The organism is Clostridium bowmanii, from assembly GCF_018861315.1.
GTDB lineage: Bacteria > Bacillota > Clostridia > Clostridiales > Clostridiaceae > Clostridium_AD > Clostridium_AD bowmanii.
This window is the reverse complement of sequence record NZ_JAHLDL010000013.1, coordinates 57,672-115,342: the sequence shown is the minus strand read 5'-3', so window position 1 is coordinate 115,342 and position 57,671 is coordinate 57,672. Positions and strand designations below refer to the sequence as shown.

Sequence of the window (57,671 nt, the reverse complement as noted above, 5' to 3'; positions counted from 1 at the left end):
TGATGTTTCACTTAATCTTTCAGAGCATGATCTTGTAGGTTTGATTGGACCTAATGGAGCAGGAAAAACTACGATTTTTAATATGCTAACTGGAGTTTATTCTCCGACCAGTGGAACTATAGAATTTAATGGAGAATTTATACAAGGAATAAAGCCTTATGAGATTACTAAAAAAAGGATTTCAAGAACTTTTCAAAACATAAGGTTATTTAAAAATTTAACAGTTTTGGATAATGTAAAAATATCTTTTGATTATAATGTTAAATATAATTTGTTTCATTCAATGTTTAGACTTCCAAGGTTTCATAAAGAGGAAGCTGAGATTGAGAAGAGAGCACTTGAAATTCTCAAGGTATTTAAACTTGAAGGTAAAAAAGCTGAACTTGCATGTAATCTGCCTTATGGAGAGCAACGAAGACTTGAAATAGCTAGGGCCTTGGCTGCAAAGCCTAAACTATTACTGCTAGATGAACCTGCAGCTGGTATGAATCCTCAAGAAACTCATGAATTAATGAATTTAATAAATTGGGTAAGACATGAATTTGATATAGCTATATTATTAATAGAACATGATATGAAGCTAGTTATGGGAGTATGTGAGCGGATAATAGTAGTAGATTATGGTAAAGTAATTGCAGAAGGATCGCCTGATGAAATAAAAAATGACCCTAAAGTAATTGAGGCATACCTTGGAGAAGAGGTAGCTGATGCATACTTTGGAGAGGAGGTTGCTGATGCTTAAGATAGTTGGGTTAAATGTATATTATGGTGAAATACATGCATTGCACGATATTAGTATAGAAGTGAAACAGGGAGAAATAGTTACACTTATAGGTGCTAATGGAGCTGGAAAAACTTCTATATTAAGAGCTATTTCAGGGCTTATTTCTATAAAGTCAGGAAGTGTAATTTTTGAGGATAAGGCAATTCATAACATTCCCTCTTATAAACTTTCAAAGTTAGGTATAGCTCATGTACCTGAAGGAAGAAGGATTTTTGCGAACATGTCGGTTATGGAAAATCTTGAACTAGGAGCTTGTAGTAGAAAAGATAAGACTAATATAACAAAAGATTATGAAATGGTTTTTGATAAGTTTCCAATACTTAAAGAGCGAATAAAACAAATGGCTGGAACATTAAGTGGTGGAGAACAGCAAATGTTAGCTATGGGAAGGGCTCTTATGGTAAAACCCAGGATATTATTATTGGATGAGCCATCTATGGGGCTTGCTCCCTTAGTAGTAAGAAATATTTTTTCTATAATACAAGAAATTAATAAATTGGGAACTACAGTTTTGCTTGTAGAACAAAATGCTCATATGGCACTTTCAATTGCAAACAGAGCATATGTACTAGAAACTGGAAAAATAGTTCTAGAAGGTGATTCCAAAGAATTATTATCAAATGATGCTATAAGAAGTGCATATTTAGGAGAATAAAAAAGACATTAAGGTAAAAAAAGACCTTAATGTCTTTTTTGTATGTTACATAAAAAAATAGCCTAGGATATAGATTATGGTATAATACTATTAGGTCAGGTGACCCCTGGTAAGATATAATGAAATTAGCGAAAAGCTAATGAATGGAGAGTTTGTTTATGCAGGGTATATTTTTGGTGGAGTTTGGCTTACTGTAAATATTGTTTTATTGGAAGTTTATCGAATACTACCTGAGGTAGAAGTATAAAGGAAGCCTAAAAGGCTTCCTTTATAAATAGAAACTGTGGAAATTAGAAAGGGTGATTTAATGAGTTTTTTAGTTAATTTGATAATGAAGACAACTGTAGATACCATATATTTGACGGGAATGATAATTTTAGTAGGGTTTATTCTTGGATTTTTGAGAGATCATTCAATGGAAAATTTCCAAAGGAGTTTTGGCTGGAAGGCGGTTGTTATTACAGCTGTTATAGGGGTTCCATTACACGAAATGTCCCATGCTATCTTTTGTATTATTTTTGGACACAAAATTAAAAAAATTGTGTTTTTACAAAAGAGAGATGAAAATGGAATACTTGGATATGTAAGTCATGCTTATAATCCTAATAGTGTATATCAACAAGCAGGTAATTTTTTCATAGGAATTGCACCGATTTTCGGAGGGGTTTCATCTATAATTGCACTTATGTACATAATAATCCCTAAGACATATAATGAATTTATAACTATTTCGTTGAATAATTTGAGCATAACTAAAATAAGTAAAGTCTCACTAAATGGGATAATGAATTCATATATAGAGTTAATAAAAACAATATTTTCAATTAATAACTTTGCAAATCCATACTTTATATTATTTTTATTTTTAGCTATATGTATTTCATCTCATGTATCCTTAAGCTCTGCTGATATTAAAGGAGCTTCTAAGGGGTTAATTATAATATTCCTATCAATATTAGTTGTAAATATACTTGGCTTTTCAAAATTTGTTATGGCTGAGAGTGTGTTGAAATATAACATTTTGCTAATAGGGTTTCTCATAGTAGCCTTGATTTTTTCAAGTATAACATACCTAGTAAGTTTACTGCTAGTAACAATAAAGAATTAATATAATATAAAAGAACAAGATCTGTGTGCTGTAATAAAAATTAAGGGGAGGGTATTACATATGTTAAATGTAATAGCTATAAATTCAAGTAATAGGAAGATGAATACCTATGAACTTATTGTACAAGTTAAAGAAATATTGAAGAATAACAATATTAATGTAGAAATAATAAATTTATTTGATTATGATATAAAAACTTGCATTGGATGTGAACATTGCCTTGTTAAAGGTGGATGTGTATTAAATGATCAGGTTTCTGATGTCATGGAAAAAATAAAATTGAGTGATGGGATAATTTTAACCTCGCCAGTATATATGGAAAATGTATCAGGAATGTTAAAGACATTTTTTGATAGAACCTGCATGTGGTTTCATCGCCCTGTAATCTATGGTAAACCAGTTCTACTTATATCTACAACTAAGGGCTCGGGCCTTAAACCTACACTGAAATATTTAGAGAGAGTGGTAATTCAATGGGGTGGCTTTAATGTAGGGAAAATAGGTAGAACAATTAGAACCATAGATAATAAAATAACTGAAAGTGAATGTGATAATTTTATTGGACATCTTAATATGAAGAAAGAAAACTATAAACCATCATTAAGTGCTCTTATTAATTTTCAAGTTCAAAAGGTGCTTGCCTATAAATTAATAGGTCTGGACAGTGAGTATTGGAAAGAAAAAGGCTGGAATGCTGATTCCTATTATTTCGAATGCAGAATAAATATCTTTAAGAAATTAATAGCGACAAGTTTCGGAAAATTTTTGAATAAGGTTGTAAATAAATGATAAGCAAATATATGGTAAGGTTGTTTCTGATTTAGAAGCCTTTAATATTGACAGCTGAACCATGCACACTCGTGATTTCAATCGTGAGTGTGAATGGTTCAGCTATGCTAGTAAAAGGATTTTTATAATTTACGAACAGAATATATGTTCCCATAGAGGACATGATAATAGTATGAAAGAAGACATGGGTAGTTCAATCTAACAAGATTCATTTTGAAAGATTTTCAATTTAATAAGTAATTCAAGAAAAAACAGCACTTTTGTTAATATCAGAGGTACTGTTTTTTTTATTGATATAAAAAGTAAATGCATAAATGATTGCTTATATATTCATTTTAAAGCCATTTAATGGAACATATAAATAACTCATACAAAGTAATATATTTCATAATATAACAATGAATTACATATATTTATTAGAAGTAAAAATATAAAAAGTAAAATGTTCATATATTTATTTGAGGCTAGTAGTAGAATAAGTAACTATAATTAGCTAAGAATTCATAATTAATTTATATCTTGACAAAGAATATTAAACCTTGTATTATTATAAATAATAATATAACAAGTAAATTAAACATTTCATAAATTGAATTATGTTAAGTGCTATATTTCAATTGATTGAAGTATATGGACAACATATTTATCACAAAAAAGACTTTTATGGTGAACTATAGGATAATACAGAGAATAAAGAAATGAAGTTTAAATGTAATATATTAGAAGTGATGTATTTCTCTGAAACCATTAAAAATTTTACAATCTATAACTTGGATGCTAAATTCTTTGTAAAATTAATGCCTTCTGAACAAGGAGTTATTAGACTTAGAATTTTTGTATTATAATTGAGCTTTGCTCTGAAAAATAAAAAGGGGGATTCTAGATGTTAAAAAGATCATTAGCAATTGGATTAAGTTTAATTCTAACATTTGGTATGGTAGGTTGCGCAAAAAAAACAACAACAACAACAACAACAACGACACCTGCAGTAACTGAGACGAAAAAGATGCACATTGGTATTGTTACTGGTACCGTATCACAGGGTGAGGATGAACTACGTGGTGCTGAAGCAATGATTGCAAAGTATGGCGATGCTGCTTCCGGCGGAATGATAAAACATGTTACTTATCCAGACAATTTTATGGCAGAACAAGAAACTACAATAGCTCAGATTACTGGTCTAGCAGATGATGAAGATATGAAAGTAATCGTGGTAAATCAAGCAATTCCAGGTACTGTTGCAGCATTTAAGCAAATTCGTGAAAAGAGACCAGATATATTACTTTTAGCTAACTCTTCTCAAGAAGATACGGCTATGATTGAAGCAGCTTCAGATTTAGTTGTAGATCCTGATAACGTAAACCGTGGATACCTTATGATACTCGCTGCTAAAAAGATGGGCGCAAAAACCTTCGTGCACATTTCATTCCCTAGACATATGAGTATAGAACTTCTTTCATTAAGAAGAAATATTATGGAACAAGCTTGTAAAGACTTAGGACTTAAATTTGTATTTGAAACAGCTCCAGATCCTATGAGTGACGTAGGAGTTCCAGGCGCACAACAATTCATTCTTGAAAAAATGCCTGCATGGGTTGCGAAATATGGAAAAGATACTGCATTCTTCTGTACAAACGATGCTCAAACAGAACCACTTCTAAAACGTGTTGCGGAGCTTGGTGCAATATTTGTTGAACCTGATCTTCCATCACCTATAATGGGATACCCAGGAGCATTTGGCATAGATTTGAAAGCAGAAGCTGGAAACTGGCCTGCTATACTTAAAAAGGTTGAAGAAACTGTAGTTGCTAAAGGTGGATCTGGAAGAATGGGAACGTGGGCATTCTCTTATGGATACACAGCTACTGAAGGCTTGGTAGAATATGGTAAAAACGTAGCAGAGGGTACAATGACAAAAGGTAATCTTGCTGACGTAATTAAGGCATTTGGTGCTTATACACCAGGAGCTGAGTGGAATGGTTCTTTATACTTAGATAGAGTTAGTGGTAAAGAGATTCCAAATCACGTAATGGTTTATCAAGATACTTATGTATTTGGAAAAGGATATCTAGGTAACAGTAAAGAAGTTGTTCCTGCAAAATATAAAGCTATAAAATAAATAGTAATATTATAACCAAATGAGTTTGAATTGCTTTGCCTTTATATGTGTGCAAAGCAATTTTCCTTATGTTGGAAGATAAGAGGTGAATTTATTGACTACAGATAATGTACTACTTAAAGTAGAAGGTGTTGGCAAAGAGTATGATGGAAACAGGGTGCTTAAGGATATAAACTTCACACTTGAAAAAGGAAAAATATTGGGACTTGTTGGAGAAAATGGAGCAGGCAAATCTACACTGATGAATATCTTATTTGGTATGAAGGTAATTGCTGAAACTGGTGGGTACGAAGGTTCTGTTTATTTAAATGGAGAAAAAATCAAATTCAAAAGCCCTGTGGATGCTTTAAAAGCAGGAATAGGAATGGTACATCAAGAATTTTCTCTAATTCCTGGATTTACGGTAGGGGAGAATGTTCTTCTTAATATGGAAAAGACAAAGAAAAGCTTAATTTCTAAAGTTCTAGGTAAACGGGTGGAAACCATAGATTTACCAGAAATTAGAAAGAGCGCACAAAAGGCCATAGATACATTGGGAGTTCAGCTAGAAACAGAAACACTGGTATCCGAGATGCCGGTTGGGCATAAGCAATTTATAGAAATAGCTCGTGAAATTGACAGAAGTCAGGTTAAGCTTATTGTTTTAGATGAGCCAACTGCAGTACTTACAGAATCAGAAGCTGAGATTCTACTTAAGTCTATGAGGCTCCTTGCGGATATCGGTATTTCTATTGTATTTATATCTCACAGACTTCGTGAAATAACATCTATTTGCGATACTATTGTTGTACTTCGTGATGGACTAGTTGTGGTAGAGACTCCATCTGAAGGAGTGGATGTAAGGCAGATTGCTGAATGGATGGTAGGTAGAGATGTTGATGCAGAGGCTAAACATATAAGGCCTGTAGTAAAAATTGATGAAAGTGATATTATTTTTGAAACGAAGAATCTTTGGGTGGACATGCCCGGTGAAATAATTAAAAATGTGTCATTGAAAGTTCGCACGGGTGAAATACTAGGTATTGGTGGTCTTGCAGGGCAAGGTAAGCTTGGAATTCCAAATGGAATTATGGGGCTGTTTGCTTCTGGTGGGCAAATTTTCTTTGAAGGTAAACCTTTGATTTTAAACAATACACTAAATGCACTTCAAAGCGGTATAGCATTTGTATCTGAGGATCGTAGAGGTGTTGGACTACTTTTAGATGAACCCATTGACTGGAATATTGCTTTTAATGCTATGCAAATTCAGAATAAGTTTCTTAAAAGCTATTTTGGGGGAATGATCAAGTGGCGTGATGAAAAAGCTATGAAAGCCTGTGCGCTAGAATACATAAAGTCACTAGAAATAAGGTGTACTAGCGAACGTCAAAAGGCAAGGAACCTATCAGGTGGAAATCAACAAAAAGTTTGTCTTGCTAAGGCATTTGCTATGAATCCAAAGCTACTTTTTGTGTCCGAGCCTACTCGTGGTATTGATGTTGGAGCAAAAAAACTGGTTTTAGATGCATTAAGAAAATATAACGAAGAAAATAACACAACCATAGTTATCATATCTTCAGAGCTGGAAGAACTTAGATCCATAAGTGATAGGATAGCAATTGTTTGTGAAGGGAAAATATTTGGAATTCTGCCACCAGAAGCAGAAGTGGTGGATTTTGGGTTATTAATGGCTGGGGAATTTCAAGTAAGTGAAGAGGGTGAAAAAATATGGATGCGGTAAATAATTTCATCAAAAACTTTGGATGGCCTCGCATAATAATAGGATTTTTCTTAATATCATTATTTATTGCTGCTCCTTTCTTCGGGGTAAGGGTTGATACATCTTTAAATGATGTTATTGTGCGTTTTGGAATGAGTGGGATAATGGTTCTTTCTATGGTACCTATGATTCAATCGGGATGTGGCCTAAACTTTGGTATTCCTGTAGGACTCATAGCAGGTATGATTGGAGCGGTTGTAAGTCTTGAGTTCAATCTTGTAGGTTTAGCTGGTATTGTAGTAGCTTTTTTAATAGGAATATCAGTTGCGGCAGTCTTTGGTTTCCTTTATGGACTACTACTTAATCGTGTTAAAGGTGATGAAATGATTATAGCCACTTATGTTGGTTTCTCCTTTGTATTTTTAATGAATATAATGTGGCTCATTCTTCCCTTTAAAAATCCAGCAAGCGTTCAAGGATTCAAGGGTGAGGGTCTTCGTGTCACAATCAGTATCGAAGAGTACTGGTTTCATGTACTTAGTGATTTACTTAAAATTAAAGTTTCTAAATATTTAATTATCCCTACAGGAATGATTATATTTTTCATTCTTATGTGCGTTTTAGTATGGGCATTCTTTAAAACAAAGACTGGTACTGCTATTACTGCAGTTGGTTCTAACCCGGATTATGCAAGAGCTTCGGGAATTAGTATTGATAAGATGAGAATTATATCAGTAATGCTATCCACAATGCTGGCGGCTATTGGTATGATTGTTTATCAGCAAAGTTTTGGTTTTGTTCAGATGTTTAATTCTCCCTTAGCATTCGTATTTCCGTCGGTGGCGGCTATATTGCTAGGAGGGGCTTCCGTTAATAAAGCATCAATCACAAATGTAATTATTGGAACAATTTTGTTCCAAGGTATTTTGACAATGACGCCGTCAGTCATAAACAGTGCGATCAATATTGATGTATCTGAAATCATTCGAATAATAGTTGCTAACGGAATGATTGTATATGCTTTGACGCGGAAAGGGAGGTAGGTCATGAAATTCGATAAGAAAAAATTAGGCCCACTACTAACTGGTAGTGTTGTGCCATTAATGTTTTTAATCATCAGCTTAATAGCCATACCCCTTTCGCAGTATTCTACTAATTATTTGGTGGATCAAATTATAACACGATTAGTAAGAAATTCTTTCCTGGTATTAGCGCTACTTTTGCCTATTATGGCAGGGATGGGTATTAATTTTGGTATGATTTTAGGTGCTATGGCAGGTCAAATTGGATTGATATTTATTACTGATTGGGGTATAAAAGGAGCTCCTGGACTTCTACTGGCGGCGCTTATTGCAACTCCAATAGCTATAGGTCTTGGATATTTTGGGGGTTTAGTTTTAAATAGAGCTAAGGGTCGTGAAATGATTACTTCTATGATGCTAGGTCTTTTTATCGCCGGTATCTATCAATTCTTTCTTTTATACCTATGCGGTTCTATAATTCCTTTCAAGAGTGATGGTATGCTTCTTTCCAGAGGCTATGGTGTGCGAAATGCATTGAATTTGGATGTAGCTAAAGGTTTTGACAATCTATTACAAATAAAAATAGGCACAATAGGTATTCCCATTGGAACTTTTATGATTATAGGTTTAATTTGTATTTTTACAGTTTGGTTTAGAAAAACAAAACTTGGTCAGGATATGAGAGCTGTGGGACTTGACATGAGTGTTTCTGATACTGCAGGTATTGCTGTAGAAAAGACACGCATTCAGTCCATAGTTATTTCAACAGTTCTTGCTTGTTATGGACAAATCATTTATTTGCAAAATATAGGAACTTTGAACACATATAATGGAGCGGATCAAGCAGCACTTTTTGCAGCTGCAGCCCTTTTAGTTGGTGGAGCAACGGTTACTAAAGCATCTATACCAAATGCTATTGTTGGTACTGCATTGTTTCACTTAATGTTTATAGTTATGCCTATGGCAGGTAAATATATTACTGGGTCTGCTATGATTGGGGAATACTTCCGTATGTTTATATCCTATGGGGTTGTTACACTAGCACTAGTTCTTCACTCGTGGAAACGTCAAAAGGATAAAGAGATGGAAAGGCACAGTTTTCAACTGGATATGGAAAAACAGTCCAGTGAATCATAAATATATTAGAAAAATATTATTGTGAATAATATTAAAGACATAAGTCCTAAAGTGAGGGGTATGCTTCCAACTTTGGGGCTTATTATTAATTTTAAGTAGTTAAATATCATACTACAAGATTATCTAGCTAATGAGAGTCTAATTGGTAATTTGAGCTAAAAAAAGATTGACAACTTTTATACAATGTCTTAAAATAAACGTATCTGCTAAGTTAGATTTTCTGTCTTAGTAGATTAATAAAAAAATAAAACTGATACCCAATTGTAAGGAGTTTTTCTAAGCAAAAGGCGAAGGAGGATATTTTTGTATTCAACACCTTTTGCTTTAGTGCAAAAGGTTTTTTTGATTCGGAGAAAATGGTATATTAAACTAAAATAAGCATGGTGAATTTTAAATCCCAATTAAATAGAAAATAGGAGGAGTTTAAGTGAAAGAATATTTAGCTAGTGAATTTATAGTAGATGAAGAAATAAGAGCATCTATGGCAGAAGGTGCGCAGAAGGTAAAGGACAAGTCAAACGTAAGAAGAATTTTGGAGAAAGCTAAAACTTGCGCGGGACTTACCCATCGAGAAGCTGCTATATTATTAAATATTGAGGATAAAGATATTCTTGAGGAAATGTATACAACTGCAAAAATCATAAAAGAAACTATTTATGGTAAGAGAATTGTTCTATTTGCGCCACTTTATATAAGTAGTTACTGTGTAAATGGATGTACTTATTGTGGTTATAAATGTTCTAATAATTCCTTTACAAGAAAAAAATTAACTATGGATGAAGTTGAAGAAGAAATAAGAGTTTTAGAAGGCATGGGACATAAAAGAATAGTTATAGAAGCTGGAGAGGATTTAGTTAATTGCTCTTTAGATTATATTATAGAAGTTTTAAAGAAAATTTATTCAGTGAAATTTAATAATGGAAGCATAAGAAGAATTAATATAAATATTGCAGCTACAACTGTAGAAAATTATAAGAGATTAAAGGATGCTGACATTGGGACCTATGTTTTATTTCAAGAGAGTTATAATAAGGAAATTTACGAAGGATATCATCCAAAGGGACCAAAACATAATTATAATTATCACACTACTGCAATGGATAGAGCAATGCAGGCAGGCATTGGAGATGTAGGAATAGGTGTATTGTACGGGCTATACGATTATCAATACGAAACTATAGGTATGCTTATGCATGCAGAACATTTAGAAGAATCTTTCGGTGTTGGACCACACACAATTTCAGTGCCTAGGCTTAGACCTGCTGAAGGGGTAGACTTTAAGAGTTTTCCACATCTTGTAAATGATGAACAATTTAAAAAGTTAGTTGCAGTTTTAAGAATGGCAGTGCCATATACAGGAATGATGTTATCCACTAGAGAGGAGCCTGGATATAGAGAAGAAGTACTTGCTCTTGGAATTTCACAAATAAGTGCTGGTTCATGTACTGGAGTTGGTGGATATGCCGAGGAATATGGTGTAAGTAAATCAGATGAGAAACCACAGTTTGAGGTAGGAGACCATCGTTCCCCTATGGAAGTGGTAAAAGAGTTATGTGAAAGCGGATATGTTCCAAGCTATTGTACAGCTTGTTATAGAGAAGGAAGAACAGGGGATAGGTTTATGGCGCTTGCAAAATCTGGGCAAATTCATAATACTTGCCAACCTAATGCACTTTTAACCTTCAAAGAATTTCTTATAGATTATGCTGATGATGAACTAAAAGAAATAGGAGAAAAAGTTATTGAGCAAGGCCTTCGTGATATTCCCAAAGATGTAGCAAGGAAAGCAGCTATAGAAAAACTTAAGAGAATTGAAGCGGGAGAAAGAGACTTAAGATTTTAAAAAATAAATACAAGAAAAAATCACAGTGGATTTAAAATCACTGTGATTTTTTATTTTTATAATTCTGTTTGTATTTATACATATTTTTATCAGCAATGCTTATAAGTTCATTATAGTTAAGTCCATTTTGTGGAAAACTACAAATTCCATAGCTAAAGCTACAGATTATAGTATGTCCTTCGAAAAGTATGGGATTGTTAACAAATTCTTTAATTATGCCTTCTAATTTTTCAGTTATGTATTGCAAATTTTCTCCATAAAAAACTGCCACAAACTCATCTCCGCCAAACCGTGCAAATATATCTGAAACTTTAAGATTGTTACTTAATACCCTGGCAAAGGATTTAATTAATTCGTCCCCAGCTAGATGTCCATATGTATCATTAATTGGTTTTAAACCATTAATGTCGAATATTACCACGAAAAAAATACCATTGTATGTTTTGGCCTTAACTAATACAATATTAAATAATTCTTCAAAATATCTTCTATTATATACGTTTGTTAATTTGTCATATCTAGATAAGTACACTGTTTCTTCATAGAGTGCATACTTAGCGATACCGAGTTCAATTTGTTTTTTAAAATATTCCATAACTTCTAAATCAGATTCATCGAAAGCATTATTTTGTGTGCTATCAATATTTATTAAAGCATATAATCTATTGTCTAAAAGAATAGGCGTACTAATAGAGGATTCAACTTTGATTTTAAGGGTGTTTTCTAAAACCTTGGTATATTTTCGGAAGGTTAGTTTTTGAATATCATTAATAATAACACCTTTATCTAAATCTCCACCAGTTGCATTCCAAAAGAAAGAATCTTTCAGCTTAAGGATAAATTTTCCGGAAAAACTACTATCATATCCCTTGCTAGCAATAATTTTTAAATTTTTTTCTGCATCTAGAACTAATACACAACCCAGGTCACGATTATCTAGTGCGGCGGTTACCTTTTCCAAAAGTAATATAAATAATTCTTTAATGTCATTTACCTGAAGTATAACTTGATTTATATTTAACATTGATTCTTTTAGTTTTAAAAGTTTATTTATTTTATTTTCCATACTTTTCCGAATTGTAATATCAACCATGTTTCCTGCAAGTCCCTTTACTAAACCTGATTTACTTACGTTGGCTGCTTTTGTAAAGAGAATGTCATGTATAGATCCATCTGCATATTTCACTTTCGTTTCATAAACTTGCTCTCCTTTTGATTTCATCAAATCCATATCTGCTTTATGATAAACAGCTGCAAATTCTTTTGAACTTATATCATAGACAGTATGTCCAATAATATCCTCTCTTTTTAGTCCTAAATATTCTGTAAAGGCAATATTGCAATGGGTATATACTCCATTATGGTCCTTATAGAAGATTGGATTTGGAATGGTGTCAATAAGAGTTTGAAGGAAGTTGGCTTCAATTTCTTTTGAATCATGTTGAGACTGTTTATTTTTATGGTATATATAGGTGGAAGAGAAATCTTTTTTTTGTCTAAATATTGGTTGAGTAATCTTATACCTACGGATAAAAATACCTCCTCTGAGATTATGATTTACAAAGAGCTTTTATTTTATTATATTTCCAGTGATTGTGGTTGTCAAGTCAAAAAAGCTTTCCAGCTTTGTTGTTGAAATTTTATTTTAAATAGAGTATACTACAAAAGAGAACGGAGGTTTTCTAATGCAATATTTGAAATATGAAGTTAGAAAAAGTATAGTAGAGGAATCGCTGAAGGAATTCAAACAAATGGGATACAAAGGTACATCAATAAGGAGTATAGCTAAAAATTCTCAAACATCCGTTGGAAATTTTTATAAATATTTTCAAAGTAAAGATGATTTGTACCAAAAATTAATTGGATCTGTTTACGATAGATTAATGGATTACATTAATCAGTTTAATAAAGTAGAAATAAATGAAAAAGCAGATGATATTTTTTATGAATTAATGGAAAAGATATTGGAGATATTTAAAGGGAGTAGTACAGAAATTGCAATATTACTTAATAAAAGTGAAGGATCGGAGTATGAAAATTGTAAAAAAAACTTCGTTGACTTTATAACTAGAATAGTTTCTGTAAAAATGCAATATGAACTATCTTTGGAAGGTAAAAAACTTAAAGATAATTTTATTATTTACCTGATGTCCTATAACCTTGTGGAGAGTATTTCTATAATTGTAAGAGAAAAGCAGGAAGGCAATGAAGTGAGAAAACTTATCCTTGATATAATAGATATATTTTATAGTGATATTAAGGGAAAGTTAAATTGTGAAAATTTAGATTAGGAGATAGAAAATGAAAAACTTTATAGAATTAAAAAATGTAAAAAAAACTTATCACATGGGAGACGTTATAATTAAAGCGGTAGATGACGTCTCATTTGCAATAGAAGAGGGAGAATTTGTTGTGGTTATTGGGGCTAGTGGGGCAGGTAAAACTACAATACTAAATCTTTTAGGTGGAATGGATCAAGTTACTAGTGGAACTATTATTGTAGATGGTAATGAGGTAAGCGAATATAATAAAAAAATGCTTACAAAATATAGGCGAGATGAAATAGGTTTTGTATTTCAGTTTTATAATTTAGTTCAAAATTTAAATGCCATCGAAAACGTGGAGCTTGCAGTTGAAATATGTAAAAACCCAATGAATCCTGTAGAGGTGCTTAGCAATGTAGGACTGAAAGATAGAATGCAAAATTTTCCTTCTCAACTTTCTGGTGGAGAACAACAAAGGGTTTCCATAGCCAGAGCCCTAGCAAAAAATCCTAAGTTAATGCAATAGCAGCAGTTGCAGCAACCCTGGAAGAATTAAGAGAAGCGCCAGCATCATTAATGAGACCAAAGCCACCAAAAGCCGGGAAAACTATATTACTGGAAAGAATACCTTTTATATGGAAGAGATTAAGTTTTACAAGAAAAGTTACTGCAAGAAATATATTTAGATATAAACAAAGACTTTTTATGACCGTAATAGGAATTGCAACTTGCACAGGCCTTATGATAACAGGGTTTGGCCTTAAATCAGGAATATTAGGTGCTGTAGACAGTCAATTTACCAACATATACAGATATGATATGCAGTCAACATTAAAAAAAGATATAGACTATAAGCAAGCAGCTACTACAAAAGACAAGGTAATGGAAGATGATAACGTAAAATCGGTTTTGTTTACATACACAAAAAACGGAACAGTAGATGTAGATAAATCTGGTAGAGAGGATGCCTATGTGGTGGTAGCAGACCATAAGCAGGAGCTTAATAATTATATTAATTTTACAATGAAGGGTAAAGTGCTTAACCTTGACGAAGATGGTGTGATTATTACTGAAAAGCTATCAAAACTCATGAATAAAAAAATTGGAGACACTTTTGCAATAACCCTTAATGATAAAATTGTAAAAGCTAAAATATCTGGTATTACAGAGCATTATGTGCAACATTATATTTATATGAGTTCTGATTATTACAAAAAAATAACTGGAGCAAATCTTAAATTTAATGGGCTTTATGGAGATTTAAAGTCTACCACAGAAAGTTCTGAAAATAGCACTACAAAGTTATTAACAGTTATTAAAGATGTGGGATCTGTAAGCTATAAAAATAATTCACACTTTGATTTCAATAAAACTACAAAGAGTATAAATTCGGTGGTGCTTGTGTTAATAGTATCTGCAGGAGTGCTTGCTTTTGTTGTGATATATAATCTTACAAATATAAATATAAATGATAGAAAAAGAGAATTATCTACAATAAAGCTTCTAGGCTTTTATAATAATGAACTTGCCTTATATATATACCGTGAAAACATTATATTAACGGTAATAGGTAGCCTGACAGGTATAATTGTAGGGATACTTTTAAACAGTTTTGTAATCAATTCCTCAGAAACTAAAGTTATGATGTTTATGAGGCATATTGATCCTATTTATTTTCTATATTCAGTACTGATTACAATTTCTTTTTCAATAATTGTAAACTTAGCTATGTACAGAGAATTTGGTAATATAGATATGATAGAGTCACTTAAAAACGCAGAGTAAGTTGGAGTTAATAAGGATAGTACACAAAGACATATTTTAAAAATAAAGGATAAGCTTTAAGATGTAAAAGATATAAAGGTGTAGTCTCTTTATATCTTTTACTATTTTATGATAAAATCATATTAATAATAACTTTATAAAATAGCTTTGTATGAGACTCTATAAAACTGATTTAAATTTTTTGCAAGAGTGCTATAGTGTAATTAAATATCCACCTTTAGTCGATATTTTTAAAAGGATCAATAGCATTTTTGTTTTTGTAATTAAATACTTTATGGTTTATTATAGTATAATAGAAGTAGAATCTGTGCAATGAAAGCACAAGTAAAAAATACTGTTAGGTGGTAATATGATGAATGACATAGGCGGTATAGAAAGTTTAAGAAATATATATTCGGAACTTAAGGGAGCGGAAAAAAGAGTTGGGGAATACATTCTTAAAAACTCTAAGGATATTATCCACTCATCAATTACAGAACTTGCTGAAAATTGTAAATGTGGTGAAGCTACGGTATTTAGACTTAGTAAAAAATTGGGGTTTAAAGGTTACCAGGACTTAAAGATAAGCATAGCTAGCGAAATTGTAAAACCCCTTGTAAATATACACGAAGAGATAAAAGAGAATGATGATAGTTTGGTTATAATGCAAAAAATATTTAATTCCACAATAAGTTCTCTTAATGAAACTTTAAGAATAAATGACAATAAGGAGTTAGACAAAGCTATAGGATATATTCATAGTGCAAAAAGGATAGCTTTCTTTGGTATGGGGGGGTCTGCAGCAATAGCACTTGATGCATATCATAAGTTCATGAGAACAGGAAAATACTGTGCATTTCATGAAGATTCCCATTTTCAAGCCATGGTAAGCGCTATGTATGATGAAAATGATTGTATAATTGCTATTTCGAATACTGGGAGTAATAAGGAACTTGTAGAGAACCTTCAAATAGCCAAGGAAAATGGAGTGAAAATTATTTCCATAACCTCAAATTATAAATCTCCTATATTAAAAGTATCTGATGTGGTTCTAGTATCTTACGGTAAAGAAAATTTATCGAAAAGCGAGGCAATGGACTCAAGAATAAGTGCATTAACACTTATAGATTGCATGTTTGTAGGCACTTGTTTAAAGGATAAAGAGAATTATTATAAGGCTTTAGGACAAATAAGAGAAGGCATAGCAATCAAGAGATATTAAAATAATTTTCATACACTCTATAAGAGTGTATTTTTTTGTGGAATTATGAAAATTATTTTCATAAAACCCTTGATTAAACCTTTACATTATAATATACTAATGGAAAGAGAATAATTTTCATGAAAAAGAAAATATGCTAATATTTAAGATGAAAAAGAAAATTTATTTCAAATAGGGGGAAGTTATGGAATATTTAATTGGTCTAGACATTGGAACAAGTAGCACTAAAGCAATTGCCTTTGATTTGCTAGGACATGTAATATCAAAGTGTAATATAGGTTATCCTATTTTAAATCCTAGGTCTTCTTGGAGTGAGCAAAATCCTGAGGAAATGTTTGATGCAGTTATTAATACTATTAAAAGTGTAGTAAGTGAAAATGATAAAAAGGGAAATAAACTTCTTGGTGTGAGTTTCAGTTCAGCTATGCATGGAATAATGGCTGTAAATGAAAATGGAAATAAATTAACTGATTGTATTATTTGGGCAGATACTAGAAGCACGGAATATTCAGAAAGAATAAAGAATAGCAAAATAGGCCATGAGATTTATATGAAAACGGGAACACCTATACACCCAATGTCACCATTATGTAAGCTTGCATGGATGAAGGATAATATGGGCCTAATATTTAAAAATGCATTTAAATTTATATCAATAAAAGAATATGTTTTCTATAAACTATTCCATAAATACGTTGTGGATTATTCCATTGCTTCTGCTACAGGCTTGTTTGATATTTATGAACTCCGATGGAATAAAAATTCATTAAAAGTTGCAGGTATAAGTGAGGACAAGTTATCTACACCAGCATCCACAACCCAAGTTTTTAAGGATATGGATAAAAGATATGCAGATTTAATGGGAATTGACATAGAAACTCCTTTTATAATTGGGGGGAGCGATGGCTGCCTTGCAAACCTTGGTGCTAATGCAATAAAGCCTGGAGATGCTGCAGTAACAATCGGAACTAGTGGAGCTATAAGAATAATAGCAGATAAACCCAAAAATGATGAGAGTGAAAGAATTTTTAGTTACATTCTTACTGAAGATCATTTTGTTCTTGGAGGACCTGTGAACAATGGAGGAATAATATTTAGGTGGTTCAGAGATAATTTTTCGCAAATAGAGTTGGATAAGGCTGAAACTTTAGGGGTGGATACTTATGAATTATTGACATCAGAAGCATCAAAAGTACCTGCAGGAGCAAATGGGTTGATATTTTTACCCTATTTATTAGGAGAGAGAGCCCCAAATTGGGATGCAAACTCCAGAGGCGTTTTCTTTGGAATAAACATTACACATAAGAGGGAACACTTCCTAAGAGCACTTTTAGAAGGAGTGATATTTGGAGTTTATAGTGTGGGAAAAGCTTTAGAGGAGACAACTGGCAATATTGATACAATTTATGCTACTGGGGGTTTTGTTAGATCAGAGCTCTGGGTTCAAATGCTAGCCGATGTATTTAATAAAAAAGTTGTAATAGCAGAAAGCTATGAAAGTTCCTGTTTAGGAGCTGTAGTGCTTGGTATGAAAGCAATAGGTCTTATAGATAATATCGAAGAAGTAAAAAAATTAGTTCCTATTTCTCAAACATTCAAACCTAATATTGTAAATCATGAAGTTTACATGAAAACATTTGAAATTTACGAAAGATTGTACTTGAAATTAAAAGATGAGTTTGTAAATATTAGTTTATTACAAAAATAAAAGGGGGACTTTATTATGCCATTATTAATTGTTGCTTTGGGGGTTGTGTTACTATTAGTTCTTATGATAGCATTTAAATTAAATGGGTTTTTGTCATTAATTCTTGTGGCACTAACAGTAGGTATTTTGGAAGGTATGCCATTGCCAAATGTTGTAACTTCTATAACAAAAGGTGTTGGTGGTACATTAGGTACACTTGCATTGGTACTTGGATTTGGTGCCATGCTTGGTAAACTTATGGCAGATAGTGGTGGCGCACAAAGAATAGCCTTAACGTTAATTGATAAGTTTGGAAAAAAGAGAATACAATTGGCAGTTGTAATAACAGGTTTTATAGTTGGTATGGCACTATTTTATGAAATAGGCTTTGTACTTTTAATACCATTAGTATTCACAATAGCAGCAGCAGCTGATATCCCACTTTTATATATAGGAGTTCCAATGGCGGCAGCGCTTTCAGCCACTCATGGATTCTTACCACCACATCCAGGTCCTACAGCTATAGCTGCTATTTATAAAGCAGATTTAGGTAAGACATTACTTTATGGTATTGTAGTTGCTATACCAGCAGTAATTCTTGCGGGGCCTGTACTTACAAAGTTCTTAAAGCATATGGAGCACGATATCCCGAAAGGATTATTTAACCCTAAGATATTTACAGATAAAGAAATGCCTGGTTTTGGATTAAGTGTGTTTACGGCTTTAGTTCCAGTTATTCTTATGGCAGCAAGAGCTATTGCCACCATTGTATTACCAAAAACTTCTCCTATATTAAACTATACTACTTTCTTAGGTGATCCAGTAATAGCATTACTTTTAGCCGTACTTTTAGCTATATTCACTTTTGGGCTAAATAGGGGTAAAAAGATGCCTGAAGTTATGAAAACTGTAAGTGAGTCTATAGCAGCAATAGCTATGATACTATTAATAATAGGTGGAGGCGGAGCCTTCAAGCAGGTTTTAGTAGATAGTGGAGTTGCAGATTATGTTGCACTAATTATGAAAGGATCAAGTATATCACCATTAGTACTTGCGTGGCTAATTGCTGCAATACTTAGAATAGCATTAGGATCTGCAACAGTAGCAGGCCTTACAGCAGCAGGTATTGTAGGCCCATTGGTAGTAGTAACAGGTGCTAGTCCAGAACTTATGGTGTTAGCTACAGGTGCAGGAAGCTTAATATTCTCACATGTTAATGATCCTGGTTTTTGGATGTTTAAAGAATACTTCAATCTATCAATACCTGAAACATTAAAATCCTGGACAGTACTCGAAACTATTATTTCAGTGGTTGGTCTGATTATGGTTTTACTAATAAATATGGTTGTACATTAAAAACTTATTTAGGAGAAGCTTGCTTCTCCTAAATAAGTTTATAAAAAGGAGATTTATATTATGGAAAAACGACAATTTGGAGTTATAGGCATCGGTGTTATGGGTAAAAATCTAGCTTTAAACATTGAAAGTAGAGGGATATCAGTTTCGGTTTATGATAGAGATAAGATTGCCACAGCGGAGTTATTAGTAGGAACAAAAGAAAAAAATATTGGGGGAACATATACTATAGAAGAGTTTGTAAATTCTCTTGAAACTCCAAGAAAAATACTTATTATGATTAAGGCAGGGAAATCTGTTGATGAGGTTATAGAGGAATTAGTACCATACATTTCAAAGGATGACATATTAATTGATGGCGGTAATTCATTTTTTATGGATACAATACGTAGGAGCAAAAATCTCCAGGAATTGGGCTTTAAATTCATAGGTATAGGAGTTTCTGGAGGAGAAGAGGGGGCTTTAAAAGGTCCCGCACTTATGCCTGGTGGGGATATTGAAGCTTACAAAATAATAGAACCAATTTTTACAGCCATAGCTGCAAAAGTAGATGGGGAGACTTGTTGTACTTATGTTGGCGGAAACGGAGCAGGACATTATGTAAAGATGGTTCATAATGGTATTGAGTATGCAGACATGCAACTTATTTGCGAAGCTTATACACTTTTAAAAGAAGTTTTAGGGCTATCCAATGATCAGCTTCATGAGGTTTTTGCTGAGTGGAATAGTGGTGAGCTTGATAGCTATCTAATGGAAATAACCAGTGAAATATTTGCACAAGTGGATAATGAATCTGGAGAGTGCATGGTAGATATTATTTTAGATAGGGCAGGGCAAAAGGGAACTGGAAAATGGACTAGTCAAAGCGCTCTGGATTTGGCAGTACCAATACCTACCATAACGGAGTCTGTTTTTGCTCGTTGCATTTCTGCCATAAAAGATGAAAGAGTCCTGGCAAGTGATGTTTTAAAAGGACCAGAGGTGAAATTTGAAGGGGATATAAATAAGTTTATAGAATCTGTAAGAAGAGCTCTTTATACAAGCAAAATATGTTCTTATGCTCAAGGATTTGCACTTATGAAAGCTGCAGCTAAGGAGTATAGTTGGGAGCTTGAATATGGAAAAATCGCTAAAATATTTAGAGGTGGCTGTATTATTAGAGCTCAATTTCTTAACAAGATAAACGATGCTTATGTAAAAGATGCTGATATCAAAAATTTAATGTTAGATTCTTATTTCAAAAATATTCTTAGTAGTTATCAAAAGGACTTACGTTATGTAGTATCAACAGCTGTAACTTTAGGTGTGCCAGTTCCAGGATTCTCTAGTGCAATAATGTACTATGATAGCTATAGAAGTGCAAACCTTCCAGCAAACTTACTTCAGGCACAAAGAGATTATTTTGGCGCACATACCTTTGAAAGAACGGATAAAAAAGGGAACTTTCATCATGAATGGGTATGTGAATAAAGAGGTGCCACCCACGTGGAAAGTGACATGTGGGTGGCATCTTGTTTTATAATCCTTATTAATCAATAATAAATACTGTACTTATTTCAGTGTTTTAAGTGTATAATTAAGAAAATAAAAAAAATTATATGAGAAGTAAATTTGTACTGTAATAAGGAGCGAAATTATGGATAAACAGCAATTTGGAGTTATAGGTATGGGTGTCATGGGCAAAAATTTAGCCTTGAATGTTGAAAGCAATGGCTATTCAGTTTCAGTTTACAATAGAAATAGGATTAAGACAGATGAGTTATTAATAGAGCAAAAAGATAAAAATATTGTGGGAACCTATTCTATACAAGAGTTTGTAAATTCTCTAGAAACACCTAGAAAAATATTGATTATGATAAAAGCAGGAAAGCCTGTTGATTATGTTATAGAAGAATTAATACCATATATGTCTAAGCGGGATATTTTAATTGATGGCGGCAATTCATTTTTTATGGATACAACACGTAGGAGCAAGCAGCTTGAAGCTCTGGGATTTAAATTCATTGGTGCAGGAGTTTCAGGAGGAGAAGAGGGTGCTTTAAAAGGTCCAGCAATTATGCCTGGTGGTGAAATTGAAGCTTATAAAATAGTTGAACCAATTTTTACAGCTATAGCTGCAAAAGTAGATGGAGAACCTTGCTGTACTTATATTGGAGAAAACGGAGCAGGACATTATGTTAAAATGGTTCATAATGGTATTGAATATGCAGATATGCAGCTTATTTGTGAAGCTTATGATCTTTTAAAAGAAGCTTTAGGACTTTCCAATGATCAGCTTCATGATGTTTTTAAGGTGTGGAATGAAGGTGAACTTGATAGTTATTTAATGGAGATAACTAGTGAAATATTTACGAAAAAGGATAATGAAACTGGAGAGTACATGGTGGATATTATTTTAGATAAGGCTGGCCAAAAGGGAACAGGAAAATGGACTAGTCAAAGCGCTTTGGACTTGGCAGTACCTATATCTACTATAACAGAGGCTGTTTTTTCACGTTGTCTGTCTGCCATAAAAGATCAACGAGTATTGGCAAGTAGTATTTTAAAAGGACCAGATGCAAAATTTAAGGGAGATGTAAATGAGTTTATAGAGTCAGTAAGAAAAGCTCTTTATGCAAGTAAAATATGTTCCTATGCACAGGGGTTCTCACTTATGAGTGCAGCAGCCATAGAATATAATTGGGAGCTTGAATATGGAAAAATCGCTAAGATATTTAGAGGCGGTTGTATAATTAGAGCTCAATTCCTTAATAAGATAAATGATGCTTATGAAAAGGATGCTAATATTAAAAATCTGATGTTAGATTCATATTTTAAGGATATCCTTAATAGTTATCAAAAGGACTTAAGACTGGTTGTATCTACAGCTGTAAATTTAGGTATTCCAGTGCCAGGATTTTCTAGTGCGATGATGTACTATGACAGTTATAGAAGTGCAAATCTTCCAGCTAACCTGCTACAGGCACAGAGAGATTATTTTGGTGCTCATACTTTTGAAAGAAGGGATAAAGAAGGAATATTTCATCATGAATGGGTAACTGAAATTAAATAAAATAGAAAATATTAAAACCTGCAGTTTATATCTGAACTGCAGGTTTGTTCTATTATTAGATATTTTTAAGTTTATAAAAATTGCTTTTTACTATTATACAAAGATTTATAACCTAAGTTCAGGGATAAGAACACTGTTATACATACTGAAGTACAAATGGCAATCATGATTGCTATTTGGTACATAATGGCTGTGGTAGGTAAGGTACCTGATAACATTTGCCCTGTCATCATTCCAGGTAAAAAGATTATTCCCATTCCTAGCATGGAATTCATGGTAGGTATTAAGGCAGTTTCTAGTGCATTATTAGCAAAAGGCTTTAATATATCTTTAGGTTCCACTCCTAAATTGAGTAGTGTATTAATTTTACTTTTCGAATTGCTTATGTCATCCATAAAGGTTTTAATTGCAATGTTTACTCCTGTCATAGCATTACCAATAATCATACCAGCTAGTGGTATAGTATATTGTGGGTTAAATATGGATTTTCTAACCACTATTGTAACAAAGAAGATTAGAACAAAAAGCCCTGAGAATGCTAGTGAAGCTGCTATGGCAATTTTAAAATTTCGGTTCAAGTCAGTTCTATGTGAAATTACACGATTAACAGAAAATGCTATCATAATAATTAAAAAAAACACAGTAAATAGGGGGTTTGGATTACTAAACACATATTGAAGTACATAACCCACTATTACAAGCTGAACTGTCATTCTCAAACTTGCAACTAAAAGAAGCCTTGTCTGGTTTACTTTTGATTTTTTCATTATTATTAACACTATAATTAGAAGTAGATAAATAAGTGAAAATTGAAAAATACTTAGTGAAACTGCTCCTTTCATATTTACACTTCCTTAATCATTTCGATTTTATTTTCACAAAAATCTTCAACAATAGTTTTATTGTGACTTACTATTACAATATCAATATTTTTTTCCTTGCAGAAGTTTGTTATATTTTCCATTATACTATGGCTGTTTTTTTCATCCAGAGCTGCAGTTGGCTCGTCCAGTAATATGACCTTAGGGCATAATGATAAAAATATGGATGTATACACTCTTTGACGCTCTCCGCCAGAAAGAGTAGAGGCACTTTGGTCTAGTGGAACATTTACGCAGCAAAGATCCATAATATATTTCACATAATCACTACTAGGCATAGTTTTTTTCCTTAGTGAATAAAAGGTTTTGAAATTGTCTATTATGCTCTCATCAAAAAGAAAAGGCTCCTGAGAAACTAGGCTTACCTCACGTCTTAGAGCAATAGGATCATAATCCTCTATCGGTGTACCTTTATATAATAATTCGCCTGATGCTGGATTTATAGACTGGTTTAATAGTTTTAAGAAAGTGCTTTTACCACATCCACTTTCACCAACAATGAAATTGATCATGCCTTGTTCAATTTTTACACTGCTATAAGTTAAAAAATCTTTGTAAATTAGATTACTAGCTTGAAATAATGGTTCACTCATAATAATTCCTTCCTTAATTGTTTTTAATAGGTTTATTATATCATACTAATTGTATCCTATAAATTCAAACATACATATACAAATTAACAATAGCTTATACTCCCATTGTTAATGAATCTAGGATGATAGGCTATTATTTTATTATTTGTATTTACCTCTATAGAATTTGGTCATAAGCCCCGCAATTATATTGTCTTTTTTTAGCTCAACTGCTTTATATCTGCATAATTCATGGCAACACATGCATTCAATACATTTAGAATAGTCAATTCTTTTAGTATCTTTATCTATAGCCTGAACAGGGCAACTTTCTACGCACATATTACATTGCTTGCAGACAGAAAGGTTAATTTTTGGTCGTGTTTTCAAGAAATTTATTACCTTTATAAGTGCTTTATAGTTTTGCTTCTTTTTACTATTGAATCTTTTGGGTAATTTGAAGTCTATAAGTTCAGGGGAAGAGTCATAGTCTCCACAAACCTGAATATTTTCTAAGTCCCATTGTCCAATGTTCTTTTCTCTAGCTGCATTTAGTATGGGAATATCTTTAATATCAAGGCCAATCATCTTTGCGGCCACTGTATCAAGAGCTAGAGGATCTGTACTTATCAGTATTTTATGTGCATTGTAAACATCACCTGCAGTAGGCCCTTCACCTTGCATTGCAGTAATTCCATCCATAATGTGTAGTGAAATTTTAGAATTTTCATGTATGTCTGCTAGCATGCTACCAAAATTTTTTGGATCTGGTAGTAGCTTATGATATTCTGCTTTTTTAAGCCCAGGAATAAGTCCAAATACGTTTTTAACTGCTCCTGTGTAAATTCCGGCTGTATGGGTTTTAAACTTTGGAAGGTTAATAACTAAGTCAGCATCAAAAATAGGTTTTGCTAAATACAATTTATCTCCGTAATCAGAGTTAATGCTACATTCAACAACTCCTTCTTTGTCAAAGTTTTTAATTTCTGCACCTTCATCTTTAGCTACTTTATTAAGCCCAGATACTTCAAAACTTTGTGCCGTGGGAGCTATTCCTGCTATTGCACCACCGGAGCTATCGCCTATCCATACACTACAGTCCATGGCCTTTAAAATTCTAGTTATAGCTCGTACAAATTCACAATGGGTAACTGCAGCAGTTTCAGAGGATTTAGGACCAATTAGATTCACTTTTAAAAGTACCTTCATTCCAGGTTTTACAAAGGATTTCCAACCGCCAATAAGTTCCATACCGCTGTTCAATTTTTCTATAACAGCATTTATGTTGTAGTTATCACACTCTTGGATTATAACTTTAATCATATTTACACTCCTTAAAATATAATATTTGTATCTGCTTTAATATAAGTATTATACCATTTAATGTTATAAAAGAAAAAAATATTACCAACTTTGGAATATATGTATTGACATGATATTATCCCATGCTACAATAATACCTATATGGGACATGTAGATTGGGGAAAAAGTTTATAAGCTAATCACTTAAGTCCAAGCCATATTAAACTTAAATACTTAAGGGGTGTTAGTTATGAAGCTTACTTTTCGATGGAAATTATTTTTATACTTTGTAGTAATCATATTACTTACATCTATTCCAATAGCTGTAATAACACATAACTATATTTACACCTTTCTAAAAAAAGATATAGTATCGGAGACAAGAAGACAAATGGTACAAGTGGATAATACCTTTTCGAATATGTTTAAACAAATAAAAGACAATAATAGATTTTTAGCATCCTCTGTGGATGTCAAAAAAGCTGATGCTTCAATATTGGCTTTATTTAACATGCCAAAAGATAAGTCGATTAAAAAATACTCCAAAGGAATATCAGGAATTGAAAGTACTATTTACAATCAATTTGAAACCTATGGAATAACTCATCCAGATGCTTCAGATGTTTATCTTGGAACTAAATGGGGAGGCTATATTCGGTGGCCAGATGGTTTGATTGTTAATAAATATGACCCTAGGATAAGACCTTGGTATACCGACGCATTAAAAAAACCAAATGAGGTATTAATCTCAGCGCCATATACATCGTCTGACGAGCATAATTCATTAATCATAAGTGCCTCTTCAACTGTGAAAGATTCATCTGGAAATGTTTTAGGTGTGATGGGAATTGATGTAAGTTTAAACAAATTGTCCAAAATGATAGAAAATGTAAAAATGGGGGATACGGGATATGTATTTCTTTTTTCAAAAGAGGGCACAATACTAGCCCATCCTGATAGCAATTTGAATTTTAAAAACATAACTCTGCTAAATAAAAAAAACTATAAAGATGCCGAAACTGGTAAATATTTAAAATACACTATTAAAGATTATAATAAGCTATTTACTGAAAATAACTCTGATTTTGAAACCATTATAGATGGGAAACCAGTGTTAGTTAATGTATACTCTTCTCCTTATACAGGATGGAAGATGGCCTCAGTTGTGCCCAAAAGTGAGCTAACCTCAACGATAACTAAAATTGAATATTTTATATTTTATATAACCTTAACCGTGTTATTTTTAACTTTGCTTTTTACACTTATATTCACAAAATATATCACAAAACCAATCATGCAGTTAACCTCTTTAATGCATGAAGCTGAAAAGGGAAATCTAGAAGTTAGAGCTACGAATATTCAAACTAGAGATGAATTTGGAGAATTAGGAATCGGCTTTAATGTTATGATTAATAAAATCAGTTCTACTTATGAGGAATTATTAGCGGTACATGAAGAATTATCAGCCACAGAAGAAGAACTTCGTCAGCAGTACGATGAACTTCAATACAAGGAGGAGTCATTAAGAATTAGTGACGAAAGATACCAACTTGCTTTAGAGGGGTCTAATGATTCAATTTGGGAATTTGATCTGAAAGCAGGTTTTTTTTTCGCTTCTGCTAAATTATTTGAAATTACAGGTTATAAACCAACTAGAAGTCTTATTATAAATGATTTCTTACAAAAACTTGTTCATCCAGAAGACTCATCTTTTGCTTTAAAGGATCTTGAAAATTACATTAGCAATAAAACTTCAATTTATAAATCTGAGTTTAGAATGATAATTAATGATGGCACTTATATTTGGGTATCCACTAGAGGTAAGGCATTAAGAAACTCTGATGGTATAGCAGTAAAGCTTGCAGGCTCTATTACAGATATTACAGAGAGAAAAAACTCGGAAGACAAAATAAAATATATGGCTTACTATGATGCTCTTACTAAACTTCCTAATAGAACTTTTTTCATGAATAAACTAAACCAACAACTAAAAATAGCAAAGCACAAAAATACAGGAGGAGCCGTGTTTTTTATAGACTTAGATAATTTCAAAAATATAAATGACACTATGGGTCATAATTATGGGGACAAATTACTAACATACATAGCAAAACAATTAGAATCCACAATAAAGATAAATGATACACTATGCAGGTTAGGAGGGGATGAATTTATATTACTTCATCCCCTCCACGAAGAATTTGAAGTAAAGTCTTATGCAAAAGGATTGCTTGCAATATTTGATAAGTTTTTTGAAATTGATAACAAGCAAATGTATATTACCGCAAGTATAGGTGTGGCAATATATCCGAAGGATGGAATGGATATAAATACTATATTAAAAAATGCAGATGTAGCCATGTATAAAGCAAAAGAGCTAGGCAAGAATAGATTTGCTAGATTTGATGGAGAAATGTATTTAAAATTAGAAAGAAAAACCTGTATAGATAGAATACTAAGAAATGCAATTGAAAATAATGAGTTAAGCATACATTATCAACCTCAGTATGATGCACAAAGAAATGAGATATTTGGTTTTGAAGCTCTGCTCAGGTTAAATAGTGTGGAGTTAGGATTTGTACCTCCTGTGGAATTTATTCCTATAGCGGAAGAAACAGGTTATATAAGTGAAATAGACAGATGGGTACTTAATGAAGCTTGTAAGCAGAGTGTAAAATGGTTACAGGCAGGCTATAAATTCAAGAGTATTAGTATCAATGTTTCTTCAGTAGATATACATCAAATTAACTTTCTAGAAACTGTTAAGGGTATTCTGAAGTCTACGGGGATTAATCCGAGTATTGTGGAACTAGAAATTACTGAAACTGTGCTTATGGAATCACTTGATTCCAATATAAAGATATTAAAGGAACTTATGAATATGGGTATTAGAATTGCTCTAGATGATTTTGGTACTGGATATTCCTCACTTAACTATCTAATGAGAATTCCAATATCTACTTTAAAAATTGATAAATCCTTTATTGATAACATAACTTCAAATAAACAAAACAAATCAATTATTAAAAATATAATCCAAATGGCTCATAGCATGGATTTAAAAGTTGTAGCCGAAGGGGTAGAGACTGAGGAGCAGTTATTAATACTTAAAGGAAAACAATGCGACTACATACAAGGGTATTACTATAGTAAGCCATTGAATGTTGTGGATACTGAAAGACTTTTAGATACAAACATAGTGTGAAGAGTTTTATAATTATAGGCATCCTTGTGTTTAGGGATGCCTATTTGTATTTTTGCTCTTTTCTAGAGTGTTATTTAAAATTGTATGTTCATTTTTAAGTATAATATTCCTGTTTTTTAGGATTGTTGACAACTAGGAATTATGTTAACATTTAGTTAATAGATAAACGTTTACATAAAAATAGGGGGGTTAATTAATGAAAAAAGCAGTATCAATTTTAATGGCATCATTAATAATAATATCTTTAACAGCATGTGGAGCAAAGAAGGAGACAGCAAAGGATGTAGCAACTACTAAAAAGGTATCTGATAAGTTAATTGTTTATTCACCACATCGAATAGAATTTATTGATCCAGTAGTTAATGAATTCCACGGTATTTAAAAAATATATAAAAGCTTCACCTTTAGAGTTTGTCAAAGTTAATTTATACATTAAAGATGAGGATGAAAATAAGGAATAAATTGTACCCCTAAATCACATATAAATCCGTATAAATAGCTGTTAAAAGATTGTTATTGAGATTGCTATTGTAAATGAACCTTTTGTGAAGATAGGTATGGGTGTATCAATTATAGAAAGATAATCTGTAAGAGATATTAATAGTTTAGTTTAAAAAAGGTGATAAAAGCTGATTTAGCTTGTATCACCTTTTAGCATTAAAGGCAATATATTAAAATAAATACTATAAACTTATAAAAATGGAAAAAAACTAAAAATGTTGACAAGAAGTACCATGTGTGTTAAATTTAAGAGAATCTCTTTGCACTGCATCTAATTCTACAGTACAAACTGAGCAGGCGATGAACCTTAAAAAGTTCGTGGGGCTGGGCCAAATGGCAACAGGATTGAAACTATACACCTGTGGGACAGTTTATTGTTCTACGGGTTTTTTTATGCCCATTTTTAGGACATCTCTGAAGATTGTAATGCCATAGAGTTATTCTAAATATGCTTTATACAAGCAAATATGGAGGAAATACTTATGACTAAGCAACAAAGCAAAAAAGAACAAATTACAGAACTACAAGGGCTTACTACACTGGAAGCAAAGAAGCTCCAAGTGAAATTTGGTAAAAATGAACTTGTAGCTAAAAAAAAGGAAAGCTTTTTCCACAAAATTTTGAAGGTTATTAGCGAGCCAATGTTTTTACTGTTAATTGTGGCAGCGGTAATTTATTTCATTCTAGGAGAACCTAAAGATGGTTCTATTATGCTTATTTTCGTAGTTGGAATTATTAGTATTGAGGTAATTCAAGAGTGGAAAACTGATAAAACATTAAATGCATTAAAAGATTTATCAGCTCCTCACATCACAGTACTTCGTGATGGGATAGACAAAATAATTAATAGTTCAGATTTAGTGCCTGGGGATATAATGTATATCGCTGAAGGGGTTAAAGTCCCTGCTGATGGTATAGTTATAAAAGTAAGCACTCTTTGTATCGATGAATCATCCCTTACAGGAGAGGCTGAGGGTGTATGGAAGATTAATACGGAAGATAGGGATATCTACAGTACTGATTATTGGCGCTCAGATTATTGCTACACAGGAACCCTTGTAACACAGGGTACAGCTACTATATTAGTAGATAAAATAGGAGCAATAACGCAGTATGGTAAAATAGGCAAAAATATTGTGTCTGCGCCTGAAAATCCAACGCTTCTTCAAAAGCAAACCGGCAAATTAGTAAAACTGTGTGCAGGAATTGCAGCTGTTTTATTCATTTTTGTTGGTCTTATTACGTATTTGAATATACCGGATCACATGTTTAGGGATAGAATTATAGAAAGTATTTTATCAGGAGTAACCCTTGCTATGGCAATGATACCAGAAGAATTCCCAGTGATTTTAACCGTGTTTTTATCAATGGGGGCTTGGAGACTTGCTAAAAATAAATCTCTTGTTAGAAAGTTACCATCTGTAGAAACATTAGGTGCTGTTTCTGTTCTTTGTGTTGATAAAACAGGTACAATAACAATGAACAAAATGACAGTTACAGATACTTGGAGCTTAACTAGTGACATTAGTGAACTTACGAAAATAATGGGTATGGGTTGTAAATCCGATGCCTATGATCCTATGGAAAAGGCGATAATATCTTATTGCGAAAAGCAAGGAATAACAAGAGATATTCTTTTTGGTGGAGAGTTAGTTAAAGAATTTGCATTTACCAATGAAGCAAAAATGATGGCTAACGTTTGGAAAAATGGGGATACTGTTGTAGTTACAGCAAAGGGATCACCTGAGCATATTTTAACAATATGCAACTTATCAGACGAGGAAAGAAATACAGCTGAAGATAAGGTAGTGGAGATGTCCAGGCTTGGACTTCGTGTCATTGCTGTTGGACAAATGATGCTAAATAGTACAAATGATATACCAAATACACTTAATGAATGTACCCTAAAGCTTTGTGGAATGGTGGGACTTGTTGATCCTCCAAGAGAATCTGTAAAAGAGGATATTGAAATTTGCAGCAAAGCTGGTGTACGTGTAGTTATGATAACAGGGGATAATGGAATAACTGCTAGTTCTATCGCAAAGAAAATTAGTATGCCAAACAGTGATAAAATAATCACTGGTGATGAGCTTAACAAAATGAGTGATGATGAGCTTTGCGAAAAAGTTAAAAATGTAAGCATATTCTCTAGAGTTATACCGGAACATAAAATGAGAATAGTTAAGGCTTTTAAGAAAAATGGTGAAATAGTAGCAATGACCGGTGATGGTGTTAATGATGCCCCTGCTCTTAAATATTCAGATATTGGGATTGCTATGGGTAAACGTGGTTCAGAAGTTTCGAGAGAAGCAGCAGATATAATTCTACTTGATGATAACTTTTCTACTATTGTTGACACTATAAAAGATGGTAGAAGAATTTACGATAACATAAGAAAAGCAGTTGGATATGTGTTCACTATTCATATTCCTATTGCATTTGCAGCACTACTTGCTCCACTTATGGGAATAAGCCCTAAAAGTCTTTTGCTACTTCCACTACACGTTGTTTTACTTGAACTTGTAATTGATCCTACTTGCTCAATAGTACTGGAACGTCAGCCAGCAGAAAGAGATATTATGCAAAGGGCGCCACGGGATCCAAATGAAAAACTATTAACAGGAAAAACACTTTTTAAAAGTGTTATGCAAGGACTTGTGGTATTTGGAGCATCTTTTGGAACGTATTTGTTATTCTTAAATGATTCTCCAAACAATGCACCTCTTGCAAGGGCGATGGGACTAACTATTATATTAATAGCAAATGTATTATTGGTCCAAGTTAATAGTTCAAATACTGATTATGCAGTACAATCCTTTGCAAAGCTAAAAAAGGACAAGGTTATGTGGGGTGTTAGTTTAGGAACAATGGTAGGGCTTGCAGTAATACTATATACTCCCCTCAGTGAATTTTTGAAACTTGCACCACTATCTTTAAATCAGTTTATACTAGCAGCGCTCATATCAATAGCTTCAGTTATTTGGTATGAAATTATAAAGGGGATAAAACACATAAAAAAAGGAAAATAGAATTTTAAAAGTAATAATTATTTTGAATGAACTATATTGAAAATTATGAATAAAAATTTACAAAATACAATAACTTGTAGTATTATTAAAAAAGACAAATACAAAACATATAAGGGGGATTTTATATTATGAGAACTGGGGATTTAATAGAACTTTTAGGATGGGTAACTGCTATAAGTTTTGGGCTAGCCATTTTAAACTTTTTTGTAAAATATATCAATAAAAAATATATTAATAAATTGGGAAAAGAAAAAAAACAATTAGTTGATATTTATAGAAAAGTAATGAGGTTAATTGTTAAAAATCATAAATTGGCAGGAACAATAGCTGTAGTATCTGTATTGACTCACTTTTTCATTGCACTTTCATCTAATCGCATTAGTATAACTGGAATAATTGCAGCCCTAATTATGGCTAGCATTTTCAGTTTAGGAGTTTATGGTGCCTATATAAATAAAAATTATAAAGGAATGTGGCTTAAAGTGCATCGTGTACTAGCATTTTCGTTGATAGTAGCTATATTTATTCATATTTTATAGGTGAAAAAAATGATTGTTAGAGAATTTTATAAAAACATCTGTTAACACAGGTGTTTTTTTATATCCATTTTACAGTTCATATCTTAGATGTTTATAAAAAGGGGCATAGACAAAAGAATAAATAACGTATAATATATATGTTGACATTAATGGAAGAGTGTAAAGAGGGGATATTAAGAGAATGGAAAATAAAGTTAAATGTTAACTATAGTTAACTATGGGGTAGATTTGATTTTATTTATAATATAATGGACAGAATTGAGAATGATTACAATAATTATTGGAATTTAGAAGGAATATTTAGGATTTTGTAGAATTGTATAGAATAGTATGTTATTTTAAAGTATAGGGTAATAAATTTATGGAAAAGAATCTAAAGACATTAAGGCGTGAAGGAGATAAAAATGGAAAAAGATAAAAAAATTGCAGTTCTGATTGATGCTGACAATGTATCTGATAAGTATATAAAGTATATAATTGACGAAATTTCAAATCATGGAACACCTACTTATAAAAGGATTTATGGAGATTGGACCAAGCCTCAATTGGCTTCATGGAAGAATGTATTGCTTAATTATTCCATTAGTCCAATACAACAGTATAGTTATACCACAGGCAAAAATTCAACGGATGCAGCTCTTATAATTGATGCCATGGACATACTCTATTCAAAAAATGTAGATGGGTTCTGCATTGTGTCTAGTGATAGTGATTTTACTAAACTGGCAGCAAGACTTCGCGAAGCTGGTATGTATGTTATTGGTATGGGGGAAAAGAAAACACCTACACCTTTTATCTCAGCTTGTGAGAAGTTTAAATATCTTGAAGTATTAGCTTCAATGGCCGCAAAAAATACTGAAACCATTAGCATAAAAGGATTACCAATACAAGAAGAATCAAAAAGTAGCATGATAACTTCTCAAAAATTAGTGGAGGCTATCAAAACTATTATAACAGAGATTTCAGATGAAGATGGATGGGCATTTTTAGGAGAATTAGGTAGTACTCTTAATAAGAGATATCCGGATTTTGATACAAGAAATTATGGTTATACAAAACTTACACCATTTGTAGCATCTTTAAATCAGTTTGAGATTAGATCAACAAAAACTAGCAATCCTAGTATAAGCCTTAAGTATATTAGAAATAAAGAATAAAACGTAAAAGAGGCTATACATCAAATCAATATTTTGATGTATAGCCTCTTTTATGCACGTATGCTATTAGTGTTTGTTGCACTTACTTTTATCTGAACAACTTTTTCCGCAACTGCTGCCACAACTGCATTTATTATTTTTAGTATCTTTATAAACTTTTCTAATAGCTAATATTATAATACTTGCAAAAACCAAACCAACTATTATATTTACCATACTACATTTCAACTCCTAACAGCACACGTTTAGAATCCGCTCTTCTAATGGTTATAACAAGGTAAATTGCAATAATAATAGCTATCCCTATTGCTGGTATAAAACCTGATGCTGGTTTACCGTATACTATAAGTGACCCAATTTGGTTTACTAGCATAGCCAAAGTGTATCCAACACCAAATTGAAATCCCAGAGCTTTAAATAGCCATTTTTTTGAACCCATTTCGGAATTCATAGCTCCAATTGCTGCAAAGCAAGGAGGGGTAAATAAATTAAACACAAGGTACGCAAAAGCAGTCACTGGTGTAAAAAATTGTGTTAATACACCTCCAGGCAAATGTAATGCCTGTTCTGAAGTCACAGCAAGTAGTACAGCAAAGGTAGCAACAATATTTTCTTTTGCAATAAAACCAGTTATTGCTGCAGCTGCAAGCTGCCATCCAACAAATCCAAGAGGAATAAAAATTGGAGAAATTACCGTCCCGATTGAAGCAAGTATACTTGAATGCTGATCTACTACAGGAGTAAGATTCCAGCTATATGCCTGTGAAAACCATACCAATGTGTTACACACAAGAACAATTGTTCCAGCTTTATAAATAAAAGCTTTAGCTTTGTCCATCATTTGAATAAAAGCATATTTTAAACTAGGTAATTTATAATCTGGAAGTTCCATAATAAATTGAGATGTGTTGTCCCATACAAAAATTTTCTTAAGTAAAAGTCCTCCAAGTACAATAACTGTAATTGCAATGATATACATACTAGGTCCAACCCAAGAATTATTGGGGAAAAATACAGCTACAAACAGTGCTATAATTGGGAGTTTAGCACCGCAAGGTACAAAAGGAGTAAGAATTGTGGTCATTCTCCTTTCACTAACATCTTCTATGGTTCTCGTTGCCATAACACCCGGAATAGCACAACCAGAACCTACAATCATTGGTATAATAGATTTTCCGGATAATCCTATCTTTTTGAAAAATCGATCCATTACTACGGCTACTCTAGCCATATATCCACAGTCTTCAAGCAGTGATAAGCAAAAGAATAATACCATAACTAGAGGTAAAAATCCCACAACAGCTCCAACACCACCAATAGCACCATCTACTATAAGTGCTTGAAGTAGAGAACTAACTCCAAGTCCTCCTAAAAAAGCATTTGCTGCGTTTGGAACAATTTCTCCGAAAACTACATCATTAAAGTAACCTGATAGATATCCACCTAGTCCTTGGATTGAAAATGCGAATACCGCCCACATTATAAGAAAAAATATAGGCAGACCTAACCATTTATGTGCCACAACTCTATCTACTTTATCAGAGAATGTTATCTTGCTAGCATCTCTTTTCTTGACTTGACACTTCATGACGATCCCATCTACAAACTTTTGTCTTGCCTTATCAGAATCACTATCTGCAAAAACTGGTGCAATTTGAAGTTTCTTCTCTTGACCTAGTTTAACAGCTTCATTAATCAAATTTAATAATCCATCCTCAGAGGTGGCAATCGTCCCAACAACTTTGCAGTTTAATGCAGTACTTAAAAGGTGTTGGTCTATAACATCTCCTCTTTTAGATATAATGTCATTTTTATTAAGAGCAATGACTACTGGAATACCCAGTTCTAGGAGTTGAGTTGTAAAAAATAGACTTCTACTAACGTTAGCACCATCAACTATATTAATGATTACATCTGGTGCTTCTTCTAGGATAAAGTTTCTAGTAATTTCTTCTTCACCAGTAAATGGTGAAATCGAATATGTACCTGGAAGGTCAACCACTTTAACATCAAGATTCTTGGAATTATATTTTTTTTTAAGATATGATTCCTTTTTTGATACAGTAACACCAGACCAGTTCCCTACATGCTCTGATTTTCCTGTAATTCCATTGTATAGCGTAGTTTTCCCTGAATTTGGATTGCCTGCTAATGCTATTTTTATAGTAAACCCCTCCTCATATGTAAATTCATTTAATATTAATAATCATTATCAATCACTGAGCAAAAATAATATGCTATAACTTCTAGCATATTATTGATGTAATACTAAATGAAAAATTAACTTATATGTTTTGTCTATATCGTAATAGATTTTGCCATATTTTCATCAAGGGCATATCTACTATCTTTAATATTTATAACGTAGTTTCCTGCAATTTTGGAAATAAGAGTGATTTCTTCACCTTCAAAGCATCCTAAAGTAAAAAGAAATTTTTTAACCTTTTCTTTACCTTCAACTTGTTTAATATTAAAAGTATCACCGATCTTTGCTTTTGATAATAACATGATACATCACCACCCTCTCTTGTAGCCAGCCCACTAATTTACTTCTTATTGATAAAGAGTATCATTTTCAAATGAAATTGTCAATAGTTTGATAATGAAATTTAATAATTTATTGTCGGGTACGTTTTCTATATCCATTAGGAGAAGTACCTACATATTTTTTAAAGGTGGTAGAAAAATGACTTTGACTATTAAATCCTCATTTGAGGGGCATTTATATATGAAATTGTGGTTCACACTGCATAAATTTTCTAGGGAGAGTGAACTGATGATACAGAAATAAGTAATTAATGATGAAAGGGATGAAACCCACAGAACTATTATAGGAAAGTAAATTAAAATTAGTAATCATCTAAGTTGTTGGTTTCTCAAGAGCTTTTTTAATATATGTTAATCCAGGTGAAAAAAATTCATTTGTGATACACTGAGTATATGAAATTAATTACAATTTTCACTTGATAAACAAGATAGTTAGAATATGAGGAGGCAATTATAAATGAATAAAAAAATGCCTGTAATATTTATTGGACATGGTAGTCCAATGAATGCAATTTTAGACAATTCTTATACGGAGGCTATTTGTAAATCCATAGAGAATATACCAAAGCCAGAAGCAATTTTAGTGATTTCTGCTCACTGGGAGACAGATGGTACTTACATTACAGCTGATGACCTAAACAGATTTACGATTTTTATGGGTTTCAACAGGAACTATACAATATAAAATATAGCCCAACTGGTGCTAAAAAGTATGCTGAGATGGCTGCAGAAGAACTTGTGGATTATAAGGTTAAACTCACTGATAAATGGGGGCTAGATCATGGTGCTTGGTCTGTATTAACGCATATGTATCCCAAAGCGGATATCCCTGTATTTCAAATGAGTTTAAATAGACAAGGTGATGAAAAGTATCACTATAACTTGGGCAAAAAATTATCTGCGCTTCGTGAAAAAGGAATTTTAATAATAGGAAGTGGAGATATAGTGCATAACTTAAGAATTATGAATTATGAATTATGATATGGATGCAGCACCATTTGACTGAGCAACAGAATTTGATGATTATATTTCGGAAGCTATTGTAAATAGAAAACATGAAAATATTATATTCTATGAAAAATTAACTAAAGCTGCTAAATTATCTGTACCAACTGCAGAGCATTATTTACCATTACTTTATATAGCGGGACTGCAAGAAGAATCAGATGAAGTTAGGTTTATATATAAGGGGATACAACATAGTTCCATGTCTATGACCTCAATACAGATTGGCTAGAACTATACTCATTAAAAGCTTTTTTATTAATTTATTAATAGTAATATATACTTTTTTTCTTTTTTACTTTTGCTTATAAAATTATCTGAATATTATAAAAAATATATAGACAAATTCCCTTATATATGGTAAAGTAAATTTAGGTTAATCGTTTACTTAAAGGAGTAGTTAAAATTATGAACGCAACAATGAAAAAACCAACAATCAAAGATGTAGCAAAAAAAGCTAGTGTTTCTGTAGCTACTGTTTCTAGAATTCTTAATGGTCTAGAGGGCTACTCTGAGGCAACAAGACAGAAAGTAACTACTGTGGTAGATGAAATGGGATACCGGCCCAATGCTATTGCAAGGCACTTAAAGACAAAAACCACCCTTACTATAGGAGTATTATTACCAAAAGTTGAAACTACTTTTTACGTGGAAATTTTAAGTGGAATAGAGGACATGGCACATAAAAATAATTACAGCGTTTTTATTTGTAACACAGGGACTAGCTCCCACTTGATGCCTTACTATTTAAATGTATTATCAGAAAGGCAAGTAGATGGTATTATTGTCTGTAGTTTATCACCTAAAGATATGTATGATAAGGATATTGTTGACACTAAAATACCTTGTATTCTTTTATCAACATTTTCTCCTCGTTTTCCAATTCCATATATTAAAGTAGATGATTTTCAAGCCTCTTACGCGGCTACTAGCTATTTGATAGATAATGGTCATACTAAAATAGCCATGATAGGTGGAGAAAAAGAGGATCCAATAGCAGGATTACCAAGGTCAGAAGGCTATATGCAAGCATTAAAAGAAAATAATATACCTATTAATGAAAACATTATAAAACATAGTAGTTTCAGTTTTGATGGAGGTAAAAAATCTATGGAAGCTCTTTTAAGTGAGAATGAAAAATTCACTGCAATCTTTGCTTCCTGTGATGATAGTGCAGTTGGTGCTATGTCAATAGCTCGAAAAAATGGAATTTCAATTCCTGGGGATTTGTCTATAATAAGTTATGACAACACGAAAGTAGCAGAAATGGCTTATCCACCTTTAACAACTATAGATCAGCCTGCCTATGATATGGGGCAAAAGTCAGTCCAAATGTTAATTAAAACTATTACTACGGGCAAAAAAGGTGAGAGCATAATAATGCCTTTTGAAATAATTGAAAGAGATACAGTTAAAAAACTTTAGCAGTTTTTTATGCTATTTACGTAATCGATTAACTAAAATCGTAGAAAATAGTGTAATTATTTATATATTTATAGAAAATCAAGCTTTTAATCTCAACAATGACAACAAGTTTATTTACGTAATCATTTACTAGAAAACAAAATTTTAGGGGGTATAAAAATGAATAAAAAATTAAAAACATTAGTATCAATAGTGCTTACAGTTGCGCTAGGCTCTTCTTTATTGGTAGGTTGCTCTAGTAAAACTGCTACGGATGGAAAAGTTAAATTAGAGGTATTCTCCACTAAAGCAGAAAATAAGACACTTTATCAAAAAATGATTAATGATTTCCAAACTAAAAATCCGAACATTCAAATTGTGCTTAATGCTCCACCAGATGCAGGAACAGTTTTAAAAACAAGACTTACTAAAAATGATATGCCTGATGTACTCAGCATGGGTGGTGACAATTTATATGGCGAGCTTGCATCTAATGGGATTCTACTAGATCTTAGTTCCGAAAGCTTTATGAGTAATATACAGACAGCTTATATTGAGCAAATGAAAGACCTTTTAACAAATGGAGATGTAAAATCCTACGGTGTACCTTATGCAACAAATGCCGACGGTGTTTTGTATAATAAAGAAAAATTTACAAAATTAGGACTAGAAATTCCAAAAACTTGGGATGAATTTATTGCACTTTCAGAAAAAATAAAAGCTAGTGGAGAGACTCCTTTTTATCTTACACTTAAGGATGCATGGACAGGTATGTGCTTCTGGAACGTGCTAGCCGGAGATATTCCAGCTGAAACATTTCTAGTTGATAGAAAAGCAGATAAAACTACCTTCGCAGATACTCATTCGGAAGTAGCAGATAAAATGCTTGAAATTATTAAATATGGTCAAAAAGATATATATGGAATGGGATATAACGACGGCAATACAGCTTTTGCTCAAGGTAAATCAGTAATGTACCTTCAAGGTAACTGGGCTATTGCAGATATTAAAAAAGCAAATTCAACCATGAAACTTGGAATGTTCCCACTACCAGCAACAAATGATGTTTCTAAGAACAAAATTGTTTCAGGTGTGGATGTATTACTTGCTGTAACAAAAAGCTCAAAGCACCCTGCAGAAGCTAAAAAATTTATAGAATATATGTTACAAAAGGAAAATGCACAAGCTTATATAACTGATCAGTTCGCATTTTCAGCTGTTAAGGATGTTGTGCAAAAGGATGAAAGTGTTACAGATTTGACAGAAAGCTTTAAAAGTGGAGAAATCGGAAGTTTCCCTGATCACTATTATCCAACTGGTTTAGATACAGCGTCTATTCTACAAGGTTTTCTATCTAAAAAGGACAAAGCAGCTTTCTTAAAGCAACTTGATACAGAATATAATAAAAACAATAAAAAATAAATGATAGCTAAGTATAAAGAAATATAATTACTTATTTCTTTATACTTAGCTGTATAACTTGCATTTTATATAAAGGTATAAGGAGCGTGAATAAATTGAAAAAAAACAAACAAATAATGGTTTTTTATATGATGACAATTCCTGCAGTAATATTATTCTTCACCTTTCACACCTTACCATTAATAAAAGGTATCTTTTATAGCTTTACTGATTGGAATGGCTATGGTGATTGGAAATTCATAGGACTTAAGAATTTTATAAATGTATTTCAGGATGATACCATTAGAAATGCCTATGGATTTACCTTTAAATTTGCAATAGTTACCACAATAATTGTTAATGTAATAAGTTTAGCAATAGCCGTTGCTCTAAATTCAAGTATTAAATTCAAGAATACTTTAAGAGCAATATTCTTTTTCCCAAATGTACTAGGAGTTTTAATTGTTGGTTATATATTTAATTATGTATTCGCTCATTTATTACCGCCACTTGGAGAATTTTTGAATGTTGGTTTTTTAAGTTCTAACATACTCGGAAATCCTGCTCTTGCCTGGCTTGGTATAGTATTCGTAGCATCTTGGCAGTCAATAGCCTTCAACACTATAATATACCTTTCAGGACTTCAAACTATAGACCAAGATATCTATGAAGCAAGCGACATTGATGGGGCAAATAAATGGCAAACTTTTAGAAAGATAACATTCCCATTAATAGCTCCTTTTTTTACTATAAACATGGTGTTAAGTATGAAGGGCTCTTTAAATGTATTTGACCAAATTGTAGCAATGACAGGTGGGGGACCGGGTAATGCTACTCAATCAATTACATATGTGATTTATCATTTTGGATTCTCTGGCGGTAATTTTGCATATCAATCTGCAAATGCAGTGATTTTCTTTATTGTAGTTGTATCAATCTCACTTTTCCAAATGAAAGTACTTGCAAAACGGGAGGTTGATTTATAATGCAGAAAAAGAAAAATAATAGGCTTCTTACGGTAATACTTATAATCTTAGCAGGAGTATTTATCTTATTCCCACTATATATTTTAGTAAGCACCGCATTAAAATCCCCTGAGGATATGATGAAATCTACATTGGCATTGCCTACAACCTTTCATTTTGATAATTTTACGCAGGCCATTAAACTAACAAATTTCTTTGATGCATTTACAAACACTGCAGTAATAACATGTGTTTCAGTGGTTTTTATAATAATTTCAAATTCCATGGTAGCTTATGCAATAGCTAGAAATCAAAATATAAAGTACTTTAACCTACTTTACTACTATTTCTTAAGTGCCATGTTTGTACCTTTTCAAATAATAATGTTACCATTAGTAAAACAAGTAAGTGCATTGCATTTAGATAATGTACCAGGCATTATAATCCTATATATTGTTTACGGACTACCCATTAATACCTTCTTATATGTAGGTTATTTAAAGTCTCTTCCAAAGTCACTGGAAGAAGCAGCAACAATAGATGGGGCTACCATTTGGCAAGTGTTTTTCCGTATAATATTCCCACTGTTAAAACCAATAAATGCTACAGTAGGAATATTAGCCTTCTTAGGATGCTGGAATGACTTTATGCTTCCACTTGTTATATTAAGTAAGCCAGAACAGGCAACCTTATCCCTAGTACAATATATTTTTCAAGGACAATTTAGTACAAACTATAATTTAGCTTTTGCTTCTTATCTCTTAGCATTATTACCAATTATAATAGTGTACGTATTTGCTCAAAGATTTATCATAAGCGGAGTTACAAATGGAGCAATAAAACAATAGGAAGAAGGAGATTTTATGAATAAATATTGGTGGAAAGAGTGTGTAGTTTATCAGATTTACCCAAGAAGCTTTAAAGATAGTAATGGAGACGGAATCGGAGACTTAAGAGGAATAATTGAAAAACTTGATTATCTTGTAGAGCTTGGAATTGATGTACTATGGTTATCGCCTGTTTATGAATCTCCAAACGATGATAATGGCTACGATATAAGTAATTATCAGGGCATAATGAAAGAGTTCGGAACCATGGAGGATTGTGATTTATTGCTTGCAGAGGCACATAAAAGAAAAATCAAGATAATGATGGACCTTGTTATAAATCACAGTTCTGATGAACATAAGTGGTTTGCTGAGAGTAAGAAATCTAAAGAGAATAAGTATAGGGATTATTACATTTGGAGAGATGAAAAAAATGGTTTGCCTCCCAATAATTGGGGTGGTAGTTTTGGAGGTTCTGCTTGGGAACTGGATGACCAAACACAAATGTACTACTTGCATCTATTTTCAAAAAAACAGCCAGATTTAAACTGGGAAAACAAAGATTTAAGAAAAGATATTTATGAAATGATAAAATGGTGGTTAGAGAAAGGGGTTGATGGTTTCCGTATGGATGTTATCAACATGATTGGAAAAGACCTGAGATATCCTGATGGAATTGTTAGTGGACCCAATATCTATGCAGATCCAGGTAGTTTAAGTAAAAACCATCCAAAAGTTAATGATTATTTAAAAGAAATGAACAGGGAAGTTCTAAGTAAATATGATATCATGACAGTTGGCGAAACCCCAGATGTAAATCCTGCTCAAGCTATTGAATATGTAGGTGAAGATAGAAACGAATTAAATATGGTGTTTCAATTTGAACATATGAGTATAGGATATGGGGTAGATGGGAAATGGGGTAAAGTAATCTTTGATCTTAAGGAATTTAAAACCATTATGTCAAAATGGCAAACGCAGCTCCAAGGTAAAGGCTGGAATAGTCTTTATTTAAATAATCATGACCAACCAAGAATGGTTTCTCGTTTTGGAAATGATGGTAAATATAGAATTGAATCAGCAAAAATGCTGGCAACCCTTCTTCATATGATGCAAGGTACTCCATATATTTTTCAAGGTGAGGAATTAGGTATGACAAATGTAAAATTTGACAGTCTTGATGATTATAGAGATATCGAAACGCTAAATGCCTATAGAGATTTTACTCAAAGTGGTAAAAAAACTCATGATGAGATTATGGATGCTATTTATAAAAGAGGTAGAGATAATGCAAGAACACCATTCCAGTGGAATGATAAAAAAAATGCAGGTTTTACCGATGGAACTCCTTGGATAAAGGTAAACCCGAATTACAAGAATATAAATGCACAGGCACAATTACATGATGAAAATTCAGTTTTTAATTATTATAAAAAGCTAATTGAACTAAGAAAGAAGTATGAAATAATAGTATATGGAGATTATACTTTGATTTTAGAGGATGACGTGGATATTTATGCTTATATAAGAAAACTGGCAGATGAGACATTATTGGTGATATGTAATTTTGGTGAAAATAAGACTAAATTTAATCTTCCAAAGAACATAAAATATAACTATAAAGAGCTTTTAATTACAAATTATATTGTGGAAGATGAGTCGGTAGACGAGATTGCGTTAAAACCTTATGAATCAAGAGTTTATCTATTAAAATAAAGAAAAGGCTGTGAAGTGTTGCTTCACAGCCTTTATTATTAAAGTAAAGGGGGACTTCGCTTTAACTAATTAACCTATTAATCTACTAACCAATAATTAAATTATAACAGACAAATGTTATGACATTATTAAGAATATGTGTAGTATTTGTTAAATATTTGATATGCCGAATAAAGAATCATATTTAAAGCTATTAACCTGCATAATTAAGATGATTTCCATAATTATAAAATATTTATTTAAATGAAAAATGACAGCTCAAAAAAAAAAATATTCAAATTTAGCATTTAATTTTGATTATTAACCAAATTTATACTATAATATATAAAACCAGTTAAAAGTGCAAGGAATATTCTTAATAATCTATATAATTACTTAATTTACTATTTAAATATGATTTTAAGTAGTATAAATATTAACAGTAAAAATATTCACTATAAATAATCATGAAAAGGAGTGTTAATATATGAAATATATTGTAGTACTAGGAGACGGGATGGCAGATTATCCTGTAAAAGAGTTGAATAATAAGACCCCTATTCAATATGCTAATACGCCTACTATTGATTATATGGCAAAGCACGGTACTTTAGGTATGGTTAAAACTGTTCCAGAGGGAATGCCTGCAGGAAGCGATACAGCAAACATGGGAGTCTTCGGATATAATCCAGCTGTTTATTATAGTGGACGTTCACCCTTTGAAGCAGCAAGTATGAGAGTGGCTATGACGGATACAGATATTACCTTTAGATGTAATTTGGTAACTGTATCAGAAGACGAGCCCTACGAGGAAAAGATTATGCTAGATCATAGTGCTGGTGAAATAACAACTGAGGAATCAGCAGAATTAATAATTGCATTAAATGAGTATTTAAGCACAGAGACAATAAAATTTTATCCAGGTATTAGCTATAGACATCTTATGATATGGGATAATGGTCCATACCAGTGGAAGCTTACACCACCCCATGACATTCTTGGTCAAAAGGTAAAAAACTATATGCCTGAAGGTTTGAAAAGTGAAGTAATTGATGAAATGACAAGGAAAAGCACCAAATTTTTATCTCAGCATGATATAAATAAAAAAAGAGTTGCTAAAGGATTAAACCCAGCTAACTCAATATGGATTTGGGGTGAAGGAAAGAAACCACTTTTATCTAACTTTTATGAAAAATATAAATTAAAAGGCTCAGTAGTTTCCGCTGTTGATTTAATCAAAGGAATAGGTTTATGTGCGGGACTGGATGTTATTGATGTGGAAGGCGCCACTGGAAATATTGATACTAATTATATAGGTAAAGCAAAGGCAGCACTTGCAGAACTTGAAAAGGGTAATGATTTTGTTTATATTCACGTTGAAGCTCCAGATGAATGTGGTCATAGACACGAAGTAGAAAATAAATATAAGGCTATAGAATATATAGATAACCAGATAGTAAAGGTTGTTAAAGAGGAAATGGAGAGAATAGGTGAAGATTATAAAATGTTAATACTTCCTGATCATCCTACACCACTTGCTCTTAGGACACATACCAGTGAGGCAGTTCCATTTTTAATATACCAAAGCAATAACGAGAAGGACAACCCCAATGGATGTTATGACGAATTTTTGGGGAAAGACACAGATTTATATTTTCCAGAGGGATATAAGCTGATGGATTACTTTTTGAAAGGTATTAAGTAGGGGGGGGAAAGAATAATATGAAACAAATATATTATAAGAGTACTAGAGGAAATGGAGTGGAAGTAACGGCCGCAGAAGCTATTGCACGTGGACTATGTAGCGATGGGGGGCTCTTTGTACCAACATCAATACCAAAGCTTGCTATAGAGCTCAAAGAATTGATGCACATGAATTATAAACAGTTAGCATTAACTATAATGAAGGAATTTCTAACGGATTATGAGGAAGATGAGTTAAAGTCATGTATACATAAGGCTTATGATAAGAAGTTTGATACAACTATTATTGCTCCACTAGTGAAGCAAGGTCAATCATATTTTTTAGAGTTATACCATGGACCCACTTTAGCTTTTAAGGATATGGCATTATCAATACTACCCTATTTATTAAAAATTGCAGTAAAAAAATTAAACAATAATAAAGAAATGATTATTCTTACTGCTACCTCTGGTGATACCGGGAAAGCGGCATTGGAAGGCTTTGCAAATGTAGATGGTACAAAAATAATAGTTTTTTTCCCAGAGCAAGGTGTAAGTGAGATTCAAAAAAGACAGATGGTAACACAAACTGGAGACAATACATTTGTTATAGGTATTAATGGAAACTTTGATGATGCACAAGATGGAGTTAAGCAGATGCTTACAAATAAGGACCTTTTGAAGCGGTTGGATGATAAGAGTAGTATGTTTTCATCAGCTAATTCAATAAATATAGGAAGACTAATACCTCAGGTTGTATATTATTTTTATGCATATACTCAGCTATGTAATAGAGGGGACATAAAAATAGGGGAAGAGATAAATTTCTCTGTTCCCACAGGTAACTTTGGTGACATATTGGCGGGATATTATGCAAAGAAAATGGGACTTCCAATTAAAAAGTTGATTTGTGCTTCAAATGAAAATAAGGTTTTATTTGATTTTATAAATACAGGAATCTATGATAAAGTAAGGGATTTTGTAATTACCATGTCTCCTTCAATGGATATATTGATTTCAAGCAACCTGGAAAGATTGTTATATGCTATTAGTGGACAAGATTCAGTGGTTATAAAAAACCTTATGGAGCAGCTTAATAAAAATGGTAAATATGAAATTAATAGCACAATGAAAAGTGAGCTAGGTGACTTCTTTGGAGGTTATGCAACTGAAGCGGAAACTTCTAATGCAATAACTGAAGTATATAAAAATACTAATTATGTCATGGATACACATACAGCGGTTTCCTATGTGGCTTACCAAAAATATTTAGGTCAAACAAAAGATGCTACAAAGACAGTAATAGTTTCTACTGCAAGCCCCTACAAATTCACTCCAGATGTTATGAAATCGATAGATGCAAAATATACAGGACTAAATGATTTTGAACTAATAAAAGAACTTAGCAAAATAACAAACATTGATATTCCAGCAGGTATAGTAGACTTAGAAAAGAGACCAGTGCTTCACAAAACTGTATGCGCAAAGAATGAAATGCAAAAGCAAATAGAAAAGATACTTAAATTATAAAATTATAAAATTGTAAGGGGCAGAGATTATGGAAATTATAGTTGCAAAATTTGGTGGAAGTTCATTATGTGATAGTCAGCAATTTAAGAAAGTAAAAGACATTGTAATGTCGGATGATAGGCGGGCCTATGTTGTGCCATCAGCTCCAGGTAAGAGAAAAAAGGGCGATTATAAAATCACAGATCTTTTATATTTGTGCCATGAACATGTGGAGAAATCACTACCCTTTGATGAATTATTCAAATTAATTGAGGAAAGATATACTACTCTGTGTAGTGAATTAGAGCTTTCATTAGACATTTTCAAGTGTTTAAGTGATCTTAAGGAAAGAATAATTAATGGGGCTTCAGAAGAATATGTAGCAAGCAGAGGGGAATATTTAAACGGTTTAATACTAGCTGAGTATTTAGGATATGAATTTATTGATGCTGCTGAGATTATTGTTTTTAAGAAAAGTGGACGGTTGGATGAAAAAGCAACCTATGCTCTTATTAATAGTAGATTATCTAAGGTGAAAAAAGCAGTAATACCAGGATTTTATGGTGCCTCTGCAGAGGGCAGCATAAGAACCTTCTCAAGAGGTGGCTCAGATATTACAGGAGCAATAATTGCTAGGGGTGTAGGGGCAATAGTTTATGAAAACTGGACAGATGTGTCAGGTTTTCTAATGGCAGATCCAAGTATTGTTAAAAATCCTAAACATATGGAAGAGGTAACCTATAAAGAACTTAGAGAACTTTCATATATGGGTGCAAATGTTTTTCATGAAGAAGCGATTTTTCCTGTTAAAAATAGTGGAATTCCAATAAATATAAGAAATACTAATAACCCAATGGAAAAGGGAACTACTATTTTAAATGATAAATTAGAAGTTAAAGTTGGAAATATAACAGGTATTGCAGGAAAAAAAGACTTTACAGTAATAGCAATTGAAAAAACACTTATGAATAGGCATATAGGATACTTACGAAGGATTCTTTCAATTCTTGAAAACAATAGTGTAGCATTTGAACATATACCATCAGGCATAGATTCAGTTTCATTGGTAATTGATGATTCGCAGCTGGATAATAAGCTTGATATAATATTAGAAGAAATTGAAAATCAATGTAAACCAGATTCTTTAGTAGCCTATCCTAACATGGCATTAATAGCAGTAGTGGGAGAAGGAATGATAAGAACTAAGGGGATTTCAGCTAAATTATTTAGTGCCTTATCGAAAAATAATATTAATATTAGAATGATAAATCAGGGCTCAAGTGAGTTAAGCATCTTTGTTGGTGTAGAAAATGAGGACTTTGAAAATGCAATTAGAGCAGTTTACAAGGCCTTCGAAGAGTAAGCATCGCCCTGTGTGATGTTAATAAATTTAAAGTTATAGGAAAGGGGAAATCAGAATGGAAAAAATAAAAATAGCAATTTTAGGTTTTGGAAATGTTGGCACAGGTGTATGGAAGATACTTAAGGAAAATAAAAAAGAAATAATGAAACGTTCAAACTATGAAATAGAGGTAGCTAAAATACTAGTAAAAGATATAAATAAAAAAAGAGATATTATTATAGATAATAAGATATTAACAGATAATATTGATGATATTATAAATGATGAAAGTATTAAAATTGTAGTTGAGCTTATAGGTGGAAGCGGTGAAGCAAAGCAGTACATGATACGTGCAATGAAAGCTAAAAAGCACATTGTAACTGCTAATAAATTAGTTATAGCAAATTGGGGCGAAGAGCTATTTAAAATAGCGGATGAAGAAAAGGTACTATTTTATTATGAAGCAAGTGTGGCTGGTGGAATTCCTATAATAAGGGAAATTAATGAGAGCCTTACAGCCAATAGAATTCAGCAGATAATTGGAATTATAAATGGAACAACTAATTATATATTAAGTAAAATGACTAATGATGGAATTGGTTTTGATGAGGCATTAAAAGAGGCTAAGGCAAAGGGTTTTGCAGAAGCAGATCCAACCTCTGATGTGGATGGTTATGATGCTGTGTATAAACTTGCTATAATGGCTTCACTATCCTTTGGGACAAAGGTCGATCATGATGCTATTTACAGGGAAGGAATAAGAAATATTAGTTCCTTGGATATAGAGTATGCTAAAAAATTTGGTTATACAATAAAGCTACTTGCCATAGCAAAAGAAGAAAATAACAAATTAGAGCTAAGAGTACATCCAACCCTAGTACCCTCTAGTCACCCCATGGCAAATGTAAATGACGTTTTTAATGCCATTATGATAAAGGGAAATGCGGTAGGAGAACTAATGTTATATGGTAAGGGTGCAGGAGATTTACCAACTGGAAGTGCAGTTGTAGGTGATATAATATCCATATTAAGAAATAATGTAAAGCCGGCCGATTTAAGTGATATTAATGAGAAAGTTGAATTTAAAGAAATAAAAAAACCAGAAGAAAATGAATCAGAATTCTATATAAGACTTAATGTTAAAGATAGAGCAGGAGTTTTAGGAGATACAGCGAAAATATTCGGTGAAAATAATGTTAGCATTATATCCATGACCCAAGATGTAAGGGATGAAGACGATGTACCACTAGCATTTATTACCCATAAAAGTGTTGAAAAGGATATAAAAAATTCCCTTGAAAAAATAAAATTATTGAAAAATGTTAACACAGTAGAAAGTATAATAAGAATAGAATCCTTTAATTAGTAAATATTTTATGTTGAATTTATGAAAAATGTGTTATCATCATATATGTCTATCTTATCTTGTAATTATTGGTGTTTCCATAATGGAATCTATAGCAGGTATACTTTAGATAAAAACGATATGTTGAATAGGAGAGATTGATAAATGCAATTTATTGAGATAATCAAGGCAATTATTCTTGGAATTGTTGAAGGTATAACGGAGTGGCTACCTATCAGCAGTACGGGGCATATGATTTTAGTTGATGAGTTTTTACAGCTCAGCATGAGCAGTGCTTTTAAAGAAATGTTTTATGTAGTTATTCAGCTTGGGGCAATCATGGCGGTTGTGGTTTTGTATTGGAAAATGCTGCTTCCTTTTTCATTTAAAGAAAAGTTTACTATAAAAAAGGATATAATGTCGCTATGGTTTAAAATTCTAGTAGCGTGTGTCCCGGCAGCAATCATTGGTCTGTTGTTTGATGATAAAATTAATGCACTGTTTTATAATTATCAGACGGTTGCAGTTACTCTAATTCTGTATGGTGTTCTGTTTATTATTATTGAGAGAAGAAACACAAATAAAATACCAAATATTAATAAACTATCACAAATTTCATATAAAACTGCAATGATGATAGGAGTATTTCAAGCATTGGCATTAATTCCTGGCACGTCACGCTCAGGAGCGACAATAGTGGGTGCAATACTAATAGGTACATCAAGAACAGTTGCAGCAGAATTTACATTTTTCCTGGCTATTCCTGTTATGTTTGGAGCAAGCCTTTTGAAAATCTTAAAATTTGGTTTAATATTTACGAGTACTGAACTTACTATATTATTTACAGGGATGATAGTTGCTTTTGTAGTATCAATAGTGTCTATTAAATTCTTAATGGTTTATATCAAGAAGCATGATTTCACTGCATTCGGTTGGTATAGAATTGTGCTTGGAATTATAGTGATTATTTATTTTGGATTTATAGCTTAGAGTTATTATATTTTCTAGGAATAAAAAGGTATTTACAACATAAAAATATTATGTTGTAAATACTTTTTTATATTATATTAAGTTTAATTTTGATATAAATTCATGGGTTAATATCTAATTTATTGCATTTTTCATTCAGAATTGTAAAATATTATAATCGTATGTATGTAAAATGTTTCAAATCTATTTTAATATTCTGTATAATTAAATAAGGATATAATTGTAAGGTAATGCTCAATAAATTGAAAATAAAGGGGGGTAGGTTTATCATGAAGAAAATGTATAAAATAGGTATAGGTATTATTTTAATATGTGTGATTGCTATTGGCATATACTATACATTCCCCAAAAGGATTAATGTGACCTTGAATGGTGTCAGTTATAAAAACAATAATAAACAGCAACAAGAACAAGTTATAATAAAAATTGATGGTAGTTATGGAAAGAGAATTTTAAAGAAGGATTTGTTTGTAGGAGCTATTACAATCGGTAACTTGCGTTGTGATGGAGTTGAAATCTCTGTTGGTGATAATTCTAGTTTCCTAACATATATTGATAAGAATAAAGAACCTGGTAAGATCTACTATGGAGAAATGTTCACAAATAACAAACTTACCAAATTAACCATTTCTGTATTTGGTGAAAATGTCACTATGATTTCTGCCCCTGCGAAGGATAGAGTTGAGGCTGTCAAAATTTCTAATGAGTTAATGAAAAATGTTTTAGAAGAAAATTTTAAATTTAAATAAATTTTTATGGTCAATCTTTAGGCACAGTGCTCTTATAAAATTGATTAATTATAAAAAAATATATGGTATTTTATGATCTAACGTACATAAAAATGCTAGTTATATAGTATATTTAGTTTAACTTTGATGTAATGTCAATAGTTTTACTATCAATTTGAACATGATTACTGTCTACCCACTTAACAACATACCAAAGAGTTAATTTATAAGGGGGGTAGCGAGGGAATAATCATTACAATATTTTGGATGGGAGTGAATATAATGAGCGTTGGAGTGTTTTTTTATTAATAATTCTTCTTTTTTCTGTTATTTACTTTGCTGTTAGATTAGCAATTATACCATTAATAAATGAACCAGATGAGGAGAGAATATATCAACAAGACTTTGGATTAGTTAAGTTACGGGATATAGATATATTAAGTCCAACTGAACTTGATGAAGTAATTGAAATATATCAGAAAATAGGCACAGAAGATGAAGATTATGAGCAATATCACAAATCTGAAAAAGTTCTAAATGAATTGAAGGAAATCGGGTATTTTACCGATGAAGAATTTTCAAATAGGATAGAAAAATTTAAAAAATATTTCAAAGTAAAATAATGTTTATAATAACATTAAATTAGTGCAGATCAATAGCATAAAAGAATCCCACGCCTTAAGACATGGGATTCTTTTATGTTAATAAATACGAATTTGTTTGTAATTATTTTATTGATGAGAGAAATTTAATTAATTTCTTTTTTAATCACAGGATCAAGGCCTGAGGTGGGCTCATCAAGTATTAGAATATCTGGATTAATGCTTAAGTTTAAAGGATAGCTGTTTTACCAGCACCGTTTTCACCGATAATACCAAATATGCTCCCTTTATCTACATGTAAATTTATATTCTTAAGAATATATCTATCATCTATGCGTTTGCTAACATTTTTTATATCTATCAATTTAATCCCCCCATTCTACAAATTTATAATAGCTTAAAACTCACTATAAATTTCACTTAATATTTCAATTAGTTTATTTTTATCAACTCCTATATAATGTGCTTCTATAATTATTTTCTTCATATGGTCTCTAATTTCTTTCAGCTTTTCTTCATCCATTATAGGCTGAAAATTTTCTACTACAAAGGTTCCTTTTCCTCTTATAACTTCAATTGCACTCATTCGCTCCAGCTCATTATAGGCTTTGCTTATAGTATTAGGATTTATTGTTATAAGCGAAGCAAGTTCACGTACAGAAGGCAGTTTATCTCCAGGTTTTAATATTCCTTTTATTATATTTTCCTTTATTTTTTCAATAATCTGTTCATAAATAGGTTTACTGCTTCTGCTATCAATATTTATCAAGGGGTTCACCTTCTTTCAATGGACTAATTTCCTGTTTTATTTGAGATATGTGTACTAGGTGTATTATTCCATCTAGTACACTTATAAATATAATATACTACATTTATATTGTCAAGTTATATTTGTGAAATATTACAATATTCATAATGAAATAATTAATTAGTATGCCATTTTGTTAGGATTAAAAACAGCTGAGTTGAATAGAATATTTTGAGTGGACAATTTATTTGAAAACATGGTGAAAAATATATCTCAGGAGATGATTAGTTTTGAGTTCTAATATTATTTTATTGATAATTCTTGCGGCCTCCATATTTGGTAAGGCTAATTCAGTTGCTATTGCTACATGTGCGTTACTTATGTTGAAGCTCTTAGGACTAGACAGATATGTATATCCTGTTATAGAGAAAAGTGGAATGACGGCGGGACTTATACTTCTTATAGCCGCCATAATGATACCTATTGCAAGTGGTCGCATTACAGTAGATAATATAAAAACTGTATTTACATCATGGGTAGGTATAATAGCTCTGGTTCTTTCGTTTTTAACAACATATCTAAGTGGGCAAGGATTAAACTATCTTACGGTTCAGGGTCATAGTGATATTATGCCAGCCATGATAATAGGTGCAGTTGCAGCTGCAGCTTTTTTAGGAGGGGTGCCTGTAGGACCACTTATTACATCTGGAATGGTAGCTTTATTCGCAAAGATGATCCATAAATAATAAGATTATAAAGAGGAAGCAGGAGAAATCCTGTTTTTGTTATTTCTATAAATTTAAAGTTGCCATCTAAATAGCAAAAAATGTATAATGATATTATATGGTTGCATATTGCTTGAATTGCTTTATAAAATTACACATTAATTTATTTATAAATGTAAATTAAAAAGGGGTGGTTGTTATAAACAAGAGAATCTCACTAACAATTTTATGCTTATTAATGATATTAACTGGCTGTACAACCCGAAATTCAAAGAATAAAAATGATCAAATTACATTGTTGAAGCCAAAGATGGTTATAGACGAATTTTTCAACTATTATAGTCATAAGAACTTAAAAGGTATGAACTCATTAACAACACCGAGACATCATTTTTCAGAAGCTGGTTGGGAATTTGATAATTTAGATTATATTTACCAATAACCTTTGAAGTTATTGTAAGAGACAAGTTTTACACCTGAAAGTATATAAAAAGTTTATATTTTCCCAACAGCAGTAGCTTTTTATGCAGTATATTTTTTTGAGGGAGGGTTTTATTTGAAAAAAGGTGATTTTTTATGGGCTTTTATACTTATATTATTTATAGTTATTTTAGTAGTTCCAGGAACGCGAGCAGCCTTTATTACTGCTACTGATTTGCATCCATATGTTGGAGGATTTATTAAATTTGGAATACTAGCAACTATGGGTGATTTGCTTGGAGCAAGAGTTTTAAATGGCGATTGGGATATTCCTAAGGGTATTGGTTATAAAGTTATTGTATGGGGAATTATAGGCTTAATGATTACACTTGTATTTACAGTATATATGGGTGGGGTAGCAGCAGCTCAAGCATCTGGTAAATTACCATTTCAAGGTTCCACACTGGCACAAGCATTTTTCGGAAGTGCTATTATGAATCTTACTTTTGGACCTATGATGATGGCATTCCATAGGTTTACAGATATGTATATAAGTTTAAAGTATGAAAAAAATGATGGCAAAGTTACAATGAGTGAGCTAATCGATAAAAATGATTGGCATTCCTTGGTGGAGTTTAGTTGGATCAAAACATGTCCTTTTTTTTGGATACCTGCTCACACCGTAGTGTTTTTATTACCAGCACAGTATAGAGTTATTGCCTCGGCATTTCTGTCTATAGCGTTAGGACTCTTACTTACAATTGCTAAAAAAGGAAAACCAGTTGTGAGTAAAACTGCAACACAATAGATAACATTATTTTTATCTTTCTTTGTGAAAGAAGACTTCGTTCTCTGTAGATAAAAATAAATTACATTGATTAGTTATTTATATATAACATAATATTATAGTCTCAATTGTAGCATAATATAAGCATAGGCTATAATAAAAAAGGGGCTAAATAATGGGAATCATAAATTCATTTGATCTATCAACATGGCAATGGGTATGGGTAATAAGTTCAGCTTTTTTAGTTGGATTTTCAAAGACTGGAATTAGTGCTTTTATGATGCCAGTTATACCAATCCTCGCCAGTGTATTTGGGGGGAAGCAGCAAGAGCAGAGCAGTATGGAAAAGGGTAAGTAAAAATCACGATATATAATAAACAAATTTCTCCTTAGAAATTAACTTGAAAAGCAATCAACATTTCTGTGGATTGCTTTTCTTTATAACCTATATCTAATTAAAAAACTAACACCCACATCCCTATTTAGAGCTTCTATTTCACCATTGTAAAAACTTACGATTTTTTTGCTAATAGCCAGACCAAGACCAAAATTGCCAGTCTTATCTTTGTAGAAATTATCGAAAATGTGACATAGATGTACTTCTGGAATACTAGGTCCATCATTATAGATCTCTATTACTGCAAAAGTACCATCTTTTTTTAGGGTTATAAAACATAATCAAGGGTATTTAAATATAACATCTGTTTAACTTTTTTTTCTAAGTTTAAAGCCTCATCTTTTATTATTTCTGCGCTTTTCTCCACTGACTCTACATACACACCATCAATAATTGCCGCAGCGTGACTCATAATTACCATAATGGGTGTTTTTAAATCGTGGGATATACTTTGTAAAAACATTTTCTCTTCTTCATCCGCACGCTTTAATTCTCTTTGCATCATATTCATTGAGTTTGCTAGTCGTCCAATCTCATCGGCATTTTTAACAATTATAGGTTCCTTCCAATCTTTATGGGCTATTCTATCATATAATTTTCAAAATATTTCAGATAATTTATGTGAAGATTATGTGTTTACCAGTAAGAATAATAATTTCTATTATAAATCCGATTATGGCAACAATAAAAATGACACTATAGCAAGGAACACCCCTTTAGAATAGTATAAAATATATATAAATACCTATATTTTAATAAAATATAATTGGGGGTGATTCTAATAATGGGTGACTATGTAATATTTTGTGTTCTCATTTTAACAACTTTTCTTATTATTTCTTTCCCGATAATATTAGATATAATTAGTATTAAAAAGACACATGAGATTAGAGATACAAAAGGTTTAACTAGGAGGAGTATTACATTAGGCTTAATATTTATTTATATATCCATCCAAATTTATTTAATTATTTTTAACAAAGAGAACACACTTTCAGATGAGTTTAAGACTATTATAGTTTCTGTTGTTTCATATTATTTTGGTAAAAGCACAGCACTGGATGATCCAAATAAAAAAAGTTAAATATAAGTGAATATTGACAACCTTAAAGATTTTTGTTATTATTTAAAAATAAATAATATAAAATATGCATTAAAGTTTTATAGGGTTCCGCAGTTACAATTAATAACTGGTCTGGTCCAAGATAAAACGCACGGTTTAACTGTGTACACGGAAGGATAAAAGCCTGGGAGATATTATACAATATCGTCTTTGGCTTTTTTTTATTTTGTATATTAAAAGGAGAGGGAATTATGCAATGGTTATTTTTAGTTATAGCAGGATTTTTTGAAATGGAGTGGGCTATAGAATTAAAATATTCACAAGGATTCACAAAACTTGTACCCAGTGTATTTACCATATTAGGAATGATAGCAAGTTTTTATTTTCTGTCTTTAGCATTGAAAAGCCTTCCAATAGGAACTGCATATGCGATTTGGACAGGGATTGGTACGGTCGGTACAGTGATTTTAGGAATAATATTATTCAAAGAACCTATGGATACAATGCGATTAGTTTGTATTGGGTTTATAATAATAGGAATTGCGGGCTTAAAATTGGCATCACCTAATTAATTAAACTAATATAAATAAAAGAGAGTAAGTGAACAACAAAAAACATGCTAAACAGTAAAGTTAGCATGTTTTTTATTTTGAAATTTTCTATAGTTCTCCTTTTAGTCCAATTTCGCCAGCAACACTCTGCATACCTTTTATGGTTTCATTAAGTATGTCGCCAATTTCCATTCCCATTCTTTCTGAACCTGAAAGAATAACATCTCTGTTGACACCGGCTGCAAAACTCCTTTGCTTGAATTTCTTTTTAACTGACTTTACTTCTAAATCAAGTACACTCTTGCTTGGTCTCATAAGTGCAGTTGCTGTAATAAGCCCAGTGAGTTCATCAATAGTAAACAGAACATTTTCCATTTTATGTATTGGTTCTACATCTATGCAAAGGCCAAAGCCATGGCTCTGAACAGCATGTATGTACTCCTCAGGATAACCCTCTGCCTCTAATATATCCCTTGCTTTAACACAATGCTCCTGGGGATACATTTCATAATCCACATCATGAAGAAGCCCAACTATGCCCCATTTATCTACATCTTCATTGTTTAACTCAGCAAAATGCCTCATAACGGCTTCAACCGATAGACCATGTTTTATCAAACTGTCACTTTTATTATATTTTTTTAATAACTCAAAAGCTTGTTCTCTGTTAGGAGATGCTTTTTCCATAAGTAAAACCTTCTTTCTCTTAGTTAATTATCTTATTTTTATGATAAATTATAGTCCAATAAGAAGATTAAGTCAATTTTTCAATAGAGCAATATATTTATGTGTAGATTTATAATTGTATCCAATTTACGGTAACAATAGTATACTTGAGTAAGTATGTTGTGTCGAACTTGTATTACCAAATAAAATTCTAAGGAGAGTAAATAAATGAAATATTATTTTGATAGAATAGAAAAAGTAATGCGAGCCCTTATTGAACGTAGAAGGCTTGAAAAAGTATTGTTAAAAGGAAACTTATCAGCTACATGCAAAGAATTATATGATAGCTCAACAGTAATTATTTTAACAGGTTTTTATATTAGTAATGCTAACGCAGCAGAAAATGACGGACCTTTAGGTACAGCATCCTTAGCAAATGCTCTAGAAAAAATTGGTAAAACAGTTGTGATTTTAACTGATAATAATTGTAGTGAAGTTGTTGCTACATGCATGAAGTCAATGGAAGTTAAAGCGAAGCTAGAAGTAGTTCCCAGTACGGGTGAAGCTAAGTTTTATTCTGATCT

50 protein-coding genes, 4 pseudogenes and 2 riboswitches (2 of these 56 cut by a window edge) are annotated in these 57,671 nt (G+C 32.1%); of the genes and pseudogenes, 42 read left to right on the top strand and 12 right to left on the bottom strand.

The window, feature by feature from the left end:
- The 9 genes from KPL51_RS10820 to hydG all read left to right on the top strand — a co-directional run.
- A protein-coding gene (locus KPL51_RS10820; RefSeq protein WP_216160843.1) for an ABC transporter ATP-binding protein crosses the window boundary here: on the top strand, window positions 1-742 show its 3' portion. It extends 59 nt beyond the left edge of the window; only the last 742 of its 801 coding nucleotides appear in the window; its start codon lies beyond the left edge, outside the window; the stop codon is at window positions 740-742.
- Complete coding sequence (locus tag KPL51_RS10815) at window positions 735-1,439, top strand: ABC transporter ATP-binding protein (RefSeq protein ID WP_216160840.1); 705 nt, start codon at window positions 735-737, stop codon at window positions 1,437-1,439. The genes KPL51_RS10820 and KPL51_RS10815 overlap by 8 nt, the downstream gene beginning before the upstream one ends.
- Window positions 1,440-1,746: 307 nt before the next feature.
- Window positions 1,747-2,547: a hypothetical protein gene (locus KPL51_RS10810; protein WP_216160838.1), complete on the top strand. Its 801-nt coding sequence runs from the start codon at window positions 1,747-1,749 to the stop codon at window positions 2,545-2,547.
- A gap of 60 nt (window positions 2,548-2,607) precedes the next feature.
- Window positions 2,608-3,336, top strand: coding sequence for a flavodoxin family protein (locus tag KPL51_RS10805; protein ID WP_216160836.1), 729 nt, complete (start codon window positions 2,608-2,610; stop codon window positions 3,334-3,336).
- 883 nt (window positions 3,337-4,219) lie between these two features.
- Window positions 4,220-5,455, top strand: a complete 1,236-nt coding sequence (locus KPL51_RS10800) for a DUF3798 domain-containing protein (protein ID WP_216160834.1) — start codon at window positions 4,220-4,222, stop codon at window positions 5,453-5,455.
- A 94-nt stretch (window positions 5,456-5,549) separates the two neighbouring features.
- Window positions 5,550-7,175 carry a sugar ABC transporter ATP-binding protein gene (locus KPL51_RS10795; protein ID WP_216160831.1) on the top strand — a complete coding sequence of 542 codons (1,626 nt, stop codon included), beginning with the start codon at window positions 5,550-5,552 and terminating at the stop codon, window positions 7,173-7,175.
- Entirely contained in the window at window positions 7,163-8,197 is a 1,035-nt protein-coding gene (locus KPL51_RS10790) for an ABC transporter permease subunit (protein ID WP_216160828.1), read from the top strand. The genes KPL51_RS10795 and KPL51_RS10790 overlap by 13 nt, the downstream gene beginning before the upstream one ends.
- Before the next feature lie 3 nt (window positions 8,198-8,200).
- Window positions 8,201-9,313, top strand: coding sequence for an ABC transporter permease subunit (locus KPL51_RS10785; RefSeq protein ID WP_216160825.1), 1,113 nt, complete (start codon window positions 8,201-8,203; stop codon window positions 9,311-9,313).
- Window positions 9,314-9,740: 427 nt separating this feature from the next.
- Window positions 9,741-11,156: a [FeFe] hydrogenase H-cluster radical SAM maturase HydG gene (gene hydG / locus KPL51_RS10780; RefSeq protein ID WP_216160822.1), complete on the top strand. Its 1,416-nt coding sequence runs from the start codon at window positions 9,741-9,743 to the stop codon at window positions 11,154-11,156.
- Window positions 11,157-11,193: 37 nt separating this feature from the next.
- Here the strand turns inward: hydG and KPL51_RS24285 are convergent, their stop codons facing one another.
- A complete protein-coding gene (locus KPL51_RS24285; protein WP_224854118.1) occupies window positions 11,194-12,582 on the bottom strand; it encodes a sensor domain-containing diguanylate cyclase in 1,389 nt (462 codons plus the stop codon).
- A gap of 259 nt (window positions 12,583-12,841) precedes the next feature.
- Here KPL51_RS24285 and KPL51_RS10770 point away from each other — a divergent pair, with 259 nt between their 5' ends.
- The 8 genes and pseudogenes from KPL51_RS10770 to gnd (KPL51_RS10735) all read left to right on the top strand — a co-directional run bounded on the left by KPL51_RS10770 (window position 12,842) and on the right by gnd (KPL51_RS10735) (window position 22,501).
- Entirely contained in the window at window positions 12,842-13,447 is a 606-nt protein-coding gene (locus KPL51_RS10770; RefSeq protein ID WP_216160815.1) for a TetR/AcrR family transcriptional regulator, read from the top strand.
- Between the two features lie 10 nt (window positions 13,448-13,457).
- Window positions 13,458-13,940: pseudogene (locus tag KPL51_RS10765) on the top strand (ABC transporter ATP-binding protein); the annotation flags it as partial.
- A gap of 56 nt (window positions 13,941-13,996) precedes the next feature.
- Complete coding sequence (locus KPL51_RS10760) at window positions 13,997-15,205, top strand: ABC transporter permease (RefSeq protein WP_216160813.1); 1,209 nt, start codon at window positions 13,997-13,999, stop codon at window positions 15,203-15,205.
- A gap of 349 nt (window positions 15,206-15,554) precedes the next feature.
- Complete coding sequence (locus KPL51_RS10755) at window positions 15,555-16,406, top strand: MurR/RpiR family transcriptional regulator (RefSeq protein WP_216160810.1); 852 nt, start codon at window positions 15,555-15,557, stop codon at window positions 16,404-16,406.
- Window positions 16,407-16,590: 184 nt separating this feature from the next.
- Window positions 16,591-18,114, top strand: a complete 1,524-nt coding sequence (gene gntK, locus KPL51_RS10750) for a gluconokinase (protein ID WP_216160807.1) — start codon at window positions 16,591-16,593, stop codon at window positions 18,112-18,114.
- A 15-nt stretch (window positions 18,115-18,129) separates the two neighbouring features.
- On the top strand, window positions 18,130-19,449 hold the full coding sequence (locus tag KPL51_RS10745) for a gluconate:H+ symporter (protein ID WP_216160803.1): 1,320 nt from the start codon (window positions 18,130-18,132) through the stop codon (window positions 19,447-19,449).
- A 60-nt stretch (window positions 19,450-19,509) separates the two neighbouring features.
- Window positions 19,510-20,919 (top strand): NADP-dependent phosphogluconate dehydrogenase, encoded by a 1,410-nt coding sequence (gnd, locus tag KPL51_RS10740; protein ID WP_216160800.1) that lies wholly within the window; start codon window positions 19,510-19,512, stop codon window positions 20,917-20,919.
- Between the two features lie 166 nt (window positions 20,920-21,085).
- A complete protein-coding gene (gene gnd, locus KPL51_RS10735) occupies window positions 21,086-22,501 on the top strand; it encodes an NADP-dependent phosphogluconate dehydrogenase (RefSeq protein WP_216160797.1) in 1,416 nt (471 codons plus the stop codon).
- A 71-nt stretch (window positions 22,502-22,572) separates the two neighbouring features.
- On the opposite strand, the gene KPL51_RS10730 is transcribed toward gnd (KPL51_RS10735), so the two are convergent.
- From KPL51_RS10730 to KPL51_RS10720, 3 genes are all read right to left on the bottom strand, one after another.
- Window positions 22,573-23,343 (bottom strand): ABC transporter permease, encoded by a 771-nt coding sequence (locus KPL51_RS10730; protein ID WP_216160794.1) that lies wholly within the window; start codon window positions 23,341-23,343, stop codon window positions 22,573-22,575.
- A gap of 2 nt (window positions 23,344-23,345) precedes the next feature.
- A complete protein-coding gene (locus KPL51_RS10725; protein ID WP_216160791.1) occupies window positions 23,346-23,975 on the bottom strand; it encodes an ABC transporter ATP-binding protein in 630 nt (209 codons plus the stop codon).
- A 141-nt stretch (window positions 23,976-24,116) separates the two neighbouring features.
- A complete protein-coding gene (locus KPL51_RS10720) occupies window positions 24,117-25,277 on the bottom strand; it encodes a DUF362 domain-containing protein (protein ID WP_216160788.1) in 1,161 nt (386 codons plus the stop codon).
- Between the two features lie 229 nt (window positions 25,278-25,506).
- Here KPL51_RS10720 and KPL51_RS10715 point away from each other — a divergent pair, with 229 nt between their 5' ends.
- From KPL51_RS10715 to KPL51_RS10695, 5 genes are all read left to right on the top strand, one after another.
- Window positions 25,507-28,461, top strand: coding sequence for a bifunctional diguanylate cyclase/phosphodiesterase (locus tag KPL51_RS10715; RefSeq protein WP_216160785.1), 2,955 nt, complete (start codon window positions 25,507-25,509; stop codon window positions 28,459-28,461).
- Window positions 28,462-28,657: 196 nt separating this feature from the next.
- A complete protein-coding gene (locus KPL51_RS10710; RefSeq protein ID WP_216160782.1) occupies window positions 28,658-28,843 on the top strand; it encodes a lipoprotein in 186 nt (61 codons plus the stop codon).
- Window positions 28,844-29,241: 398 nt separating this feature from the next.
- Window positions 29,242-29,334, top strand: a riboswitch (NiCo riboswitch).
- Window positions 29,335-29,444: 110 nt separating this feature from the next.
- Entirely contained in the window at window positions 29,445-31,991 is a 2,547-nt protein-coding gene (locus KPL51_RS10705; protein ID WP_216160780.1) for a cation-translocating P-type ATPase, read from the top strand.
- Between the two features lie 128 nt (window positions 31,992-32,119).
- Window positions 32,120-32,530, top strand: coding sequence for a hypothetical protein (locus KPL51_RS10700; RefSeq protein ID WP_224854103.1), 411 nt, complete (start codon window positions 32,120-32,122; stop codon window positions 32,528-32,530).
- 404 nt (window positions 32,531-32,934) lie between these two features.
- Complete coding sequence (locus KPL51_RS10695; RefSeq protein ID WP_216160777.1) at window positions 32,935-33,687, top strand: NYN domain-containing protein; 753 nt, start codon at window positions 32,935-32,937, stop codon at window positions 33,685-33,687.
- Window positions 33,688-33,753: 66 nt separating this feature from the next.
- On the opposite strand, the gene KPL51_RS10690 is transcribed toward KPL51_RS10695, so the two are convergent.
- The 4 genes and pseudogenes from KPL51_RS10690 to KPL51_RS24505 all read right to left on the bottom strand — a co-directional run.
- Window positions 33,754-33,903, bottom strand: a complete 150-nt coding sequence (locus KPL51_RS10690; RefSeq protein WP_216160774.1) for a FeoB-associated Cys-rich membrane protein — start codon at window positions 33,901-33,903, stop codon at window positions 33,754-33,756.
- A gap of 1 nt (window position 33,904) precedes the next feature.
- Window positions 33,905-35,845, bottom strand: coding sequence for a ferrous iron transport protein B (feoB, locus tag KPL51_RS10685; protein WP_376770085.1), 1,941 nt, complete (start codon window positions 35,843-35,845; stop codon window positions 33,905-33,907).
- A gap of 140 nt (window positions 35,846-35,985) precedes the next feature.
- Complete coding sequence (locus tag KPL51_RS10680; protein ID WP_216160771.1) at window positions 35,986-36,195, bottom strand: FeoA family protein; 210 nt, start codon at window positions 36,193-36,195, stop codon at window positions 35,986-35,988.
- 109 nt (window positions 36,196-36,304) lie between these two features.
- Window positions 36,305-36,385: pseudogene (locus tag KPL51_RS24505) on the bottom strand (AraC family transcriptional regulator); the annotation flags it as partial.
- A 306-nt stretch (window positions 36,386-36,691) separates the two neighbouring features.
- Between KPL51_RS24505 and KPL51_RS23490 the strand changes: the two are divergent.
- The 14 genes from KPL51_RS23490 (at window position 36,692) to KPL51_RS10610 (ending at window position 51,751) form a co-directional block, all read left to right on the top strand.
- Window positions 36,692-36,919: a class III extradiol ring-cleavage dioxygenase family protein gene (locus KPL51_RS23490; protein ID WP_224854106.1), complete on the top strand. Its 228-nt coding sequence runs from the start codon at window positions 36,692-36,694 to the stop codon at window positions 36,917-36,919.
- Complete coding sequence (locus KPL51_RS23485; RefSeq protein ID WP_224854123.1) at window positions 36,877-37,215, top strand: DODA-type extradiol aromatic ring-opening family dioxygenase; 339 nt, start codon at window positions 36,877-36,879, stop codon at window positions 37,213-37,215. Before KPL51_RS23490 ends, KPL51_RS23485 begins: the two co-directional genes overlap by 43 nt.
- Before the next feature lie 432 nt (window positions 37,216-37,647).
- A complete protein-coding gene (locus KPL51_RS10665) occupies window positions 37,648-38,664 on the top strand; it encodes a LacI family DNA-binding transcriptional regulator (RefSeq protein ID WP_216160768.1) in 1,017 nt (338 codons plus the stop codon).
- A gap of 159 nt (window positions 38,665-38,823) precedes the next feature.
- Entirely contained in the window at window positions 38,824-40,065 is a 1,242-nt protein-coding gene (locus KPL51_RS10660) for an ABC transporter substrate-binding protein (RefSeq protein ID WP_216160765.1), read from the top strand.
- A gap of 116 nt (window positions 40,066-40,181) precedes the next feature.
- On the top strand, window positions 40,182-41,030 hold the full coding sequence (locus tag KPL51_RS10655) for a carbohydrate ABC transporter permease (protein WP_216160874.1): 849 nt from the start codon (window positions 40,182-40,184) through the stop codon (window positions 41,028-41,030).
- Entirely contained in the window at window positions 41,030-41,857 is an 828-nt protein-coding gene (locus tag KPL51_RS10650) for a carbohydrate ABC transporter permease (protein ID WP_216160762.1), read from the top strand. The genes KPL51_RS10655 and KPL51_RS10650 overlap by 1 nt, the downstream gene beginning before the upstream one ends.
- 15 nt (window positions 41,858-41,872) lie before the next feature.
- Window positions 41,873-43,552 carry a glycoside hydrolase family 13 protein gene (locus KPL51_RS10645; RefSeq protein ID WP_216160759.1) on the top strand — a complete coding sequence of 560 codons (1,680 nt, stop codon included), beginning with the start codon at window positions 41,873-41,875 and terminating at the stop codon, window positions 43,550-43,552.
- Between the two features lie 466 nt (window positions 43,553-44,018).
- Window positions 44,019-45,236 carry a cofactor-independent phosphoglycerate mutase gene (locus tag KPL51_RS10640; RefSeq protein ID WP_216160755.1) on the top strand — a complete coding sequence of 406 codons (1,218 nt, stop codon included), beginning with the start codon at window positions 44,019-44,021 and terminating at the stop codon, window positions 45,234-45,236.
- Between the two features lie 17 nt (window positions 45,237-45,253).
- On the top strand, window positions 45,254-46,744 hold the full coding sequence (gene thrC / locus KPL51_RS10635) for a threonine synthase (protein WP_216160752.1): 1,491 nt from the start codon (window positions 45,254-45,256) through the stop codon (window positions 46,742-46,744).
- A 28-nt stretch (window positions 46,745-46,772) separates the two neighbouring features.
- On the top strand, window positions 46,773-48,086 hold the full coding sequence (locus KPL51_RS10630) for an aspartate kinase (protein ID WP_244998066.1): 1,314 nt from the start codon (window positions 46,773-46,775) through the stop codon (window positions 48,084-48,086).
- A gap of 55 nt (window positions 48,087-48,141) precedes the next feature.
- Window positions 48,142-49,431, top strand: coding sequence for a homoserine dehydrogenase (locus KPL51_RS10625; RefSeq protein WP_216160749.1), 1,290 nt, complete (start codon window positions 48,142-48,144; stop codon window positions 49,429-49,431).
- Window positions 49,432-49,575: 144 nt separating this feature from the next.
- Entirely contained in the window at window positions 49,576-50,400 is an 825-nt protein-coding gene (locus tag KPL51_RS10620; protein ID WP_216160746.1) for an undecaprenyl-diphosphate phosphatase, read from the top strand.
- 269 nt (window positions 50,401-50,669) lie between these two features.
- Window positions 50,670-51,149, top strand: coding sequence for a hypothetical protein (locus KPL51_RS10615; RefSeq protein WP_216160743.1), 480 nt, complete (start codon window positions 50,670-50,672; stop codon window positions 51,147-51,149).
- Window positions 51,150-51,391: 242 nt separating this feature from the next.
- The gene (locus tag KPL51_RS10610; protein WP_216160740.1) at window positions 51,392-51,751 is read left to right on the top strand and encodes a hypothetical protein; all 360 of its coding nucleotides are present in this window, start codon (window positions 51,392-51,394) and stop codon (window positions 51,749-51,751) included.
- Between the two features lie 208 nt (window positions 51,752-51,959).
- On the opposite strand, the gene KPL51_RS24500 is transcribed toward KPL51_RS10610, so the two are convergent.
- Both KPL51_RS24500 and KPL51_RS10600 read right to left on the bottom strand, forming a co-directional pair.
- Window positions 51,960-52,094, bottom strand: coding sequence for an ATP-binding cassette domain-containing protein (locus tag KPL51_RS24500; protein WP_376770084.1), 135 nt, complete (start codon window positions 52,092-52,094; stop codon window positions 51,960-51,962).
- A gap of 33 nt (window positions 52,095-52,127) precedes the next feature.
- Window positions 52,128-52,499, bottom strand: a complete 372-nt coding sequence (locus tag KPL51_RS10600) for a GntR family transcriptional regulator (protein ID WP_216160737.1) — start codon at window positions 52,497-52,499, stop codon at window positions 52,128-52,130.
- A gap of 269 nt (window positions 52,500-52,768) precedes the next feature.
- Between KPL51_RS10600 and KPL51_RS10595 the strand changes: the two genes are divergently transcribed.
- From KPL51_RS10595 to KPL51_RS10585, 3 genes and pseudogenes are all read left to right on the top strand, one after another.
- Complete coding sequence (locus tag KPL51_RS10595) at window positions 52,769-53,224, top strand: DUF441 domain-containing protein (protein WP_216160734.1); 456 nt, start codon at window positions 52,769-52,771, stop codon at window positions 53,222-53,224.
- A 535-nt stretch (window positions 53,225-53,759) separates the two neighbouring features.
- The gene (locus KPL51_RS10590) at window positions 53,760-54,431 is read left to right on the top strand and encodes a hypothetical protein (protein WP_216160731.1); all 672 of its coding nucleotides are present in this window, start codon (window positions 53,760-53,762) and stop codon (window positions 54,429-54,431) included.
- A gap of 154 nt (window positions 54,432-54,585) precedes the next feature.
- Window positions 54,586-54,732: pseudogene (locus KPL51_RS10585) on the top strand (sulfite exporter TauE/SafE family protein); the annotation flags it as partial.
- Window positions 54,733-54,848: 116 nt separating this feature from the next.
- Here the strand turns inward: KPL51_RS10585 and KPL51_RS10580 are convergent.
- Window positions 54,849-55,393 (bottom strand): annotated as a pseudogene (locus KPL51_RS10580) (ATP-binding protein); the annotation flags it as partial.
- 198 nt (window positions 55,394-55,591) lie between these two features.
- Here KPL51_RS10580 and KPL51_RS10575 point away from each other — a divergent pair.
- Both KPL51_RS10575 and sugE read left to right on the top strand, forming a co-directional pair.
- A complete protein-coding gene (locus tag KPL51_RS10575) occupies window positions 55,592-55,891 on the top strand; it encodes a hypothetical protein (RefSeq protein WP_216160728.1) in 300 nt (99 codons plus the stop codon).
- Between the two features lie 68 nt (window positions 55,892-55,959).
- Window positions 55,960-56,063: riboswitch (guanidine-I (ykkC/yxkD leader) on the top strand.
- A 58-nt stretch (window positions 56,064-56,121) separates the two neighbouring features.
- Window positions 56,122-56,442 carry a quaternary ammonium compound efflux SMR transporter SugE gene (sugE, locus tag KPL51_RS10570; RefSeq protein ID WP_216160725.1) on the top strand — a complete coding sequence of 107 codons (321 nt, stop codon included), beginning with the start codon at window positions 56,122-56,124 and terminating at the stop codon, window positions 56,440-56,442.
- Window positions 56,443-56,529: 87 nt separating this feature from the next.
- Here sugE and KPL51_RS10565 read toward each other — a convergent pair whose 3' ends face one another.
- Complete coding sequence (locus tag KPL51_RS10565; RefSeq protein ID WP_216160722.1) at window positions 56,530-57,108, bottom strand: HDIG domain-containing metalloprotein; 579 nt, start codon at window positions 57,106-57,108, stop codon at window positions 56,530-56,532.
- Between the two features lie 207 nt (window positions 57,109-57,315).
- On the opposite strand from KPL51_RS10565, the gene KPL51_RS10560 reads away from it, so the two are divergent.
- A protein-coding gene (locus KPL51_RS10560; RefSeq protein ID WP_216160719.1) for a DUF4392 domain-containing protein crosses the window boundary here: on the top strand, window positions 57,316-57,671 show its start. Its footprint extends 535 nt past the window's final position; the window shows 356 of its 891 coding nt (coding positions 1-356); its start codon is at window positions 57,316-57,318; its stop codon lies beyond the right edge, outside the window.

Coding starts and splice junctions, on each gene's coding strand:
- KPL51_RS10815 (WP_216160840.1), top strand. CDS start 735: ATGCTTAAGATAGTTGGGTTAAATGTATATTATGGTGAAATACATGCA.
- KPL51_RS10810 (WP_216160838.1), top strand. CDS start 1,747: ATGAGTTTTTTAGTTAATTTGATAATGAAGACAACTGTAGATACCATA.
- KPL51_RS10805 (WP_216160836.1), top strand. CDS start 2,608: ATGTTAAATGTAATAGCTATAAATTCAAGTAATAGGAAGATGAATACC.
- KPL51_RS10800 (WP_216160834.1), top strand. CDS start 4,220: ATGTTAAAAAGATCATTAGCAATTGGATTAAGTTTAATTCTAACATTT.
- KPL51_RS10790 (WP_216160828.1), top strand. CDS start 7,163: ATGGATGCGGTAAATAATTTCATCAAAAACTTTGGATGGCCTCGCATA.
- KPL51_RS10785 (WP_216160825.1), top strand. CDS start 8,201: ATGAAATTCGATAAGAAAAAATTAGGCCCACTACTAACTGGTAGTGTT.
- KPL51_RS10770 (WP_216160815.1), top strand. CDS start 12,842: ATGCAATATTTGAAATATGAAGTTAGAAAAAGTATAGTAGAGGAATCG.
- KPL51_RS10760 (WP_216160813.1), top strand. CDS start 13,997: ATGAGACCAAAGCCACCAAAAGCCGGGAAAACTATATTACTGGAAAGA.
- KPL51_RS10755 (WP_216160810.1), top strand. CDS start 15,555: ATGATGAATGACATAGGCGGTATAGAAAGTTTAAGAAATATATATTCG.
- gntK (WP_216160807.1), top strand. CDS start 16,591: ATGGAATATTTAATTGGTCTAGACATTGGAACAAGTAGCACTAAAGCA.
- KPL51_RS10745 (WP_216160803.1), top strand. CDS start 18,130: ATGCCATTATTAATTGTTGCTTTGGGGGTTGTGTTACTATTAGTTCTT.
- gnd (WP_216160800.1), top strand. CDS start 19,510: ATGGAAAAACGACAATTTGGAGTTATAGGCATCGGTGTTATGGGTAAA.
- gnd (WP_216160797.1), top strand. CDS start 21,086: ATGGATAAACAGCAATTTGGAGTTATAGGTATGGGTGTCATGGGCAAA.
- KPL51_RS10730 (WP_216160794.1), bottom strand. CDS start 23,343: ATGAAAGGAGCAGTTTCACTAAGTATTTTTCAATTTTCACTTATTTAT.
- KPL51_RS10725 (WP_216160791.1), bottom strand. CDS start 23,975: ATGAGTGAACCATTATTTCAAGCTAGTAATCTAATTTACAAAGATTTT.
- KPL51_RS10720 (WP_216160788.1), bottom strand. CDS start 25,277: ATGATTAAAGTTATAATCCAAGAGTGTGATAACTACAACATAAATGCT.
- KPL51_RS10715 (WP_216160785.1), top strand. CDS start 25,507: ATGAAGCTTACTTTTCGATGGAAATTATTTTTATACTTTGTAGTAATC.
- KPL51_RS10710 (WP_216160782.1), top strand. CDS start 28,658: ATGAAAAAAGCAGTATCAATTTTAATGGCATCATTAATAATAATATCT.
- KPL51_RS10705 (WP_216160780.1), top strand. CDS start 29,445: ATGACTAAGCAACAAAGCAAAAAAGAACAAATTACAGAACTACAAGGG.
- KPL51_RS10700 (WP_224854103.1), top strand. CDS start 32,120: ATGAGAACTGGGGATTTAATAGAACTTTTAGGATGGGTAACTGCTATA.
- KPL51_RS10695 (WP_216160777.1), top strand. CDS start 32,935: ATGGAAAAAGATAAAAAAATTGCAGTTCTGATTGATGCTGACAATGTA.
- KPL51_RS10690 (WP_216160774.1), bottom strand. CDS start 33,903: ATGGTAAATATAATAGTTGGTTTGGTTTTTGCAAGTATTATAATATTA.
- KPL51_RS10680 (WP_216160771.1), bottom strand. CDS start 36,195: ATGTTATTATCAAAAGCAAAGATCGGTGATACTTTTAATATTAAACAA.
- KPL51_RS23490 (WP_224854106.1), top strand. CDS start 36,692: ATGAATAAAAAAATGCCTGTAATATTTATTGGACATGGTAGTCCAATG.
- KPL51_RS10665 (WP_216160768.1), top strand. CDS start 37,648: ATGAACGCAACAATGAAAAAACCAACAATCAAAGATGTAGCAAAAAAA.
- KPL51_RS10660 (WP_216160765.1), top strand. CDS start 38,824: ATGAATAAAAAATTAAAAACATTAGTATCAATAGTGCTTACAGTTGCG.
- KPL51_RS10655 (WP_216160874.1), top strand. CDS start 40,182: ATGGTTTTTTATATGATGACAATTCCTGCAGTAATATTATTCTTCACC.
- KPL51_RS10650 (WP_216160762.1), top strand. CDS start 41,030: ATGCAGAAAAAGAAAAATAATAGGCTTCTTACGGTAATACTTATAATC.
- KPL51_RS10645 (WP_216160759.1), top strand. CDS start 41,873: ATGAATAAATATTGGTGGAAAGAGTGTGTAGTTTATCAGATTTACCCA.
- KPL51_RS10640 (WP_216160755.1), top strand. CDS start 44,019: ATGAAATATATTGTAGTACTAGGAGACGGGATGGCAGATTATCCTGTA.
- thrC (WP_216160752.1), top strand. CDS start 45,254: ATGAAACAAATATATTATAAGAGTACTAGAGGAAATGGAGTGGAAGTA.
- KPL51_RS10630 (WP_244998066.1), top strand. CDS start 46,773: ATGGAAATTATAGTTGCAAAATTTGGTGGAAGTTCATTATGTGATAGT.
- KPL51_RS10625 (WP_216160749.1), top strand. CDS start 48,142: ATGGAAAAAATAAAAATAGCAATTTTAGGTTTTGGAAATGTTGGCACA.
- KPL51_RS10620 (WP_216160746.1), top strand. CDS start 49,576: ATGCAATTTATTGAGATAATCAAGGCAATTATTCTTGGAATTGTTGAA.
- KPL51_RS10615 (WP_216160743.1), top strand. CDS start 50,670: ATGAAGAAAATGTATAAAATAGGTATAGGTATTATTTTAATATGTGTG.
- KPL51_RS10575 (WP_216160728.1), top strand. CDS start 55,592: ATGGGTGACTATGTAATATTTTGTGTTCTCATTTTAACAACTTTTCTT.
- sugE (WP_216160725.1), top strand. CDS start 56,122: ATGCAATGGTTATTTTTAGTTATAGCAGGATTTTTTGAAATGGAGTGG.
- KPL51_RS10565 (WP_216160722.1), bottom strand. CDS start 57,108: ATGGAAAAAGCATCTCCTAACAGAGAACAAGCTTTTGAGTTATTAAAA.